We start from the raw sequence: 52,941 nt of genomic DNA on the forward strand, positions 1-52,941 counted from the left end.
TTATTTATTGCAGGAATTACGTATGGAACTGAAATCCACCCCGATGGGACAACGTTTAGCACAGCATCCTTATAATAGAGTCAAATTGTTAAATGCTGGTATTGAAGTCAGTGGTGAAAAACATCAGTATTTAATTCCTTTTAACGAATTGATTAATATTTTCTGTAAAAAAGGAATTGTGTGGGGGGAATTAGAATTTTTATTGCCTGAAGATAAAGTTGTTCGATTGCATGGAACAGACTGGGAAGAAACTCAGCAGTTTTATCGTTATCTTTATCAATCATGGCAAAATTGGAGTAAAGAAATGAGCGAAATAAGTGCTCAGGTGCTTGAAAAGCAACTCCATAATATTAATGAAATCACTCAATCAAATAGATGGATAAAAAAGTCTAAGCTTGTTGAGATCCAACAATCTATCAAAGAAAGCTTTTCTGCTATTCCCCTTCCTCTTGAACGCCTTACTCAATTTGATAATTGCCATAGTCTTTATCAGCAATGTTTAGAATGGTTAAAGCAAGGTGACGCACTTATTAATAAAGAAAACTCTGCATGGGTAACTCAAATATTAAATGAGTATGCGGAATTTTTTAATACGATTGAATCATCGCCATTAAATGAATCGCAGTGTCGTGCTGTGATTAATGGTGAAGAAAATATTCTTGTTCTGGCTGGTGCGGGCAGTGGTAAAACATCAGTATTAGTCGCGAGAGCAGGCTGGTTATTACGTCGTCAATTAGCACAGCCAGATCAAATCTTATTACTTGCTTTCGGTCGTAAAGCCGCACAAGAAATGAATGAAAGACTTTCTAGTCGTTTAAATGCCGATATTATGGCAAAAACGTTCCATGCACTGGCATTATCCGTTATTCAACAAGCGACTAAAAAACAACCCAAAATTAGTGAGCTTGAAATAAATAGTGAAAAAAGAAGAGCGCTATTATTAGGTGAGTGGCGAGAGCAGTGCCAACAGAAAAAAGCACAAGCAAAAGGGTGGCGAGAGTGGTTATCTCAGGAGTTAGAGTGGGATATTCCTGATGGTGAGTTTTGGCATGATAAAAAATTAGAAAACCAAGTTGCCGTAAGATTAGAGCGTTGGATTGGTTTATTAAGGATGCAAGGCGGTAGCCAAAAATCTCTGATTGAAAGTGTACAACCCGAATATACAGAAGCCTTTAAAAAGTATTTAAAATTATTATCTCCATTATTAAAAGCTTGGAAAACTGCATTAAAAGAGGAAGATGCGATCGATTTTTCGGGCTTATTACATCAAGCTATCAATCTTATTGAAAAAGGGCGTTTTATTAGTCCTTGGAAACATATTCTCGTTGATGAATTCCAAGATATTTCTCCATTAAGAGCTTCATTATTAACCGCATTAAAACAGCAAAATAAACAAACATCTCTATTTGCAGTAGGAGACGATTGGCAAGCCATTTATCGTTTTAGTGGCGCAGAATTATTATTAACGACTTCTTTCCATCACTCTTTTGGTGAAGGTGCTGAATGTGCATTAGATACGACTTATCGTTTTAATGACACGATAGGAAATGTTGCCAATACGTTTATTCAACAAAATCCAGCTCAATTATCTAAGCCTTTAAATAGTTTAGTGAAAGGTAATAAAAAGTCAGTTGTGCTGTTATCTGATGATCAACTTGAAAATCTATTAAATAAAATGAGTGGTTATGTAGAAGAAAATGAAACTATCCTTTTACTCGCTCGTTATCACTATTTAAAACCAGAATTATTAAAAAAAGCGAAAACACGTTGGCCTAAATTAGATCTACAGTTTATGACTTTTCATGCTTCAAAAGGGCAACAAGCGGATTACGTTATTATTTTAGGTTTACAAGAAGGCAAAGATGCTTTTCCAGCACCAGCAAGAGAATCGATTATTGAATTGGCATTACTGCCTAGTGTTGAAGATTATCCTAATGCAGAGGAGCGACGCTTAATGTATGTCGCTTTAACAAGAGCAAAAAAACAAGTATGGCTATTATTTAATAAACAACAGCCATCTTGTTTTGTTTCAGAACTAAAATCTCAAGGTGTGCCTATACAGCGAAAACCTTAGGATTATTTTAATCTCTCTTTTAAATAACCCTCATAATCTGGAATTTTAATTGTAGATTCTTGTGAAAAGAGAGGTGATGAAATTAAAAAATTCGCAGTTGCACGATTTGTTGCAACTGGGATGTTCCAAACTGTAGCTAAGCGTAGAAGAGCTTTAACATCGGGATCGTGCGGAACAGCATTTAATGGGTCCCAAAAGAAAATCATAATATCAATTTTCTTTTCAGCGATCATTGCACCTATTTGTTGGTCGCCACCCATAGGACCACTTAGCATTTGAGTAACAGTAAGGCCAGTGTGGTGATTAATTAAATTACCGGTAGTTCCTGTTGCAAATAACTTGTGTAGAGACAGTTGTTCACGATTATTTTCAACCCATTCCAGTAATGAGCTTTTACAGTGATCATGGGCAACAAGCGCGATATTTTTTTCTTTTAAGAGCGTGCGGTCAATTTGTTCCATTTGATACCTTTAAAAATAAATATAGTAATTATTCCAGTTTTCAAAATACCTTTTTTTTATCTTAGAAGCTATGAACAGATCAAGATACTATGATGTATCATAATATTTTCAATCTTCATGATGAACGGAGTAGATAAATGGTGGATTCAGACATTTATGACATTTTAAGAAGCGTTAAAACCATTGCGCTTGTTGGTGCGAGTAATAAAGAAGATCGCCCAAGCTATAAAGTCATGAAATTCCTATTAGAACAAGGCTATGATGTTATTCCTGTCAATCCAGGTATGTCAGGGCAGACCTTATTGGGGCAACCATGCTATGCCTCATTAAAAGATATTCCTGTTGCTGTTGATATGGTTGATGTTTTTCGTCAATCTGACGTAGCATTAGAAATTGCGCAAGAAGCCATTGAAATTAATGCCAAAGTATTATGGTTACAGATTGGTGTTATTAATGAAGATGCTAAAAATTTAGCCGAAGATGCAGGGTTACGTGTGGTAATGGATCGTTGTCCTAAAAAAGAAATTGAAGCACATGGTCTTCCTTGGTAATACGCTAAAATAAAATCGCCGAAAACAAATTCGGCGATTATCATTTCATTCAGATTACTGGTTATGTAGATTAATTGGGTTAATTTCTTAATCGTGGTGCCTGTAATTGGCTACGAATTGACTGTGATAACTCATCTAATGAGTCATTATCTAAGTGTTCATCTGAAACTTCATAGGTTATCTGCGCTTCAGCAAGATAAGTATGAACAGGTTGTCCTTCATCATCTTCCATCACAACATGGTACCAAGGTGCTGCTCGCAAGGTCACATTAGATGCAATATCATCCTCATTAGGTTGATCAAGGGAATATTCAGCATCCACATCGACAACAACGCCTAAGTAGCCGAGTAATTTATGTCTAACCTGCTGTCCTATCCCAAATTTGCTGGCGGTCATCATAGTATCACCTCCATATAGCCTTGCTTATTGGTTACATATATGAGGTCACAAAGTGAAATTTCAAGGGTTTGAAAAAATATAATCCTTTGCTTTCATTATGAATAAAAAACCTCACAAAATCAGATTATCTATTGTATAAAGAAAAGACAATAACCTAGACAGAATTTTTATTTGAAGAGGGTTACTAGAAGGGTATATGAAAATCGGTAGAGAATATATTATTCAAGGGCGTGTTCAAGGTGTTGGTTTTCGTTTTTTTACTTATCAGTGGATGAAAAAACAGCCAATAACAGGGTATGTTTGGAATCGTGATGATGGTAGCGTGGGAGTAAAGGCTTTTGCGGAAGAAAATGTATTAAAAGAATTTGAAGATTGGTTAGAAGCTGGTGGTCCAAGAAGTGCCAAAATTACATTTTGGTCAGCGACATCTTGTGAATATGAACCAATGGCAGACTTTTCAATCCGCCATTATGAGTAATATTATTTTAATGATCTTTTATCGAAAGATAATATTAAATACATTTAACGGGTTTTGGTAAACCAGCAAGTTTTGTCGCTTGTTTTGCAGGGCCTTTAGGAAACAAACGATAAAGATAACGGCTATTTCCTTTTTCATCGCCATATTTTTGTGCAAGCGCTTTTACTAACATCCGAATAGCAGGGGAGGTATTAAATTCTAAATAAAACTGGCGAACAAAACGGATAATCTCCCAATGTTGTTCTGTAAGCTCAATTTCCTCTAGTTCAGCTAATGTTGGAACCATATCTTCATTCCACTCATTGCTATTTTTTAAATAACCGTGACTATCTGTCTCGATTTCTTTTCCGTTAAATACAAACATGTGCGTAGCAACCAATCAAAAATAATACCGCTAATTTAGCAAAAATAAGGAAAATACCCAAGTAGAACCCATAAATCGTTGATAAATTAAGCCATTGACTTGTAATGCGTTTAATTTTACGGCAAACAGTACAATAAGGGCTTTACAACATAAGCCTAGGTGTTTATATTGCTCCCCATTGCGGAGGGGTGGCCGAGCGGCTGAAGGCAGCGGTCTTGAAAACCGCCGATGGGAAACCATCCGAGAGTTCGAATCTCTCCTCCTCCGCCATTTCAATGTCTCCTAACATCTCCTGAAGTCTCCTTATTCCAGTAAAATCAAGCAATCCAATCAAATTATTGTCTCCTGAAGTCTCTTGACGTCTCTTGAAAGCTCCATTTTTTTGGGGTACAAATGGGGGAACATTATACCCCCTTAATATTTAATACCCCCAATATGAAACTAACAGTTAAGCAAGTTGATAGCAGTAAGCCAAAAGAAAAGGACTACAAACTATTTGATGGAGGCGGTTTATATCTATTAGTTACAAAATCAGGAAGTAAATATTGGAGATTAAAATACCGTATAGATGGCAAAGAAAAAGTTCTAGCTATCGGTGTCTACCCAACCATAACTCTCGCGGAAGCAAGAAAGAAAAGGGATGACGCAAAACGGCAGTTATCTGATGGCGTTGATCCTAACAAGATAAAGAAAGATAAGAAAAGGGATTCAAAGTTTGATGGAAGCAATACATTTAAAAGCATTGCTCTAGAGTGGTATGAGGGAAGAAAAGACCGGTGGTCTGAAGGTTATCGTGATGACATGATGGAAGCATTTGAAAATGATGTTTTCCCATATATTGGAGATCGCCCAATAGCAGAGATTAAACCTCTCGAATTGCTTGAAGTGCTTTCGATAATGGAGAAACGTGGTGTTACCGAGAAATTAAAGAAGGTGAGGCAACGTTGTGGTGAGGTCTGGAAATACGCCATTATCACTGGACGAGCTGAATACAATCCTGCTCCTGACTTAGCTAGCGCATTTATTCCGCATCAGCGAGAAAATTACCCGTACTTATTAGCTGATGAGTTGCCAGAGTTTTTATCTTCAGTAGATAAATATCAAGGAAGTCAGATCGTAAGAACTGCCTTAAACATCTTAATGCTCACTGGTTTAAGACCGGGAGAGTTACGAAAATCAGAATGGTCATTTATCGACTTTGAAAGCAAGACATGGAAACTACCAGAAAAAATCATGAAGATGGGTAGAGTACATGTTGTGCCAATGTCAGATCAGGTAATTTCTTTACTACGTCAAATACAGCCAATAAGTGGCGATTATCAGTATATTTTCCCTAGTAGAACTAACCATAAGAAACACCTGTCCGAAATGGCGATAAATACAATGATTGGTAGAATGGGCTATAGAGGCAGAGCTACTGGTCACGGCTTTAGACACACCATGAGCACAATATTGCATGAGAAAGGATTTAATACAGCGTGGATAGAGTTACAACTTGCTCATGTTGATAAAAACTCTATCCGTGGCACTTATAACCATGCGCTGTATTTGGAGGGGAGAAGGGAAATGATGCAGTGGTATGCTGATTATATAGACGAGCTGAGAAGTAAAAAGAAATAAAACTCAATTGATGGTATTATCAGGGCAACGAGCATTATTGATTCGTTGCTCTATCCATTCATCTACTTCACTTTCAATAAAACGAACTGAGCGAGATCCTATTTTTACCTGCTTTGGAAACTCTCCTTTATCTATTAATTTGTAAGTCCATGACTTGCTGTATCCTGTTCTATCTAAAACTTCATCCAAGCGTAATAGTTTATATTCCATCTTTCTATTCCTTTTGTAATTTCGTAATACTATCCATTCTTCCGTTTATATTGCTCATGATCATCACCACAATCTTTACTGCAATATGCACTATTAGGTGCAACCGTTTCTTCGTGACACCAAATACACATTCCGTTATGAGATTTAATTGCTGGTTTACGATTTGATAATGATGTTTGAATATGTAATTCGTTTATTTCATTTGCTGAGTCAATAATATCCATAATTATGCTTGTCCTGTTTCAATTAAATAAGTACACATAATGCTATTAGCTCTGCAAGTTCAGTAAATGTCATAATTCATCTATATTAATTTAATGCTTCCTTCTACTTGGTTGCCATATACATCCCAATCACCATATTTCTCTCGTGCAAATAATTCGAGTCGAGGAACATCTCCGTATAATTCTTCTAACCTATAATGTATTTCTTTTGGCTTTTCGCTATGCTCACCAAGACATGAATAAATAACTTGCCTAACACTTGCAGACTTACGAGGTAATCCATTACCTCTTGTGGCTATTAAACACATTTCAATATTTTGACGAGTGTAATTACCGCAATTAATCTTCGTCTCATTGTTTAATATTTCCATAAAGTCAAAGAAATCCTCTGGCGGTTTTTTATTTATTCTATCTCCTGCATTTTTATTTAATTTAACCCACGCAAACCCGAACATATTTTTAACTTTAAAATCCCACGCTTCTGCTAATTTAATTGCTTCGAGTGCAAAGTTTCCTGTGTACCACATAAACAGTACGGCATTTTTAGAGTAGTGTTTTTCTATTGGTAATCGGGAGAGGGAATATAAATCGGTGGTGTTGTAATGATTATCTGCTGCGCCATTTGAAACTTTGTTATTGTAAGACCAAGGTGGATCACACAATATCAAGTCATATTTTTTCATTCTCCGCATCCTTAATCATCAGAAATACTTCCATAGCGGCGCGTAGTGGGTTTGATTTATAGTTCGATGTGAAGCTGTTTGAAATATCACTTGCACACCACCAAGTTGACTCTCTACCATCTGACATATCTGCCATTAACGATATCAAGTTTTCAATAATAATCGGCATTGCGTCAGGCGGGTTGTTGCATGGGTCGAATGAGCCAACCTTACGAGGTGATCTAATAATTATTGCACTTTCACAACCAGAAACAGCGGAGCGACGATAATCTGTTGAACCGAATGGAAATGGAGTGGCGCCAATTAAGTCAGCTACCTTTTTATTAATCTCGAAATCAGATAGTTCGGTGTATTTATTCATTGATCAACTCCCAATATTCGCAAACTCCTTTCCTGATAATTCCACCTGCTTCTAAATGACCAATTACACAACTAACCTGACTTTTAGAGTATTCAGGACTACATAAGTAATATAATTCAGCATTTGTCAATTTGTTGTATTTTAGAAGATTAATTATTTCCTCTTTTAATTTATTCATCTCTCATCACCTCACCACAAACAACTTCAATATTCCTCACTGACATTAAATATTCAGCACGTTTATTGCATTCCGATTGCGTGTATATATCTTCCGTTACAGGTACAGCAGAACCCTGTATTAGCATGAGTAATACATATCAGATTATTTGCATGGTTATTTAATCTAAAATAAATAGAGGGTAAATATCATCCTTTATTTCTGGGTTTTTAGTGTTAAATCCTATCCAATTATTTAATATTGTGTGAGATACAGTTAAATCTAGTGGTCTTTGCATTCCTGTATGTCTGGCAAATACTACGGGTTCTAAATTATTAATTCGCTCTATTTCATTACAAACTTCAATTATTTCTTGCCAATTATGTTCATCAATACCTTCGCCTGAGTTTATTTTGTTTTTTAAATGTTTTGCCATTTATAATATATTTTTATCCATTTTTAATTTTCACTCCGCTATCTAATAAAGCGATTTCACATGCTGATATTCCACTGTTATATCCGTCAGTAAAATAATCATAATTACCTTTATTCCTTTCTCTTATCGGTAAATTTAGTAATAATGATTCGCGTGATGCTTGCCATACAATAAATAATTGTGCTTTAACGAATGAAATAAGTTTTTCATCGTAGTTATAACCTGAATACTGATTGTTAAACCACGATTCAAATTGCATCCTTGATTTATCCATCACTCCACCTTTTGGGCTGAAAATGTTGGTTCAAACTCACGCTTAACCTCAAATATCCCTAGGTATTCATCGTCAATCCAGAGCATAAATAAGCATGGAAATCTGCTCTCCCATCCGTCACAGTCAGCGTGATAATATTCTGCACATGCTTCAATGCAGGATTCTAGGTCATCATCAGCACTGAAATTATGATCATCTGGTAATTCATATCGGAGGTTATTAGTAATTTGTGATGGAGTTTCGTCTTTACTTCTTGTTGTATAAAATTGAACTATTGCCATTATTCATTCCTCTGCTTGCATCCCTGCGAGTTAAATTAAGCTGTCCGTAGCTTTCATACTGATATCACTTGGTTAAATCACATAAATAGTGTGGCGTGGGTAGGGGTGTCCAATTGGCGCGAATGGAATGTCGTCTTCTTGAAAATCCATCGGTGGTTGACTCTGTGGTGCTTGATGTTGTGCTGGCTTCTGTGGTTGCTGTGGTTGACCCCATCCTTGATTTTGTTGTGGACTCTGCCTACCTGCCTGATTGTTGTTACCTAACATTTGCATTGAACCATTAATATTCACTACAACTTCCGTGCTGTATCTATCTTGTCCATTTTGATCTTGCCATTTACGTGTTTGTAATTGACCTTCGATATAGACTTGTGATCCTTTACGCAGATATTCGCCAGCAATTTCGGCGAGCTTTCCAAATATCACAATTCTATGCCATTCAACACGTTCCTTGGTTTCACCTGATTGTTTATCTTTCCATGAATCGCTGGTGGCTAATGTAATATTAGTGACCGCATCGCCATTTGGGAGGTAACGCATTTCAGGATCTTGACCTAGATGTCCTATCAATAAGACTTTGTTTACACCTTTACTTGCCATTACATCTTCTCCAATTCTGATTTTCTGATGTTATATACTTCCTTTGCTTTTGATTGTTCAGGCGTTTTTCTGAGTAACTTCCATGTTTCACCAAATTCTTTTTTCAAAATATTGAGATCTGTAATAGCCATTGCTGAATTAGTAAAATCTTTCAATATTTGATCTGGTGTTCTCGGTGCTACATTGTGGACTTCTGCATCCGCATCGATTGCCGTTTCTTCAGTTGGTATACAAAATGTTTGGAAAGCTGCGTATTTATATGCAATAGACATGGCTTTATTTGTGGCTTTGTCTCCGCTATCCATTGCTTCACCATAAGTCACAACCGTGTGTTTGCTTCCATCTTCAACAGAAACAAATTCAAACTCTTCACTACGACATAAAATAACAAGCCACCTCTTTGTGTTTGTCTTTCCGTGACGGTACGTTCAATGATCCGTGGAAGAATAAGCAACCCATGCTTAACTAGAGCAGGAGCGAGAGCGTTATATACCGCGTCAATTCCTCTGAACATAAATCCTTGTTGTTGATTTACACTTCCTTTTTTAATGCCCGTTTCAGCCATTTCTCTAGCAACATTACTAATAGCTTTGTATACAGCTGTCATATTAATCCCCTAAATATTGACCTTGACGGCGATCACTTCCGTAGTAATCGACTTCAAATTTATTACTAGGCGTATATGTCCTTTTTGAATCTCGTTGGGCTTGAATATGCTCAGGAAGAGGAGGGTGATTTTTCGATGTGTTCAAGTTCATGTGTAGCAATTCCATTGCTAATCGTTTTTCCCTATCTGGCACACTTGTATTCGGCAATTGACCGTCAATCATTGCAATTGCCTTAGCGAGAGCCTCTTCTCTATTTTTTTCTAACTGTGATGTTAATCGAGGGTATTTTTTTGTTGGGCAGAAATGAGAGATATTGTTCATTGAAAATCTCCCTGAAAGTCCTTCATTGGCAATGACAATCCTTGCCGTCCTAACACTTCCGTTTGATACATAAATTCATCGAGCTCGCGTTCCTGCGATTCTTTGCACCTCCTGCGCAATTCTTCTAACCATTGTTGATGGTCTGTCACGCAACCCTCCTGAAATACAACTCATTGAGTATCTTTGCAACCACTTCCCCTCGTCCTGAGAGATGAATAGCCGTAGCAAGTGACTTTTCATCATATTGACTGATTATGTAATCAACGACTTCTGAGGGGTCAGGTTGGTAATATTGGGTAAGTTCTCCAAATGATTCGGTTTCAATGTGGACATCGTTGAGATTCTGAAAGGTTATTTCCGTGCCATTATTTCGGTTTCTGCTCGTCATATCGGCATAGGTGTAACGTATGGTTAGTGACATACTTTCCTCCCATAAGCTTTCATTTGTAATTGACTTGCTAATCGCCAAATATTTTTGTTATTTGTAGAGACGGCTATCCTTGCAGCTTGACGAGCAAGTTGTAAAAAAGGTGTAGAGATACTCACCGCCATGCCGTCACGCATAGCGCTGTAATAGTTAGTTTTCATGGTGACCTCGCTAGATGAGCGATAAGGTGGTTATCTGGTGTTGGCGAAGTGAAGGTGTATTAATTTATTTTTAATGATTTGAATTTTATTAGTGTGTTATTTTATTGAGCAATGTGTTTATAGCAGCTTTTTTAAATGATGATTTAATTGAATTTTCTCCAACTAAATTATCTGAGAAGTTACTTAGTAATATAGCTAATTCTGGTGCTTCTTCATGAGCGTATACTTGTGTTTTTACTTCAACATGTGGTGATTTAATTTTATGGTCTAAAGTTAATTTCACATTAATAACGACACTGGTTTCTTGTTTCATCATTTTTATTTCCTTTTAATGAATATAATTAACTACTAAATGTTTTGTTTATATATCTAAATATATGGTGGGTTATTGTTGAGCGAGAGCTTTAGAGTTTTGCTACAACTTCGTCATAATTGACTTCAAAGTCTTCGCAGGTTTCTTTCAAGTTGTTAAAGTTAATTGCGTGATTTAAGGCGCTAACTTCATCCTGAGTTAGTTGTTCATCTCGGTAGTCATTAAATCCAACTGATAACAATTTACCGCCTAATATCTCCGTTCCTGAATTAACAGACGGCTCCTTACCATCTTCATACTCAATTACGAATGTCATCTTTCCCACGTATCACCTCCTAGCCTTTAACATTGCATCTGCCATGCGGTAGTAGAAATTAGCTCTATTAACTAAGTCTTCATCTGGAAAATCATTTGGAAAATAACCAAGATCTTCGCTCTGTGAAGCTAAATCACCCTGCATAGCAGCCATTGCGAACTTGTCGCGTAATGATGCCGAGGTATTAGACCCATCACTCGCGTAATGTGGGGCGTAGTTTTTATCTGTCATACTCCCTCCGTTATTAACTAAACACGATGCTAATCATCAAGCTTGAGTTTTTGAATTAAGTTACTCACCGCGGTATCTACTGCTTCCTGATCGATGGTGTCGAATAGCTTGTTGCGTGCTTCTTCCGCTTTATTAAAGCTTTCCTCATCATCGTCGTCGTAATCTATCCACAATCCAAAATCGACCTCGAAAAGTTTCTCTGGTCAACAATATTGCACCCCGATTTTTGACTCATCGGCGTTATGAGCTTTCTTGATTAGAATCTGACGTCCATGTGACTCAAATTCCTTAAACCATATTTCCATCTCTATCTCCTATCTATTAATCAACTCACCACAGCCCACAGGATGGACTGGGATTAGTTAACTATTCCTGCTTTTAACCACGTCAGGTGAGGTGGTTCCTTACATTCCCCAACGCAAGAAATCTGTGTATAATTCAATCACCCCCAATGCAATGATAGGATTGAATTATGAACGATAAAAAATCGTCAAACACTACGACCAAGACGGTATTTGTTAATGATCATATGCCGTCAAGATTAATTAAATCACCACCTCCGCCACCACCTGCAAAAACAGGGGGTAATGGTAAAAAATAAGGATATATATGAGTCGACAAGATGTAATTACTAGAATTTTATATTCACATTATCTAGAAAAGCTGTACGCAACAGCGACTGGGCGTATAGATAAGATTATTTCAGTGTTAATTCTTATTTTCAGCTCATCAATTATTTTTAACGGAAATCCATTTCTGTTCGGTGTTTTTGTTGTGGTACTTACGGGTACACAGACAGTTTGTCAATTCGGGAAAAAGTCAGGTAGCACAATAAAAAGAGCTAATGATTATCAGCGTTTATACACAAATGAGTCTAAATATACTGATGAAGACTTGCTTTCTCATATGCTAGAAATGGAATCGTCGGACGACTCAATTTGGTCATCCTTAGAAGAAATAGCTGCAGTTAAAACAGAAATAAAACTAGGAGCTTCTGATATTTCAGCGCTAACTAAACTCCCCATAAAACTTAAATTATTACGCTTAATCTGCGGTTAATCTTATTAGCCCATCCGTGGGCTTTATCTCGCCGTAACCCCGAATTCACTGCTCGGCTGTTTTGTTTTAACTCCTGAAAATACTGCTACATTAGGTAAGCAACAGTTATCTACTGATGGTTTGAATTTAGGTTCAATACTTCTAGTTACAGGAATGTGGCTTAGCGATAGTGTCTTTTCAACGCGGTTTAGTTTTTTAGTTTCTAGTTGAAATATTGAGTCTAGTTGCATCTCAATATCTTTAATTGCAATGGCTTCGACTTTCCGTCTGGCATGACGTCTATTTGCAGAGTTACCACGTAAAAAGTCTGGTTTGCGTGATTTCTTCACTTTTATAGTTGCCATAAATCCTCCAAACAGTTGGTTTTAGTGATTGGTGATAATAGTAAAACACCAATCCGAAAACCTTCTGAGAAGGTTGACGCTTTATCAGCGTCGCCGTTCTGATAGCTAATACACAGCTTGCTACCATCGTTGTTAAAGAACATCAACGTGCTGTGTTTCGTTGATGTATTTATATTACAAACGGTAATTTTTAATGTCAATACTTGCGGTAATAAAAATGATGTTTGCGGTAATATTATTGATTTTAAAATCAAATTTTTTCTAAAAAATTTTAGATTGTGATGTAAGTCACTTTTGGAAAGGGCAAAGGGCACCCAAAAGCCCTAGTAGAGAGGGCTCTTGACAAATTTGGAGGCTAAAAGTAGTATTTATTCACGCTTCGCTCTGGTAGGGAAGTACCCCACCACCATATGGGGTCAATGATAAAGCTCAGAATTTTCTGGGCTTTATCATTTTTTATTATGAATGATTTGCGATACATCTCCATTAAGTAATAGGTCAAAACATAAAAATAGTTTTCTTAGCTCTGTTTTTATATTGTCATCTGTATTGACATCATTAAATAAAGGTATTGCTTTATTTTTGATATATTGAGTTAATTCATCTCTTCCGATATTTTTTATATTTTTAATTATTACTGTTAGTTCTTTGAATTTATTGAATTTCTCGGAATTTATCTCGGTAATTGATGAGAATTTTTTTTGTGAGTTTACCTTATCTAAATTTATTGCATTTATGACACTATCAAGCTTGCCATGTCTTATAATGCGATTATTTAATTTTCTTATTTCTTTGGATTTTAGTTCAATCTTATTGAAATTGCATGATTTTATTAATCTTGAAAATGGGACTCTAGTGGTAGAATTTACATCAAGAAGATATTTGATTGCCGTTTTATTCGATATTTCGTTTTTCTCTAAAATGTAGTCGTTCACGTAATGATTTTCGTCTATGTATGTAGATACGTATTTTTTATCTCCAAGCGCAACAACTAGGTTTTTCCCTTGTTTTACAGCTTCTTCTAGCTGATCCAGATCTGCTGGTGTAACTAAAATCGTATCTAGATTTCCTTTTTCACCTTCATTTAAAATAAGATTTTTTATTGCTCTTTGGTATCTTAGTACCTCATAAGGTGAAAGTCCTTCATCAACTAACAAAATATCATCATATATTTTTTTATAATTGTCAGTTTCTACTGATGTATAACTGATTTTTAATTGCTGATCTGTGGTGTATTTTTTTATAACTTCCTGTTCATCCTTTTTAAATTCAATCAAAATTATCCTTTCTGCTGATACCCTGCCGTCTTCGCTTGGTAATTGTGATGAGAAATCGGATAATAGTTTCCGTACATTTCTATCTGAAAGGGAGTAACCCATAAACATTATAGGATTTTTAATCATATTGGATAAAATCTTAGCGCTTATCAATATAGATTTACTATCATAAAGGTCGTAGTCTTGTTTTGTTATAATGATTGAATGAGGGTTATTTACATCACCATGTATTTTATATAATTCACTCCATCCTACCGTGTCATCAAAAAAACCTTCATTACCAATGTATATTTTGGGTATAACAGACTGTTCTTCAAGTAAAAATTCAATGAAAGGGTCATAGTTTGTTGTAATAATCATTTTTGCTTTTTTTAGGAATTTTTTAAATGATTCGAATTCTTCTTTATCTATATCATCTCTTAAATTTAAGGATGAAAATCTTTGACATAAAGAATATTTAAAAGGCGATATCTTTTCGCTAAATACTCTTTTTGCTGTCAAACCCTCAAGCGTTATTACTCCATCATTAAATAAATCATTAAACTTTTCTTCAATAAAAGATGCCGCTTCAGTGTATATTTTGTGATTTAAATCAGTCTCGTTGGGGAAATTATCCTGATACTCTTTTTTTAATTTATTTAAATAATTATAAAAATTATCTGAGTTATCAGTTACCTTATTCCAATATTCCTCTAATAACCCATCCCATTTAGGAAAATTATCAAGGTACCGTTTTGATATGCCAGAGCCAATGAAAACAATAGGATAGTTTTTAAAGTTAAATATAGGTTCTGGCATAAAATACTCCTTAATTTATTTATCCGCCCTAAGATGTTTCGTCAGATCATTAAAACAATGCTCTGCCTGTTTTTTCACAGATATCGATAAACTTGATAGGTTTAACTATAGCTGCGACATAATGAATTGTATCCACTTGAGTTGGTGATAGCGTTATTGGTTTATGTGAGTTGTTGATGCTGGTGAATTGATAGTCACCATCTCTAGTTTTATTAAATATTTTGATCATGTTATGTCCATCAATAGTGCGCACAAACACTTCATCACCTGTTTTTACGGTGGTGTTAGGTTCAACAACAACATATTCACCTGACTGAATGCGAGGCCACATACTATCGCCTTTAACTTTAAGCCCGTATGCATCCACATCATCGCTGTATATTTTTAACCATCCACTATGGGCTTCAATCATATCAACAGCACCATCGACACCTAAAAAAGCCTCACCGCGTACTTGTACCAATCCTGAAGGCATTTCACCAATATATTCAATATCATCATCCATTGATTTGGCTAATGACATTATTTGTTTTGATATGGATGGGCTTATTTCATTTACTGATACTTGTAGTATTTTTGCAAATGTAGCCACTGCTTTAGGATTTAGTGGATTTATCCCATTTAGATAATGGCTTACAGCACTTTGATTGACACCTAGCTTTTCAGCTATGTCCTCTTGGTTTATTCCTAGCTCTTTACGCTTAGCGGAATAAATTGATTTTAGCCTGCTAGCGTCAGCTAACTGCTCTTCTGATAATGGTTTTTTTTTGCTCATGTCGATATTTTATTACCAATAGTTATATTTTAAAAATACCGCGGGTATTGACTTTTTTATTACCGAACATAATAATTTATTGATTCATTCAAAGGAGAAGAATATGAACGAATTAGCTCTAAGAGATTATGTAAAAGAGTATGGTCAAGATAAGACGGCCAAAGCGATAGGGGTTACTCAAGGCGCGATAAGTAAAGCGTTAAGAGATGGAAGAAACATTATTTTATCGCACACAGAGAATGGTATTAAAGCAATCGAAATAAAACCATTCCCAAGAACTAAAAAGTAAACACTACCCGCTCTTTAACAATCGCAGTTTTTGACTGCTACGGAGTCGCTGATAAAGCGACAACTCTTCCCCAATATCAACTCATATGGAATGAGCCACGGATCATTATTGTCCCTTAGTTAACTCATAAGGACTCTAAACAATGGAATGCGCAAATACACGCAAACAATTCAATCAATTTATCTCTAATCACCTAATAGCTTCAGCATTGCAAGCATTGAGAAATAAAACTCAATCTGCTGTGGCTAGAACGTTAGGTGTTCATGATTCAACAATCCTACGTCGAACTGAAAAATATCCTGAAATATGCGAAACGCTTGTCGCATCGGGAATTATTGATTTTGTGATGGAAGGAGAACGAAAAATCTCAGAAGAAGAGTACCGATTTTTGTGGAAACAAATGGGTGAACTTTCTCAAATGAAAATAAAAGAAAACGCCTCGATTGCGGCAACAAACGAGGCGTGTTGTTCAATGGAATTCACCATTTAACGTACAAATATACTGTATTAATATCCAGTTTTTATCACAAGGGGAAACTTCGGTTTCCCTTTTTTGATACAGCTTTGGAATGGAGAAATTATACCATGAGACAAAGAATAAATCATGAATTTAATGGCTGTGATGAGCATAAAAACATCATGAGAAATAGGCTATTACAAGAAATAACTCCACTGGGTTGTCAGCGTTTAAAGGAAGCATTGAAAGACGCAAAATTAAGGAAAGCACATTGGGATAAGTTATTAGGAGAGCGAAAATGAGTATGCTTCTAATGGCAAAAGCCATGCAATTACAGGTGGGGAGTACAGCACAAAAAATGGTGCTACTGAAACTTGCCGATAATGCCAATGATAAAGGCGAGTGCTTTCCTTCTTATGAAACTATTGCACGTCATTGCGAAATTAGCCGTCAAAGTGCGATAAACCACATTAAAAGTTTATGTAAAAAAGGGTTTGTTCGTAAAGTTACGCGAAAAACTGATAAGGGGCATACTTCCAATTTATATATTTTGGATTTGGAGGCTAAATCTCTTGATGAGGGTAGTCAAAATACAGTACCACCTAGTCAAAATTCTGTACCAGAGGTAGTCAAAGAATTTGACCACGGTAGTCAAACGGTTGGACTAGGGGGTAGTCAAAAATTTTTACCCAGAACCAGTCAGTCTTTTAACCAGTCAATTAACCTTAAAAAACTATCGTCTGACGACTCGAAACCTGCAAAGCAGATTTCGGTTAATCGACAAACTAACATTCCTTATCAGGAAATTATGCAAGCCTTCAACGAATCGGCAGGGGATAGATTACCCAATGCCGAATCACTGAATGACAAACGCAAACGAGCAATATCCAAATTCCTGAAAGAGCTTAAAGAGCCCACAGTCGAATCAGCTAAAAATTATTTTGATTATTTTATGGAAACGGCGAGTGCTTGGTATTTCGGCGAAAATAATCGGGGTTGGCGAGCGAATTTTGATTATTTACTCAGACCTGAAACGGTACTCAAAACAAGGGAAGGAGCACTGTGATGAACCAAGTTCCGAATAATTTAATGGCGGAACAAAATGTTATTGGAGGACTCCTGCTTGACCCGCAAAGTGATAATGCGCAATCAATTTTTTCACTGCTAAAACCTGAAGATTTTTATGCCCGACACCATCAAATTATTTATCTCACCCTGCGAGAAATGTATACCCAACGTATGCCAATAGACATCATGACGGTGACGGATTGTCTGGAGTCAAAAGGCCGAATTAATCAATCAGGTGGTTTTGCCTATCTTGCTGAGATGGCAAGAGAAACACCGAGTATTGCTAACATTATGGCTTATGCGAAAAAAATCCGAGAGTGTTCCGCACAGCGTTTTGTTATCGAAAAGACGGTTGAAATTCAAAAACTCATGATGGTGCCAAGTGAGTTAAGTTTTACGGATAAAATTGAACAAGCACAACGCTTGCTTGATGAAGCCACGTCGTTTGGAAAAATGGGGAGAAAAACAGGGCTACGCCGAATTGATGATGTGTTGGATGATGTTTTTACCGATATTTGTGACCGCCAAGATAACCCAGAGAAACATCGAGGATTAAAAACGGGATTTAAAGATTTTGACCGCCTATTAAGCCCAAAACAGATTGTCATCGGTTCTCTGTTCGTGATTGGTGCTCGTCCAAAGATGGGGAAAACAACCGTTCTCACTGAAATGGCAAAAAATGTCTCACAACAAGGTAAGCCTGTATTGTTGTTCAGCATGGAAATGACGGATAAACAGCTTGTTGAACGGACACTAGCCCAACAAACCCAGATTAATTCAGATAAATTTTACCAAAAGTTAGAGGAGTATGAATGGGATAGGCTTTGCAGTGCCATCGGTCGCCTTAAAGATGAGCCCAATATTTGGGTGGATGATACACCCGGCATGTCCTTACAACACATTCGTTCTGAAAGTCGGAGAATTAAGCGCAAAGTCGGTGATATTGGGTTTATTGGTGTCGATTACCTCACTCTGATGCAAGCGGGAAAAGCTGACCGTAATGATATTGCCTATGGTGAAATCACTAAGGGGTTAAAGATATTGGCAAAAGAGCTCAATACGGTGGTTGTGTTGCTTGTACAACTGAATCGGGGATTGGAAAACAGGGCAGATAAACGCCCCGTACCAAGTGATTCAAGAGATACAGGACAAATCGAGCAAGATTGTGATTATTGGTTAGGCATTTATCGTGATGCGGTGTACCACGATAATGCGGATGAAACACTGACCGAGATGATTTTAAGACTCAATCGACACGGTAAAACAGGTACTGTGTATGTTGACCAACAAGGATTGAGTATTACATCGGTTGATCAATATATGGCTGCTTATCGCGCTCAACCGAAACGAGAGCCTAAAAGGTATTGTGAAAAATCGTTTTAATTCGATAGAGGGATTTTAGATATGACAATAAAACAACTACAGAAAAAAATTCATCAACAAAACATTGAGGCTGGATGGTGGGATATCCCAAGGGAAAAAGGAACCTTACTTTGCTTGATCCATTCTGAAATTAGTGAAGCAATGGAGGGGGAGCGTAAAGATCTAATGGATTACCATTTACCACATAGAAAAATGGCAGAAGTTGAACTTGCTGATGCTGTTATTCGTATTTTGGATTATGCGGAAGAGTTCGGTTACGACATCGAAAGCGCTATTACAGAGAAACTCGAATACAACAAACATCGAGTAGATCATCAGCGAGAAAATAGAGTTAAAAAAGGAGGTAAACGATTTTAATTTAGCAATTTCCGAGATGAAACTAGGTGTTTGTATATTTAAAAAATAATGATGGAGAGGTTGTTTAGTGACAGATGATATCTGTCTCCATAAATCCAATCTCAACAGTATTTTCAAAGTGCTCTCCGAAATCGTGACAACAGGTAAACGCTATCGCATCAAAATCACCGAGTGGCGTGATTTAAGAACCATACCCATGAATAAAACATGGCGTATGTGGATGGAAACCACAGGCGAGTGGTTACGTGCACGTGGCGTTGTTATCGATATTAAAAATGGTGTCGGTGAAATCGTTTTATCAAAGCCCATCACTAATGAGGAAACTCATGAATATTTCGTTGGACATTGGCTAGGACGCAATGAAAACGGTGAGCGTGAAAAAACCAGCAAGATGGATAAAGCAAGGATGCTTTACATGATGGAGAAACATGAACAATGGTGCATTGAGAAGGGAATTCCGATCATCATTCCTCGTAACTCTGAATATATGAGTTTGAAAAGAAAGCAAGAAGAATAGGAAATAGTGATGATTATTTCAGTTAATAACATGATCGTTTTTATTTTAGAGTGATAAAAAATAGTAATCAGGAGGCTCATGATGAATTTACGCAATGATGCAAAAGGGCGTGAATGTCAGATTAGAATACCTTCAGTTTGTAATGGTAACTCTGAAACGGTTGTTTTAGCCCATTACAGAATGTCAGGTCTTTGTGGCGTCGGAATAAAATCGCATGACTTATTTGGCGCTTGGGCTTGTAGTGCATGTCACGATGAAGTTGATAGACGAACACGATTTACGGATATGGAGTATGCAAAACAATGTCACCTAGAAGGTGTTTTGAGAACGCAAGCCATATTGATCCAAGAAGGGAAGTTGAACGTGTGAAGGTCTTTAATATCGAACCAGTACCTAAACCAAGGATGACTCAGGCTGATAAATGGAAAAAACGTCCCCCAGTTTTAAAGTATTTTGCGTTTAAGGACGAAGTAAAGTTAAACAAAATCACCCTACCTGAATCACATTACCACATTACATTCATTCTACCCATGCCGAAGAGTTGGAGTAAAACTAAACGCTCCGAAATGAACGGTAAACCCCATCAACAAAAACCGGATAAAGATAATCTCGAAAAAGCATTACTTGATGCTATTTTTGACGATGATTCACGTGTATGGGATGGGCGGGTAACAAAAGTGTGGGGAAAAAGGGGGCAGATAATTATCCAAGAGGTGCGATAGTGAATATTGAGTGGATACGCGAGCGAGTAAGTACAGCGTTGATGAATGTTTGTATTATAGAAAATGGGCCGTTAAGTGCCATGGAGGAACAAGCAATACTTGTAACCGATAGGTTTAAAAGAAACCCAATACGCTATGCGGGTGAAATAAAGTCTCGATACAGACTCCCCTCACATCCACTCAAAATTAAGCAAAAACATGCCAAAGGAAAATCAAAACCATTAATTAATGAAGTTACTTATCGCACTTCATCATGGCGCAGAGGTATTCATCAATTGCCTAACGAAATGCGCTTATGGTTACTCTATTGCTATGGTGATTATCAATATTATCGTGAGCAAATACTCATTGTTCCCTATATTTGGCATGAGTTTCAGCGATTAAATAGTAAAAAAAGGATAACGAAAAAAGTTAAGCAACGACTTCAATCTCTTACCTTACTAGCCATTCAGGCGGTAAAAGCAGAAATTAATCAAACAGCAAAAAAATATACGGATGTTAAGCTCGCTGAATTGTTGGGCGTCAGTGCTGATGCTTGGCGAAAGAGCTATAAACTGTATTGGATTTGTTTATTAGATTGTTGCTATCAATTAGATAGAGATTCGCTATTCAAAATTAGCGCTTTAAGCTGATTAAAAAAGTTGCAAAACTCCGTTTTTTTCTATAAATTAAATGCAATATTTATATAATAGTATAAATGTAAGTATTTCAAACCTCGCTTCGGCGGGGTTTTTTGTTATCTACAATCCCATGTAGGTCAAAGATAAAAAATTTAGGATTTAGGGCTTGAAAAATGCTTGCTCGTTCATATTTATATTTTGGGTAAATAAGATACCGCCCATAATTCATTAAATACTGAAGGAGGAGTTATATGCCTAACATTAAACCTTTTTCATTATTCCCAACATTATCTGACAACTTACTTTCAAATCGTTTTGATCAGATAGATCGCCTGTTTAGTCAGTTAACAGGCAGTAAGCCAATAGCATCACCTGTACAGACTTATAACCTGAAACAGATTGATGATAACCATTATGAGCTGACAGTGAGTGTGCCTGGATATCAAGAAAATGATTTATCGGTTTCATTGAAAGGTAGCCGTTTATTGATTGAAGGGAAAAAAGAAGAAAAATCAGAAGAAGACAATGATAAATGGATCCACCGAGGCATATCTCAAGGGCAATTTACGTTGCAATTTGACCTCGGTAAAAATGTTAAAATAGAAAAAGCCGATTTATCAAGTGGACTTCTGACCATTGCTATTGAGTATGAATTACCTGAAGAAGAAAAACGACAAACAATAGCGATAGAAAATAAAGATAAAAGTTAATTGAGTTAGATAACGTGAATAAGATTAAGGCTACGCATGATGTGTAGCCTTAATTGTTTTCAATACACAATAAAAAAATGCCGATACGCTAGGAGTCATATCGGCATATAAAATAAACGCAAGAAGCAATGTAAGTCATGTCGTACTAATTCGTATCAAACCTGTCAATTTGATACGAATGTAATGATAATTATTCTCACTAAGATATTCAACCCTAAATTAAATAAGGTTACTTTGTAGCCTTTCCGTCTATGCCGACCACAGAATCAATACCCACTTATACCGTTCACACAAGAGCTGTGAGTCGGCACCTTTTAATAGGGTTTCATTCTTGATAGCACACACAAGTGCTTTTATTGCAAAAATAAAGTTTGCTATCTGAATTTTTCTATGGCTTAATGACATCACTGGTTTGGAAGTACAGGCCTATTTATGTTAGTCAGTTTAAAGTTGTTCACCGTTTAGCGTTATCCTCGATACCACTTCATTGCGAATTCCTTCTAATTAATTCCCATAAGTAAAAATAAAAAACAAACCCTCATATGCCTTATGGCAAATTAAATAAATTAAAGGAAATTCTATGTCTAATACAATGACTGGTTCAGTAAAATGGTTTAACGATGATAAAGGTTTTGGTTTCATCACTCCTAAAGATGGAAGTAAAGATGTATTTGTACATTACTCTGCAATTCAGAGTGATGACTTCAAATCTCTGATGGAAGGCCAAGAAGTTTCATTTACCATTGAAAATGGTATGAAAGGTCCAGCAGCAGGCAACGTGGTGGCTCTCTAAAGGCGCTATTACTATTCGCCTCTATTTTAAATGCCCTTGTTGTAGCGGTTCGCAATATAGAACATCACAATTTGATGTTACAGTGAACAATCCACACGGCGCAAAATGTATTTTTTGTAAGACTGTGATGGCTGCTCAAATGAGTTAAGCGTTAAATAGTTGAATATATAGAACCTCGCTTTGGCGGGGTTTTTTTGTTGCTTAAATTTAAATATGATCCCTTTATATTTTAAAACGTACATATTCATTAGTGTGTGGTAAACTTAGGAAAGTAAACATACCTCATTGCTATCAACAGCAAACCTTGCATTTGCAAGTTTTTATCGAAAATAGATGCGGTATCTAAAGGAATGATTTCCTAAGGAGATGCCTATGAATTGGTCTGCGCTATTACACCGAATCCCCGCTTTTTTACGGAATGTAATTATCATTGCTTTATTGCTCTTAGTTGCATTTGTGATAGTTCGTTGGTTCAGGTAAATTCATTCCGCCATTAGCTTAACTGGGAGAGTATTTAGTTTTATTTAAACTAAAAGTCGAGGTTCGATACCTTGATGGCGGTCCAATTAAATATAAAGCTTCTCATCTATTTTTTATTTTAATCTATAGAAAACTTGATATTAGGAGCATAAACTCTTAGGAGTTATTATGACAGGACTAAATCAAACAAAAGTAATTAGTCGAGTTTTACAATGGATTAGTAGTGTTGGCCTGATATTGCTTGCAATTATTTTAATAATTTTTTTAGTTAAAGAAACTATTATCCTTGCTAATTTATTATTTACAGTTAGTGATCCAGTTTCAATTTATTTATTAGTTGATGGACTTATCATTTACTTTCTTTATTTTGAATTTATTGCATTAATTATTAAATATTTTCAGTCGAATTATCACTTTCCATTGCAATATTTTATTTATATTGCAATAACTGCGGTAATTAGGTTAATTGTTGTTGAACATAAAAATCCTCAGTTACTTATTGTTTACTCAGGAACGATACTGCTACTTGTTATTGCATTATATATTTCTAGTGCTGAAAGATTGAAACCTAATTAAAATTATAAAAGTAGTAAAAAAAGCATAATCTTACTAATATGAATACAGTTATGATCTACTATAATCAGATTATATGAATGTTTCATATGAGGTAGTAAGAATGTTTAACTCTGTTACAGATATTCACAAAAATAATTTTGTTGGTAAAAAAATTATTGTAGGGATTAGCACTTGTTTATTAGGGAATAATGTTAGGTTTGATGGTGGTCATAAGCGCTTTCATCTTGCCGTAGATGAACTATCTGATTATTTTGAATATCAATCGGCTTGTCCTGAGATGGCTATTGGTTTACCTACACCAAGGCCCGCACTAAGATTAGTTAAATCAAATTCAGGAGAAATTGCATTAAAATTTAGTAACGGGAGTGAAGGTGATTTAACTGAAAAGATGAATCGGTATTCTGTTGAGTATTTAGAGAAATTTAATCAGTTTAGTGGGTATATTGTTTGTGCAAAATCACCAAGTTGTGGATTAGAGCGTGTTCGTGTATATGATCCTATTGGTAATGGTAATAGGAAGGCTGGGACGGGTATTTTTACAGAAAATCTGAAAAAAATGATGCCTTGGTTACCAATAGAGGAAGATGGACGATTGAATGATCCTCATATAAGAGAAAATTTTGTTATACGTGTATTTGCACTGGATGAGTTGAATGAATTGAGAATGAACGCATTTACTCGTCAGTCTTTAATCGATTTCCATACAAGATATAAACTGCTCTTATTGGCTCATTCACAACCTCTTTATAGAGAGTTAGGTCGCTTTGTTGCTAATAATAAAGAATGGCATTCATTGGAAGCTTTTTTTGATGAATATCGAAATAGATTTATGACATTATTACAGCACCAAGCAACACGACGTAATCATACCAATGTTCTTATGCATGTGCAGGGGTATTTTAAGCGCTATTTAACATCAAATCAGCGACAAGCATTAAGTCAATTGATTTTAGAATACCGTCAAGGAATACAGCCTTTATTAGCACCTTTAACATTAATTAATCATTATCTATCAGAGCATCCTGATAATTATTTGAGTAAACAAAGATATTTTCATCCTTATCCTCAATCCTTAAGATTACGTTATGGATTATAATAAACTTATTGATAGGAGGAAAATATGATACGTTCTTTTGTCACTTTTTTAAGTTCATTTATTCTTACTGGATGCAATGTTATTCCTCCGAGTGACATTAAGCCTGTTAATAATTTTGATCTATCACGTTATCTTGGGCAGTGGTATGAGGTCGCTAGAATAGATAATCGTTTTGAAAAAGGCTTAACGAAAGTTACCGCAAATTATTCATTACGAGATGATGGTGGTGTTAAGGTTATTAATCGAGGTTGGAGTCAAAATAAACATCGCTGGAAAGAAAGTATCGGTAAGGCTTATTTTGTTGATTTATCTAATAAAGGTGCATTAAAAGTATCATTTTTGGGTCCATTCTATGGTGGATATAATATCATCAAATTGGATAAGAATTATCAATATTCTTTGGTTGTAGGACCAGATAAAGATTATTTATGGATATTATCACGTACACCGACCATGCCATCAAATTTGTTGAATGAATATATTCATTTTGCAACATCATATGGATTTGATAGTAACAGGATCATAATATTTTAACAAAAGGTATATAGCTGAATTTAAATACTATCTAATTTGATGGTATTTAATTATAATTTGAAAATGCCTATTCATATTATCCATTATAATAACACTGGTAATGATTATTTACACCTAAGAGCATGGGGATTTATGAGTTAGTGTTATCCAGGCTAGTCGTTTTGTTTTTATTGGTGAATAAAATGTGCACTTTTCTGATTTTTTATTTATATCGTTCTCGATTTGAGTTGTTTGTTTAACTGACTGATTTTTATCATTATTAGTTATTATAATGAAAGTAATTATAAAAAATAAAGAAATAAGAAATAAAATAATATATCGCACTTGATTACTCCGTTTCATAAATATTATTTATTATTTCATGAATAAATTTATAAATATGTACAGTAATAAATAAGAATTACTATATTTTTATAAATCATCTCGAAAATCTCTTAATAATTTCTCTTTATATTAATCATTAATGGGCACTCCGTAGGGGTGTATATGTGTATGGATAAATTAACCAATGTAACCTATGGAACAGCAGGCCTAACGGCCTTTTTTGCCAGTCTCTCTTTATATGAATGGGGATTTGTTATCGGGATGGCGTTCAGTATGGTTCTAGGTTTAGCCACTTATTTTATGACTCGAAGAGAACAGCGAAAACGTACTCAATTATTTGAAGAGCTTGTTCGTCATGTTGACCCACAAAACCCGACCGAAACGTTAAAAAGACTTGCTGAATTAATGGTGAAAGCACCAAAGGATATTTAATGTCTCTCAAACAGAAAATAGCGGCGCTAACAACAGCAGGAGCCACAGCAATCGCATTAGTAGTGATAGCCCATTTTGAAGGTGTGCGTTATGAACCTTATCGTGATGTGGCAGGCGTTTTGACGGTTTGTTATGGGCATACAGGCAAAGACATTATTCAAGGTAAGACATATACACAACAAGAATGTGATGCGTTATTACAAAACGATTTTATTAAGACACAACAGAAAGTCGATGCATTAATCAAAGTACCACTCGATGACTACACCAAAGCCGCTTTATATTCCTTTGCTTTTAATGTAGGAATGACAGCATTTGCTCGCTCAACATTACTCAAGAAATTAAATGCGGATGATAGAGCGGGTGCCTGTGAAGAAATAAAACGTTGGGTATATGCGGGTGGAAAGGTTTGGCGAGGGCTTGTCAGTCGTCGAGAGGCGGAGTCAGCACTATGTCATGGAAACCTTTAATCATCATTATCAGCTTTATCCTTGCATTACTCATTACAGTCGCTGGTGGTATTTATCTCTTAATTGATAACTCATGTACTAAAGACCAAGTTAGTTTAGAAAAGCGCTGTCAGATAGCTCTCTCACATCATAGGTACTAATCATGAAATACGGGAAACTCTATGCCGTCATTGCGATGGTAGGCATCATTGTGGGTAGTTATTGGGTGATTAACTGGCAAGCTAACAGGATTAATTCACTGACAGATACCAATAAAAAACTAACTGTGGCTCTCGAAGAACAGAAGTCTATTAATACTGATTATCAAGCACGCATAATGCGATTAAATCAGTTGGATATTCAATATATACAGGAGTTAGCGAATGCCAAGAATGAAATTAGTCGCTCGCGTGATATTAGTGAGCGTCATCCTGAGCGGGTGTATATCAAAGCCGAGTGCCCAAAAAACAAAACCACTCCCGCCACCCGCTTGGCTTATGCAACCACCGCCCGACCTACTGACACCGCTATCAGAAATTATTGGTTACTCAGAGAGCGAATTGCAGAGTCAGAACAGATGATTAAAGGGTTGCAGGATTACATTAGAGTGGAGTGTGTGAACTAAAAAAAGCCCAGCATGGGTGCATGGGCAAACTAACTAAACACCAATCAGTAAGAGTATAGCGAGGTTGATTTTAGTTAGTATAGCTTAAGTAAGTATATATACCAGATTGATAATTCTGATTAACCTATCTCCTACCTAAATAAAAAACGCAAGATAAAAATAACCCTGTGAGTCTGGGCTCCCACAGGGCTTTCACTAGTATGTGTGAAAACAATAGATTACCAATATCCAGTAAGCCAATCTGTTAATAATCAACGTAAGTTTTTAAAAAACAATCGCCTCGCAATAGCGGGGCTTTTTTATGGAGAAATGCAATGGAAAAGAAATCAGATGCAGTGTCAGTAATGCAGGAATACTTCCCTAACGGAGGTCGAGACTGGGATGCTGTCTGCGAGTTATACGATGCAATTGCCGCAGGGAAAATTCCGAACATTGTGGTTGTAGATAAAAAAGAATAACCCCGACAAGGTTAGATAAATCGTTTATCCATTAAGGAGAGTGATCATATCTTGACTGCTAGGAACAGACTAGAAGTGACCAAAGTAACGTAGTGATACGTGATGATGGTTGCGAATAACTAAATGCAATGTATATAGATCCGCTCATCAGAGTCTTGGAAATAGTTTATAATTATTTTTTTAGATAATGGGGGACGGTATGGCTTTACAAAGAGAGCACAGTTTGAATGGCTTTATTTTTACTCATAACCTAAACAGTTTTGGTGGTAGGTGGGTTCGAGAGTGGTATTTCAAGCCTAAAGATGCTAAGGAGTGGTGCCCATATTATTTGCCTTCCGTGACGGTTAAAAAAAATGATGTTGTAGAGTTTTTAAAAAATACGGAAGAAGCCAAGAATTATTATGATAAATGGTTGCTTTCTGCAAGCGATGTTGAAGCAGCGGAGAAGCGACTACAGCTCGCACAGCAACAAGTTGAAAAGGTCACAGATCCCAATTGGGATTGTAGGGGAAATAACCCGAACAAAGAAAGTAGAATAATTAAAAATGCGATGAGTGAATTATGTAGTGCTAAGGCATCTTTGGAAAACGCTAAAGCGTTGAAGAAAAGGCTAAGTAATCAGTAATGGAATGCCACTTCGCGGCCTTTGTTATGTGAAAGTATAACTACTGACTAGAGTCGCTCTCGAAAAGTGGTATCGTCACCACCTGCCAGTATTTCAACGACGAATAACTAGACGTGGTTACTATGGATGTTCAACTGACCAATGGTTCATGCGAAGGTGCGTGGGCTCAAGTAAAACTAAATGATGAAGGAATGCCTCCATCAACGTACATGGCTGAGTTGCCAGCGGTATGTAATGATGTTCATGTCGACGGAATTATTGAGTCCTTTAATATAGCGCCAGATAAATTTATTTATGAACTGCACGTAACAGTGAGAAGCGGAGAGCCTCCGCACTCCGAGTATCGCTTTCCTGAGAATTAATCATCAAAACAAGAATTCACAATGACTCGCCTAGTGCGGGTTTTTTATTGGGCGAAATATGAAGAAATACACAGTAATCGCAACAAAAAAAGACGGCGCAACCTACGAAGGCATGATGGCAACTAAAGAGCCTTGAATGACTAACGGCTAATCGGTATCGCATCACTCGATGGTTCATGGGTATACATATCACCTGATGAGATTAGTGATATTAAATACGTGCAAGTGGCTGAAGTAGCAGAATAACCAATCACAAAGCCAGTTCGAGTGAGCTGGCTTTTTAATGGGGATGCATGCAACATAGAGTGGGCAGATAGCTACCTGTTGCTTGGATGAATTCGTTCTAAAAGTATATCGATTAACTCTTGCTTGCGGATTCCTTCATTAAATACAAACTTATGACGTATAGGTAAAAATATATCTAACATTCTTCTATATGTTTCTACTGAGGGGGCGTGGGAATTTTTGGTTAGTTCTGTACCTGAAAAGCGACCCATAGTTTTTAACAATCTACCTATTTGCATGTATTCAGACTCATTATTCCCATCAAACCCAGGGAAAGTTAGAGAGTATTCAGGAGAGAAATGAGGCACTGCCTCGCTGACATCTTTCTTATCCTCATCACTAAGTCTTTCATATGTATATGAGAGCATGTCATACATATCAACAGTATCAACGAACAATTTAACTTTAGATGGGGTTTCATCTTCAGTTTCTAGAGACGGGTATTCCCACGACAACGCCCAGTAGTTATCAGTGGAAATAGCCTCTTCAACAAGGTCGGGGTTAAAACTATTTTCTATTCCCATGGCCCTGTAAATTTCACAAAGCATCATTAATTGAAGCTTTTCAGCTTGAGAATATTTCATTTATTGCTCCTATTCATGAACGAAAATCCACTATAGCATTAATTTAATTTATGAAAGGTGATGTATGGCTAAAAGACCAGATTGGGAGGCCATCGAGTCGGCTTACCGAGCTGGCGTGATGTCACTCCGAGAAATAGCTTCACAACATGGCATATCTGAAGGGGCTATACGTAAGAGAGCTAAGAAAGATGATTGGTCGCGAGATCTTAACGCAAAGATAAAATCTCGTGCTGATGATTTGGTTCGCAAAGAAGAAGTACGCAAGCAGGTACGCACAGAAACAACATTATCTGAGCGCGTACTTATTGAGGCTACGGCTGAGGTTATTGCTAATGTTCGTATGGAGCATAGAGGTGATATACGCCGGGCGCGTGAACTGGCTAACGTCTTGTTTGACGAACTGAGTGCAGAGTGCGCAGATGTACCAGCCTTAAGTAAATTGGGCGACCTGATGTTTAATCCTGATGATAACGGACGCGATAAGCTCAATGAAATTTATCACTCAATTATCTCCCTGCCTGAGCGTGTTAAATCAGCAAAAGCACTCAGTGAAACACTTAAGAACTTAATTGGACTTGAGCGTCAGGCATATGGCCTTGATGACGTTCAGCCGAATAAGACGGCTAGCCAACTATCAGATTTAATGGACGACCTATCTAAGGAATAATCATGAAGCCAGAACATCTTGCATTATTAAGAGATAAGCTCTGGCGATTGAACCATCTCTACTGGATAACCAATAAAGAAGGTAAACCAGTTCGATTTAAAATGACGCCTGAGCAACTTGAATACTTCGAAGGAATGCACACGCGAAACATTATCCTTAAAGCACGTCAGCTTGGCTTCACTACTGAGGTCTGCATCATCCAATTAGACGCAGCGCTATTTGAGGCGGCGAAATGTGCATTGATAGCTCACACGCTTAACGATGCTAAGCGACTATTCAGAGAAAAGATAAAGTATGCTTACGAAAAACTACCTGATGAAATTAAAGCGGCAAATCCAGCGAGTAATGATGCGTCTGGTGAGTTGGTGTTTAGCAAAGGCGGGTCACTTTATATCAGTACATCATTTCGTGGTGGTACACTCCGTTATTTGCACGTTTCTGAGTTCGGTAAGATATGTGCTAAGTATCCAGAGAAGGCTCGTGAAATTGTCACTGGTGCATTTGAGGCGGTATCAAGCGATTGTTTCACGACAATTGAAAGTACAGCGGAAGGTAGAGCAGGTTATTTTTATGATTACTGCCAGTCTGCTGAGAAAGCACAAATTCAGGGCAAGACTCTTTCTAACCTAGACTGGAAATTCTTTTTCTTCTCATGGTGGAAGAATTCAGAGTATGCGATTGACCCTGTTGATCAATTACCACAGCGGTTAGTTGATTACTTCGATGAGATATCAAGTAAGCACGGCGTTCAATTAAACGAGCGCCAGAAAGCATGGTATTACGCCAAAGAGAAAACACTTGGCGACGATATGAAGCGGGAATATCCGTCAATACCGTCTGAAGCATTTCAGCAATCTGTTGAAGGTGCTTACTACGCCAAGCAATTCCGCTTCCTGTACGAAAATAAACGCATTGGTACACTTCCTGATAACTCGCATCTACCGGTTCATACGTACTGGGATATCGGCGTGGGTGACTCAACGTCAATTTGGTTTATTCGTGAGGTTGGTGCGGAATTCCATGTCATAGATCATTACTCAAATAGTGGTGAAGGCCTGCGACACTACATGAAAGTGCTGAAAGACAAAGGCTACACATATGCAAGTCACAATGGCCCTCATGATATCGATAACCGTGAGTTTGGTTCTGATGCGAAATCTCGGCGTGAATTAGCGCGTGAAGGGTACGAAATCGACGGACAAATTTACTCAATTCGATTTGACGTAGTGCCGAAACTTTCCATTGATGAAGGCATTGAGGCTGTGCGTGAAATTCTCCCCCACTGTGTTTTTGATGAACATAAATGCAGTGTAGGCATCGCTCATCTTGAGGGGTATCGCAAAGAGTGGGATGACAAACGTGGATGTTGGAAAGATAAACCGCTTCATGATTACACATCTCATGATGCTGATGGATTTAGATATTTTGCAGTGAGTCGAAGAAATACTAAACGGTTGACTAAGAAAATAGAATTTAACTGGAACTAACATGAATACAAACGTTGATTATAAGCATCCAGCTTACAATGAGTTTTTGCCTGAATGGGACATGATTGGCGATTGTGTTGATGGCGAACGAGTTGTTAAAAGCAAGAAAGAGAAATACCTCCCTCATCCGGCAGATAACAAAGATGAAGATGATAAGGGTAATGAGCGTTATAAGCGCTATTTAGCTAGAGCATCCTTTCTGAATGCCACGGGTAGGACACTTAGTGGTTTACTTGGTATTGCTTTCAGTAAGCCAGTAAAGATTAGTGTTAGCGGTAGTGTCGAGTATTTAGAAACTGACATAGACGGTCAAGGCCAGCCACTAACCCAAATGATAAGGGATGCGTTATCGCAAAACTTACAGCGTGGTCGAGCTGGTCTATTAAGTGATTTTAGCGGAGCAGGGATTCAGTCAGAAGCTAATAAGGGACGCCCTTATGTTCGATTGTTCACAGCAAAAGAAATCATCAACTGGCGTGTAACGAATGGGAAAACATCCCTCGTTGTCCTCAAATATCAAGAGCCAGTAGATACAGATGATTTTGAACTGCAAATGCAGAATAACTGGATTGAATTAAGGCTTATTAATGATGTCGCTCATTCTCGTCGTTGGTATGAAGATGGAGACATAAAGGTTACAGATTGGGTTGTATTGAGTGATGCGATTGGCAGTCCATTAAATGAGTTGCCATGGTCATGGATTGGCTCAATGAATAACGATCACACCCCTGATGCCCCTCCTCTTGCAGATATTGCTTACTTAAATATCAAACATTATCAAGCTGAGGCTGATATCGCAGAGTCTGCACACACTGTCGGTCAGCCGATGGTCGCCCTAACCGGCCTTACTGATGATTGGGTTGAAAAGCATATGTCAGATGGGTTTACTGTTGGTTCACGTAAAGGGGTGTTACTGCCACAGGGGGGTGACATGAAGTTTGCACAGCCCGAAGATAGAAATATTCAAATCACTCTAGCTGAACGTAGAGAAAAGCAAATGGCAATGCTAGGCGCTAAGTTAGTTGAACGAGGAACGTCAGCAAGAACAGCTACACAGGCACAGGATGAGGCACAAACAGATAATTCAGTACTGTCATTGTGTGCGGGTAATGTTGAGCAAGCATTTAACCGAGCACTTGATTTTTGTATTCAGTTTGCAGGGGGCGGCGAAGCGTCAATACAGCTGAATAAAGTTTATGATATCGCTAAGTTAGATTCACCAACGATTACAGCGTTATTGGCTGCGTTGCAATCAGGAACTATGCGATTGATTGATTTTGTTAAGTACTTGCAAAGTATCAATATCATTTCTCAAGATGAGAGGGCTGAGGATGTTGTTGATGAATTGGAGTTAACGAGAGGGGCTAATATGTTGGGAGTGTGACTATGCAACCGAGCATCATTCTTGACAACGCATTAATGATACAAGTTATGCTGGAAAGGTTGAAATCATCAACGGCAGATACTCGTGATTTAGTGTTGGATATTCGTGCCACTGTGGCATCTGCGCTGTCTACCTTCTCAGGTAATATTTCCTCTATAAGTAAAGCAAAATCAATCGCGCTTGCATTAAAAAAATCACTAAAGCCAGTTCTCTCTAGTCATTCTGGAAAATTGCTTGATGAAGCCATCAGTGTTGCCATTGTTATGGCAGATGCTGAATATCGAGGTTTTAACTCACTTCTAGAAGGTATTAAACCTGCCAACTATGAGAAAGTGCGTAAAGATGTACAAAACATCCCCATGAACCTGACGGGATGGAGTGGTTCTTTATTCCTAGAAAAGTTTATTGAATCTTGGGCTGATACATCCATTCAACAAGTAGAAAATCAGGCACTGATATCACTATCATCTGGTGGTGATGTGTCTGATCTGCAATCAACGATTAACGGGACGTCAGTTGAACCTCTAATCATCGCATCGTCGGTAGTCGGTAGGATTGCTAGGGGCTTTCAGATGATATCCAGAACCTCTTTACAGCATGCGCACAGTATAGGGGCAATGGATTTCTACAAAGAGAATCCTGATCTGATTAAGTATGAAGAGTTCAGCGCAATACTGGACAATAAAACATCATCAGTATGTAGATCATTATCCGGTAATCGCTATCCACTAGGAGAAGGCCCCAAACCTCCTCTTCATCCTAATTGCCGTAGTCGATTACTTCCAGTTTTAGATGAGAAATACATAAACTTAATTACAACAGATTATGTTGGTAATTCTGAATGGGGTGAAGAGTCTTATTACGAGTGGCTTTATCGCCAGCCAGCGAACAGGCAGGACATTGTATTAGGTAAGACTAGGGCTCAGTTGTTTCGTGATGGTGGATTACCGCCTGATAAATTCGCAAAGTTACAGCTCGATAAATACTTTAAGCCAATAACGCTTAAGGAACTTCAACGGATCATACCTGAAGCTTTTAATAAAGCAGGTATCGACCTCAAATGACCCACTTCGGTGGGTTTTTTATTATTCGCAGTTTGAGACTGCACCATCTAAACCAGAGGTTTTACGATGTTTAAATACCTATTAACAAAAGAAGAATTTGATGCATTAACTGATGATAAAAAGGTTTTGTATAAAGAAGTCGGTGGAAATTACCAACTTCAAATCGAAGGTATGCCAGAAATTCCAGATGTGTCAGGGCTTCAAAAGAAGGTTGATGAATTACTTTCTGAGAAAAAAGCAGAGCAAGAAAAGCGCCGACAAGCCGAAGATGCAGCGAAGAAAGCGGCTGAAGAGCAGGCTCGTAAAAATGGTGATATTGAATCACTAGAAAAAAGTTGGGCTGAAAAGTTAAAGGCGCGTGAAAGTGAGCTATTAGCACAGCTACAGGAAAAAGACGCGAGCCTACACACACTATTGGTTGATAACGTCGCACAAACGTTGGCTACAAAGCTTGCGGGTGATGCTGCGCCGTTAATTATCCCGCACATTAAATCTCGATTATCAGTAGAGGACGGTAAAACGCGAGTAGTTGACGCTAATGGGCATCCTTCAGCATTCACTATTGATGATTTAGAAAAAGAATTTCGTAATAACCAGTTATTTGCTCCGGTAATTATCGGTAGCAAAGCCACCGGAACCGGAGGGGAAGGCGGCAAAGGGAAATCACCAGCCGGAGGCAGTGATAAACCCAAAAGCGCAAATCCATTAGTTGATAGCGCACGTGAAATCATTGCTAATATCCCAGAGGATTAATTTATATGTCTTTACATATTTTTCAAAAACAAGTATCGCTAGCAGCAACAGAATTAGTTGCTCAAGCTGTCCGTCAGTTTAACGAAGCATCTGGCGGCGCTTTAGTTATCGGTGATGGTGATCATATCGGTGACTACATTGAGCAAACATCATGGCAGTTACTTGGCGGGCTGGCTCAGCGACGTAACGCTTATGGCTCAGGCAATCTAACGCCGCAAGAATTGGGGCAAATCCTTGACCGTATGATTAAGGTTGATGGTCGTATTGGTCCTGTATCTGTTACCCCAACGATGATGAAGCGACTAGGTAAAGATGTGTCAGAAGCGGCCGCGGTAGTTGCTGCTCAATCAGCAGAAGCTATGTTGCAAGATTACCTTAATACTGCTGGTGCAGCATTGAAAGCAGCTATTTCTGGTAATACAACGGCAGTTACTGTTGGCGGAGAAACGCCATCATTAAGAGGTTTGAATAAGGCCACACGTCCATTCGGTGATGCTTATTCACGCATTGTCGCTTGGTTAATGGATGGAGCAACGTTCAACGACTTTATGGATGAGACACTAACCAACGCGAATAACCTGTTCCAAATTGGTAACGTCGCCATTAAACAAGATAACCTTGGTCGTCGTTTTGTTATCTCTGATATTCCCGCTTTGTCAGATGCAGACAAACAGCATTCGTTAGGTTTGGTTACTGGCGCCGCAGCGATTCAAACATCGCCATTGATCATGAAGGCTCAGGATGTGTTAGGTCAAGAAAATATTAAGGCACTAATGCAAGGTGAATATGACTTTACTATTGGTCTGCGTGGTTATCAGTGGAGTAAAGATAGTATCAAATCACCCACTAACGCACATATTGAAACGGTAGCTAATTGGAAGCAGATTGCTACTGATATTAAAGATACCGCTGGCGTTATGGTTTCATTTGGCAAGAATACTAGTATTGGTGGGTAATGCGAGGGGCAGTAGCCCCTTATTTATCCATGAGGAGTGATCATGTCTATTGTGATTACGGTTGAGCAAGTTAATGAACAATTAGAGGTGATGGGGTTTGAGGCAACAAGCCTTGTTATAAGCTCTGCCATATCTATTGTGGATACTATTGATACTTGCCTTGATAACGCAGGATATTCAGATGCAGTTGTTACTTTAATTAAGCTGTATTCGGTTATCCTCATATTATCAACTGCTGATGTTAGAAAAATATCCTCTGAACACGCACCTTCTGGCGCTTCTGTTTCATATCAGTATTTTGCTGATGGTAGAAAAACATTGTTAAAAACGCTGTCTTCTCTGGACCCCTTTGGATGTACCGATAGCTTACCTATTGAACGACCTGTTGGTCTTGTTCAGTTTGATGTGGCTCGGGGGTGATATGGGGAAAATCCTGCGACGATTTTGCAAGGGGTGGGCAACCATTTGGAAAATTACAGGTAAAGATGGTTACGGTAAACCCATATTTTCAGAGCCAATTCATATCCGATGTGATTACGGAAGTAGTTTTAAAGATGGTAGAAAAACCATTGGCACTGAAATAATCATTAAGAATGTTATTTGGACTGAGTATAGCGAAGCAACTCAAGAAGACTATATCGCCATTGGCAAACATGAAGATAGAGATCCATTTTTGCATGGTGCTAGTAGGATTAAGTCTATCGATAGAGACCGAGATATTAATGGTGGTCTAGACGATTACACATTAACGACGGCGGTATAACTATGGGGGCAAAAGTAAAAGGAATAGGTAATGCGATATCTAACTTAAACTCTCTGGTTGGAAGTATAGCATCAAAAAAGATAGCTCGAGCCATGCATAGAGCGCTAGATATTGGTGGTAGGCAAGCTGCTATATACACACCCATTGACACTAAAACGCTCATTAACTCACAATTTAGAGATGTAAAAGTAAAAGGCACACTATTTACTGGTCGCGTTGGTTATTCTGCTTCGTATGCTGTTTTCGTTCATGATCCTAATGTTAATCAAAGTTTCCGTAGACCTACCGCTAAGAAAGAATTCCTCCTGAAAGGATTTGAGGAAACGAAACAAATGATTGATAAGGCTGTCGCTGAGGAGTTTAAAATATGACGACCTTTGAGCGACTGAAAAACTATTTTTCTGAATCAGGGTTATCAGATGGTTTCATTCAGCAGGATTATATTTGGAATGAAAAAGAAGGTAATGATTCAGATTCATACATCGTATTTCAGCAACCCAATGGAACTGGGCGTATTGATGATCTAAGTGGTGATGATTTCTTTACCGTTTCACTCATATCTGGCAAGGCGTGGATTGAGTTTATTGTTCAGCGAGCTAACGAAATACTAGAGTATGTAAGGTGTCACTCTAGAAGCCATAACATTGGTTTCATTATCAATACATCTGGTTTTGTTAATCCAATTCAAACGACAGAAGGTAGGTTTATCATTCCGCTTTCTTTCCGTTGTACATCTTAAATTAAACACATCTCAGCAGGTCGCTCATGCGGCCTTTTTTATTTGCAAATAAAGAGGTTATAACATGGCACAATGCCCTGATGATAAAGGCCTAGTGATGGGTAACGCAGGTATTCTGCGCATTGCAAAAGGCTGTCCTGACCAAGTACCAGCACAAGATCAATTCTTACGTTTAGGTGCGCTAACAAGCAAGTCATTCGATTTCGGTATGGAGACAGTAACGTCTAATGCTGATGACACTAAAGGCTTAACTGAATCAATTGTTACTGGCGCTGACTTTACGATTAGTTTTGATGGTGAATTAAAGAAAGCTGGTGTAACCGGCTCTACTTCCGCGTTTGATATTGCTAAAGAAATCCTTGATGAAATCAAAGCAAGTCGCCAACCAACATATTGGGTTCAACTTGATATGAAAGGCGATGGCTCTGATGTTGTTCAGGGCTATATGGCTTTCACATCTTGGTCAATGGAGTTTCCAACAAAAGAAATCTCCACTTATTTAGGTGAACTTAAAGTTGCTAATGCAGAAACGGTTGAATGGCTACAAGAAGAAATCGTTGTTGAAAGTGTCGCAGTAGAACCAGCTACTCTGTCTGTAAAAGTGGGTGAAACTAAGACATTTACTGTCAAATTTACACCAACCGATGCGACTAACAAAAACTATACCGCTGTAAGCGATAAGCCTAACTTTGCAACAGTTACTCAGCTTGTGAATGTAGTCACTGTGCGCGGTGTTGCTGAAGGTACTGCGAATGTTACTGTCACATCCGAAGATGGTAGTAAAACAGCAAAATGCGTGGTCACTGTTACCACTGCTTAATATTACAAAGGGTGCTTTCGAGTGCCCTTGATAATATTCAGGAGGGATTATGACGCCTATTTTAGAAATCGGTGAGATGGTTATCTCTACTGATAAAAAGGATTACTTGTTTAGACCATCGTTCATCAATATGACAAGAATTGGTGAGCCTAAACAGATTGTGATCGCATACGGTCAATTAAATGGCACAGAGGTACAAGAGTTAATTACACGCGCCGTAATGAGTTACAGGGTTATTCCTGAATGGTTAATAAAGGCCATTAGCAAGCCAACATACGGACGCAATATCCTGCAAACTGCAATGATAGTGATGCAGGCGTGCTGTGATGATGATTGTTCGGAAATCATTGGCGAATGGAAATCAGGTAAACGAGGTATCGTCTATAAAAACGGCAAGATGCCAATCGCTGACATTATCGTTATTGCCAGAGAACTATTTACTCACGGAATTATCGGTAAAGCGAAGATCCGCAAACTTCAACGCAATGAAGGAAAAAACGAATTCTCAGATGAGTTCATGGCAATTGACTACATCAGTTCATCTCGTGCGCACTTTGGCATGAATAGAGATGAAGCCGAACAATTAACCATGACTGAATTTCAGATGATGCTCAAAGTTAAATATCCCGATGAGAAAGGCTTCACGAGAGAGGAATACGACAACATCATGAAGCAGGATGATAAACGTAATGATGAGTTAATCAGTGGTAATCGTCGATTAGTGAGTAGGCGATAGGTTTCAATGTGTTGACTGATGATGGGGTTCCTAACTTAGTGTACACGATATATTTCGATGAATTACCTGTGGTTGTTAAGTTATCTTAAAAACTCTAATATACTTAAGATATATTTAGCAATTTAAAAGTATGGAAACTAATTTTTACTAATAAATTGTTTAGCGGTGGCTTTATCGGATGAAATGTTCCGTGTAGAGGCGTCGCATGTCATGAAGAACAATGTGATTGATAATGTTACGGAGCAATTCGTCATAACTCCAAGTATGAACCGTGGTTACAAGTCTGTTTTGAACGAACTGAAGCCTCTAATCTTCAATTTTTAACGCTTCTAGATGAAAAAGAAGTTTTAGGTATAGCCAAGTATTGCTAAGTTAGTGGATTCTAAATGTAACTAGTAACCCTTTGATGATTATGTAGCGAGGACTCATTTGTAAAAAATTCAACCCATTAGAGGGAAGATATCAGAAAAAGTAAGAAAAAAGGTAGTTTAGAAGAAAGAAAACTATGAATAGATATGGGGATTAGCCGAAGAAGGTATTTTTACTTATTTTCAAAAAGGGATAAGTAATCCTTCCTGCTTTTTTCATTATCATCATTTTCATCTATTAAAACGGTATTTACATTACAAATATCTTTGTCCTTATTTATTGTTTTAGCTATTGACCTTAAGTTCTCTATCAATTCCTCATCATTTTTAGACGTAATAAATGTATTATTCATCCCGCTATAAATAGCATGAATAATATCTATTTTTTTTTGTAAACTATTTTTTGTTTTATTATGTTCAATCCTCTCTTTATTGTAACTGGATTCCATGTTTAGAGCTTCTGAAGCTATCTTTCTAAACAATAAAAGTAAGCTTATAACTAGAATTATTAATGTTATTTGTATTTTATAACCAATATATTTGTTTTCATACAAATATTGTATGGCTATTGTTGAATAATAAACCATTATTCCATAAATAGCCGTAATTAATACTTCTATAATAGAACCAACATTCTTCCAATGTAGAATGTTTTTTCTTTTCTTATTGTTATCGCCCATAAAATGCTCTTATTCAGTTATTCTTTTATGTTTGTAATTATCATTGTTAAGGTACGCAGAAAACAATATTGGAGATGTAATTAGGGCGTTGGTATTTAGGTCTATATAATCTTGAAATGGAATGTTTAAAGATGATGGCATTAAAGCCTGAGCTCTAAAACTAACAATTAAATTACGGCCTTTATTTTTTTCAAGAACGGCCTTGAAGCCCGGCACTTGTCCATTGAATTTATTAACCACATCAAATATCTTTTCTTGTTTTACTTTATTGTTCATTTCATACTGAAATATCAGTTTTATTTCAATATGTATAAGTATGCCTTTTAGATGAACTGATAATATGTAAGTTATGTTTTTTTTCTTAAATGTTACTCGATAAATGGTTGCACTTTTATTTGCATCAGTAGAGTCGTTATTATCTACAACAGGTATTTCACTTAATTCACTAATGTCTCTATTTTTATCTAAACTGTTTAGTGCTGATTTTATTTTTTCTAGTATCTGTTCCATATATACCGTAATTTTTTAAAGTAAAAATAATAGCCTATACTACCTTTTTTTTTATATTTTTGCACTAAATAACCTATATCAGATAACAGTCCTCTTTTGGGGGGTATTACCTGGATTCCCCAACTTATTGATATTGCTTGGCTATTCTAAATTAGAATAACGGAGCCACAAAAATTTTGTATTCAAATATTGAGCGGTGAAAATATTTTACCGCTATTTAGCCCATTCTTGGGCTGGGTAGTGGTTAGGTATTAGTCATCAAATGAGTCAATATCAAACACTTTTGAGGTCCTACTGAACGCGGAGCCTCTCGCCACGCTAAAATACTGGAAACAGATCAGGCGTGGGATTTCTTTGAATTGCTCGAAGATACCTATTTTGGATCACGAAAAGATAATAATCTTCCTAATAACTATATTGAAGCATTGGAAAATTTACTAAAAGCAAAAAAAGAAAAGGTAGTTCTTAGACTTGAACGTGATGTTGCAATCGAAACTAAAGCGTGGATTGGGCGCAAGCGTGAAGCAACCTCAATGGCTACCGCATCTAAAGCTGTTCGTGAAAAGAATCGTCTTGCTGAAAAGCTAGGTGAAAGTAAGAAGCATGCAACAGTATTAGCAGTAGAGAAGAAGCTAAACAAAAAATTCAAATGGCAACCATTGAAGAAATAGTGCAAAGCGAATGATGTAGAAATATCTACTGTTCATGATGATAGATATGGAACAGCTAACTCATATCCATCAGGTGCATGGAAGTCCGCTTATGATGTGGATTTAGCTAAATTGTTCTAAACACCCAAGCCAAGGACGGCTTGCTCGTTTTCTGAGAGTACCAATCCTAATCTTGTCCGAAGATAGCCGAACGATGGGATTTGAGTTGTTTTACAGTAAGTGATACTGTGTTTATATACAGTTAAATTCTCCTCTAAATAGAGATTTATCTCTTATAAAAGATAGTGAGATTCGTCTCAGAGGCACAAACTTTCATTGAAGTTAACCAAATGTTGTTTTAGTATGGCGTCAAGTTGATATTATCAAATTGCTAAATCAGGCAAAAAAAAAGACATGCAACCAATACATAAATCAGATGAACTTTTAGAGTCAATGGAATCGTGGCTATCAAATCAGAATTTTATTACCGAGTTCAGGTTGATGGGTTTACTGAAAGATATTGATAATTATTTTTCTGGTTTAAGAAAGAACTATGCCAAAGCTTTAGCATATAGTTTGGTCAAAGATCTTAAAAAAGCTGAATATTACTTTGAGCTATCTTTGCAAATACCCGATGCCCATTATGCAACAAACTATATGGCAATAGTAAATAATTATGGCTCAATAATAAAAACTAAAGAATTGTCAGAAAGATTTGCTGAAGAGTATGAAAGCATATCTTTTTCAACGCTGGCATTTGAGTCATCTTTATACTGGGCAGACATGGAGCGGGCAGAATATTACATCCAAAAAGCAATTAAACTATCTAATGATGAGGACAGGATGAAGCTAAAAGATGATTTTGAATCTGCCAATCTTGCTTTATCTAGGTTTAAGGAAAAAGCAGGATTTGAAAAAGACGAGGCAAAATTATTATCCAGTATAATAATGAATATACTGGAATATAATAATATTAGAATTAAAGGTATTAGTTACATTTATGAGCAAAATCATGAAGAGAAATTAAATACTTACATCGTTACAGCTCAATGTGAAGACCCATCTAAGATTGCTGACATGAATATGGACTTAGCGTTTAAATTGGCTGAATATGATGAGCTTCTGGATAAAAATTTCAGTGCCATTATACGTGGTTGCTCAACTAATACAGACGGAGGTATTGCTCCGTGTCTATAAATTGTGATGAATTGTTAGCATTCGCTAGAGATTGTGTCGAAAGAGATGATGAAGTTGGATACCGGAATGCAATATCAAGAGCATATTATTCAGCTTATCATTCAGTTTACCCTGTATTAGATAATGGGCCCAAAGATAGCCACCAAGGATTGATAGATTATTTAAAATCTGATGCATGGCGCGGTAATGAGAAGTATGAAAAACAGACTTTAATTGCTATTGCCTATATGCTGAAATCACTTAAAGATAGTCGTATTATTGCAGATTACAGGCTAGAAGCATCAGAGGGTGTATCAAAACACAATGCAGAAGAGTCCGTAGAGTTGGCTTCAAGGGTTCACTCTAAAGTATCTGAAATGGCATCTCTTAAATTATCATCCTTATCTAAATAAACTACAATATTTCCAATAAAGCCTCCTCTGAGGCTTTTTTATTGCCCAAATTTCACCACGCCTCTTAACTGAGGTTTTTTGCTTTAACTATACTCATTAATTGTTTAATGTTTAGGTGAGACAATAAGGAGAGGTGCTTATGTTTAACCTGACTATGCTTAGTAATATTTATAATTTAGCAATTAATGGAAATAGCAAAACCATAGCATTCACGACTAATATAGGTGTTGGTGTTTTTACCTGCATGTTATTTCTATCCACAGAAGACGCAGAAAGAAATGACAAAATATTTATATACTTAGGTAGGATAGGGCGTTTTTTTGAGCTTAAAATGTATGGTGCCCATGGTAAAGGCGATTTCATCCTATATATAAAGGATTGGCAGGAGCAACTCATTAGGGATGAATTGGGAATAAAAAATGGTCAGAGATATCCTTTTAGGCTGAATGATTTTTTAGATACTTTGAATAATCAGATTCCACAACAAATTGATAATGTTCGGACGGCAAATACATTAAGAGATAATAAAGATACTATAAAGACTTATTTACCTAATATTGTTGATGAAGCATTAAAGGTAAATCTAGTTGGTATTCGCAGATTAAAAGAAAACGCGAAGGCGCGAGATAAAACATTACGCAAATTGTATCTACATAGTGATGGTAATGGTGATGATATATCCGCATTTATAGATGCTATAAAATCTGATGGTAGATTCACGATAGGTTGGAGAGAGGATGGCGATAGAATTCCGTTCCGAGAATTATTGAGCCAATTTAATGACAGAGTGCAAGAAGCAAGAATTAATTAATGTACGGTTCAGGATTGTTATTTAAATTAATTTTATTTGCAACCCGCTCCGGTGGGTTTTTTATTGCCTGAATTTCACTAAGCCTTTTAACTTGAGGTTTTCCTCGTTCGAGAATAGGGCGGTACTCCCGCCCTTTAATTAATGATTGGCTATCTCTTTTCTAGCTAAGTCAGCCAAAAAAGCAGAGCGATTTTTATAATGCCCACTTTGAGCAATATATTTGTCGATAGCCGTTAATAGATTGTTTGGCATCGTTAAATTGAACTTTATGGCTTTAGATTCATATTTTGCCGGATCTATTTCGACAAGCCCAAGAATACCTTCATCCTCTTTCAATCTATCATCATTTAGATAGGTAGCGGGATCTTTGGGGGCTGGTACGTGCCCACCTTTGTCGGTTAAAACTTCCATGTGTTGAGCAAATGCAGATTCTGCATTTCTGATTGTATCTTCTATGTTGTCGCCAGCAAAAAAGCAACCTTCAACATCTGGGAAATAGCCATCAAAGCCGTCTTCTGTTTTGAATATAAAGAGTGGGTATATCATCTCTTACCTCTTAATTTATATTGATGAGTATGCAGATGAAGGGGCGGTATAACCGCACCCTTTTATAACAACTTAAGCCCTGATATTTTCTGAGCTTGCCGGATGATGCCCTTTGACGAATCTTTTCTAGGGTGAGGGATGGTGATAATTTTATCGAATCCCTCTTTAGTTAAAGTAATGTGACTGCCGTCTTGTCTAGCTTTAACCCATCCATCAGCGATTAGTTTCTTGATTAATTCTGCACTACTCATCAATCCTCCGTTTCGTTGATATGGGTATAGTACCTACCATTCTGTGTGTTGTCAATATATTTGTGGGTTTTATACCCACTAACTTTAATATAAATTGCGTATGTAATTTTTATTGTCTTTAACTCACAGCATATCTTAACCGAGGCTTCTTGATTTTTTTTGCATCACCATTTATATAACATAAGAATAAATTAACTAACGGGGATGGTGTTGTGAGGAAGGTTATTTTATCCACTCTAATGGTGTTGCTTTCTGGCTGCAGTGAGCAGGGGAAATATGATGGTAGTTATACTTGCTATGTATCTCAGGTAGCAAATGATTATCCATCAATAACTAATTCAAAATATGCGTTCCCTAAGACATTAACCAAATCTGATGTAATCATCAAAAACAACATTATGACAATAAAAGGATTTATTTCAGAAGATTATGTTAGTGGAGAGTTAACAGAAGATAAAAAAGATAATCTAATAAACGTAAAGGATAAAGTTACAGTATCAATGTCAAGTGATAGAAATAGTGTATTTTTGCTATACGAAGAAGGTGATATACCAGTAATACAGACACTTACAAACTGTGAATTAAAAAAGTAGATTAATATTAATTACACCAACCCTGCCATTCGGCGGGGTTTTTCATTTTAAGGAGCCGATAAATGGCAAATGTAGGCGAAATTGTTTATCAAGTTCAAATGGATGTTCAGCAATTACTCACATCTCAGCGTCAGTTAGAGCAACGCCTTAATCGTATGGATAGTAGCTTTAACCGAACGTCTCAATCAGTAAATAATACTGAACGTTCAATGCAATCTCTATCTAAAGTTGCAGCGGCTCTGACTGGTTATTTATCGGCTTCAATGGTTGCTAGTTATTCTGAGGCATGGACTGAATTAAACAATAAGCTATCTAACTCAGTTCGTGCTAGCGAGTCGCTTATTGATGTAACTCAACGAGTATTTGATATCTCTCAAGCAACACGATCTAGTCTTGATGCCACAGCAACACTCTATGCACGATTAGAGCGAGGAACGAGAGAATACAATACATCAGCGGCGGATTTGGCAAAATTAACAACGATTATTAATCAGGGATTTATTGTCTCTGGTGCTACTGCGCAGGAAGCAGAAAACGCCATCATTCAGTTATCACAGGGTATCGCTTCTGGTGTTCTCCGTGGTGAAGAATTTAATTCAGTAGCAGAACAGGGTAGTCGCTTAATGGTTGCATTAGCTGATTCACTAGGAGTAAGTATAGGTCAGCTTCGTAAAATGGCAGCAGAAGGCAAGTTGACCACTGATGTTGTTGTAAAAGGGTTATTGTCTCAGGGGGATGCTATTGGTAAAGAGTTCGCTAAAACCACTCGAACAATGTCGCAGGCATTTCAAGAAGCAGGGAATAACTTAACTAAGTTCCTTGGTGAGAATACAACAATAAAGGCATCTATTAACGTATTCAGCGATGCTGTAATTACTGCAAGTAAGAGTCTCGATGAAATGGTTTTAGCGGTTAGTCTAGTTGCCTCCGTTGTTGGCGGTAGATACATTGCCGCAATGGGGTTGGCTATCAAAGCTAAAATGCAATCAGCAGTTGCAGCAAGGCAAGAAGCGATAGCAAACCTTCAAGCTGCTAGAGTAGCTGAACACAATGCAATAATGACGGCAAGAAAGACCGCTTTAGATTTAGCAGCAGCCAGAGCGTTAGTTGAGAAAGCGAAAACCGAATTTGCGGCCGCAAGAGGAACAAACGCAGAAGCAACCGCGCTGGCAAATTTAATTGCCGTTAGATCTGCCGCAACAACCGCGGCGATAAATCATAAGCAAGCAACGCAGGCGCAGACAGCAGCAATGGCTAACTCAGCCGCAGCAGCAAGAGCCGCTTCTGTATCTATCGGTTTAGCTAATAAAGCTCTAGGTTTTGTTGGTGGCCCAGCAGGTATAGCAATGGCCGCGGGTGCTGCGATCATGTATTTCTACCAGCAGGCAAAAGAAGCAAGAGAAGAAGCAGTAAAACTTGCAGAGGGAGTAAATCAATTAACTGCTGAAATGAAAAACATGACAAGGGAACAAAAGAGGGCTGAATCTGCCAAGTTAAAAGAAGCGCTCCCTGAGTTAAAAAATGAAGTTCTAAACACCACTGTCACTATGAAGCAAGCTGCGGAAAAAGTAAGAGAATTAGAGGCTGATTTGGCTTTAGCTAAAGTTGGAACAAGTAAATATGAATCCATAACAAAACAGCTAGCCGATGCTCAAGATAAGTTAGCAATTGCAACTGACAACGCAACAAAGGCGTCAAATAACTACAGTCGCACAAAAAATACCATATCTTTTATTCAAGCTGATCTTAATGGTGAGTTAAAAGAGGGAATTGATTTACTAAAAAGGGAAATATCTGTTCTGCCAAGTGGCGCAAAGGGATGGGATTCTTATGGTTTTTCTATTGATAGGGCGCTGCAAAAAAAGAAAGAGTTTAATGGTGAAAAAATATCTTTCGAATGGTCTAAGGAGGGGATGGATTTAAGAAAATCACTAGAGCGTGAAATGAAGCTAGCTAACGCCAAAAGTGAAGTTGATAAGAGATTATTGCAAGTTGATTTTTACATTGAAGATAAAGGGATAACAGACGAAAGGGAAATATATCAACTAAAGCAAATAGCAATAGCAACTCAAGAGGCTCAAGATGCAGCTGCTGAGCGTAACAAAACAACCAAGGAATCAACCAAAGCCACAGACGCAGCATACGAAGCATTAAAACGCCAGAGAGAAGAAATTGAGCTTTTAAACAAAGGTTACAAAGACGGCTCTCTTGAAATGGCTAAGTATGATGCGGTTAAGGCGTTGGGTGACAAGGCATCTCCTGAACAGATTAAACTAGCTGAGAAACTTGCAGAAGATAAATACAACATTGAGCGCAATCTAGCTGATAAGAAAGCTGCACTTGATCTTGATTTAGTCACTAAAGCTAAAGAATCTCACGATAAACAGCTGGCAGACTTAGAGCGGATAACAAAAGATGATGTATCTCTCACTGAACAGGCTGCAAGGCGTAAAGCTGAAATTGAAGCAGAATATCAGCAAAAAATAGCCGAAATACGGGCTAATAACGCTGTATCTCCCCAAGATAATTTAAAAGCACAAGTAGACCCTGTTCAGCAACTCAAAAACGAACACGAGCGTAAACTTGCGCTTATCCGTGAATTTGAGACTGAAAAAGGTGCTATCACTCAGCAAAGTTTGGCGTTAATGAATGCCGCTAATACTCAATATGAGCAAGACCGGATGAATGCTCAATGGGAGATATGGCGTAATCAGAGTCAAGCTAATCAATTCTTAGCTGATGGGTTGGACGCATTAGGGCAACGTTCCGCTAACGTAATTACAGGGCTATTAACAGGCACTCAATCCCTTAACGATGCTTTCCGCAATGTCGCATTAACCATTGTAGACCAAGCCGTTGGCGCTCTGGTTCAAATGGGTATGCAGCAAGTTAAGAATATGATTACTGAAAATGCTATGCGTAAAGCGTCAAATGCTCAAGCGGTTGCAGACGCAACGGCGACTGGAGGTGCAATCGCAACTGCAATGGCTCCAGCCGCAGCAACGACCAGTATAGCCACAATGGGTTCTGCTGCAACTTGGGGAATGGCTGCAATGGCGGCAGCAATGCCCGCCATGATTGCGCTTGCTGGCGCTCGTAAAAATGGAGGACAGGTCGGTGCAGGTAAAATGTATCGGGTTGGAGAAGGTGGCAAGCCAGAGATATTCAAGGCATCGAATGGTAATCAATACATGATACCAGGCGATAGTGGGCGGGTTATCAGCAATCGACAAATGGGTAAAGGTGGTAACGGTATCAGCATGGGGGATATGCACTTTACATTCCAAGTTCAGGCACCGAATGGTATCACTCAAAAGGAAGCGCAGCAGATACAGCAAATGGTGAGAGGTACGGTTTATGATGTACTTGGCACCGAAATGCGTAGCGGTGGTGCGTTGGAAAAATCAAGAAGTTGGTAACGGCCACCTAAATAGGTGGCTTTTTTATTGGAGTAACCAATGGAAGAGTTTAAATGGCGACCAGAAACAGCTTATCAAGTGAGTTATGAGCCTAAGGTGAAGGTGGCTAAGTTTGGTAACGGTTACGAACAACGAGTTAAAGACGGGATCAACAACCAATTAAAGATCTATCAACTTTCATTTATTAAACATGCTGACATAGGTAAGCAGATTGATGAGTTTCTTAAGGCGCGCGGTGCGGTTGAATCATTCTTATGGCTAACCAGTGATGATAACTCTAAGCGTAAATTTGTTTGCCGAGGCTGGCAGGTGACGCCGAGAACATCAGTATGGCAGATAGATTGCACATTTGAGGAGGTTGTTGCATGAGAGATATACCTCAAGCGATGCGCATAGACGTTGCAGACTTACAGCAAAATGCAATGTTAGATCTATATGAGGTCGATTTAAGCCGTTTTGGGGGGGATATTTACCGGTTTCATGACGGCATGAATGGATTATTAAAACCTATCATCTGGCAAGGTTTACGCTATGAGCCTTATCCTGTTCAAGTTACAGGATTTAGTGTAACTGCGCAGGGGGCGTCAGATAGACCTAAAATGACATTCGCTAACTTTGACGGGATGTTAACTGCTATTAACAACGACTACGATGATGCGCTAGGTGCTATCGTTACTCGCAGGCAGGTTTTAGAGCAATATCTTGATGCTGTTAATTTTCCCAACGGAAACCCACAAGCAGATCCAACAAGAGAAGTTGTTCAGAAGTATGTTATCGAGCAACGGGAAAGCTCAGATTCTGATTTTGTGACTTACATATTAGCGCTTCCAATGGAAACCGATAACGCGCTGATACCTAGACGGATGATTCAGGCTGATATTTGCTCATGGCGATACCGAAGCAGTGACTGTGGGTATGACGGCTCGCCCGTTGCAGATGAAAAAGACCAGCCAACAACTGATCCCCTTAAAGATAAATGCTCTCATAAATACAGTGGGTGCAAACTCAGATTTAAATCTGTCATGCCATTCGGCGGGTTTTTGGGTTCAAATAAATTAGGTTAATCCATGATTGAGAAAGACATTATCGCTCACGCGAAAGCGGAAGGAGTGAGGGAGTCGTGTGGTTTAATTTCTGGCGACAAGTATTTTCCTTGCGGGAATATACACCCCGATCCACTAAACTATTTTGAAATAAACCCAAACGATTGGATGACGGCAGAGTGTTATTCAGACGTCAAAGTTATTGTTCATAGTCATCCTGACGGAAAACCTTTCTTGAGTTCTGGCGATAGAGCAATGCAAAGGAAAACAAATCTACCGTGGTGGTTGGTATGTGATGGTGTGATCCACAAGTTCAGACCAATAGCACCACTATTAGGTAGAGAGTTTAAGCATGGTGAGCAGGATTGTTACTCCATTATACGCGACGCCTATCACCTTTCAGGCATTCAGTTAGATGATTTTATTCGCCCTGATGAATGGTGGTACACAGAGCAAAATCTCTATTTAGATAACACAGTTAAACAGGGTTTCTATCAAGTTGATGAAGCTCAAGAAGGCGACATGATATTGATTTGCTTAGGCACTTCAAAACCTTGCCATGCCGCTTTGTACTTAGGAAATCAAGAGATATTGCATCACAGACCAGACAGATTGAGTAAGCGAGATACTTACGGTGGCTACTGGTTCAAATACACTCACAGCATTTGGAGGCATAAGCAATGGTCAAATTACAGTTTGCAGGCTATTTACGCCGATTTGGACGCAGGTTCGAGCTTGAGGTAAGCAATGCTGGTGAGGCCTTACGCTGTCTTTGCTATCAAATTGATGGGTTGAAAAAAGAGATTAATCAAGGTCAGTTTCGCGTTCGAATAGCAGGCAATGATATGACGGTGGATGGTATTTCTGCGGGATTAAGTACGCCATTAAATGAAGGTGATGTTATTACGATCGTTCCTGTTATTGGTGGTGCTAAATCCGGTGGGTGGCTAGGCATTATTGGTGGAGCAGCTTTAATTGGTGCATCGTTTTTAATACCGGGCGGATTTCTGGCAACAATGACATCGACAGCATTATTTGCTGCGGGCGTAGGTGTGGCTGCGGCAGGGCTAGCAACCATGTTAACCAAAACACCTCCGGCACCGAGCATAGAGGGGCGAAACTCTGAAAGTAACCAGTATTTTAGTTCACTCTCAAATAGAGTCGGACAAGGTTATCCCGTTCCTATCTGTTATGGCGAGATGGTCGTGGGTTCAAATGTAATATCACAAGGTTTGGAGACTGTTTAATGGGGAAAGGTGGTGGCGGAGGAAGTACTCCGAGATTGCTTGATGACAACTTAAAAAATAAACAATTTCTTAATGTCATTGATTTGGTTTCCGAAGGGCCAATAGAAGGCCCTGTTGGTGGTATGTCAGGTTTTTTATTGAATGGTACGCCTGTTGTAGATGAAGATGGCAATCCGAACATTCATGGTGTTGAGGTTCAGTGGCGAGCAGGAACACCGACACAAGCGCCTTTAGATGGTTTTCCTTTTGTAGAGAAAGAAATACCCGTTAATGTTGAGGTGAAAAAAAATACACCAATCTTGCGCACTATTTCCGATCAGGAAACTGACCGCGTTAGATTTACTTTGGGTGTCTCTGCCCTTGTTAGTCAAGATGATAAGGGAAATCAGTACGATGCTACGGTGGAAATGCTTATTGAAGTTAATGAGGGTTCTGGTTGGGTACATGCAGAAACAGCAAGAATCACCGGTAAAATTAGCGGTCAATATTTAGAATCATATATCATCGATGCGCCTAAGAAAAAACCATTTCAAATCAGGGTTTCTCGTACAACTGAAGACAGTAAGAGTGATTTGCTGAAGAATGGCACAGTATGGGCGAGTTACACAGAAATAACTGACGCTAAATTTTCTTATCCTAATTCTGCTGTTGTCGGGATGAAAATTGATAAATCCCAATACGGTGATACACCCAATCGCACCTATCATATAAAAGGAATGATTATCCAAGTTCCTGATAACTATGATCCAGAAACGCGCACTTACACAGGGATTTGGACGGGTCGCTTCAAGCCTGCATGGACTAATAATCCCGCATGGGTTTTTTACGATTTGGTTACTAATGAACGATACGGCATAGGAGAGATGATCGGTTCGTTTGGCGTTGATAAATTCGCGCTATATGCCATTGCTCGTTACTGTGATGAATTGGTTGATGATGGGTTTGGCAACAAAGAGCCTCGTTTTACTTTCAATGCCTACATAACCTCTCAACGAAAAGCTAAAGAAGTGCTTGATGATTTGGCGTCTGTATTTCGCGGTATGCCTTTATGGGATGGACAACAATTAACGTGCTTTCAAGATAGACCATCCGATCCAGTATGGACGTATACAAATTCAAACGTTATTGATGGCAAATTTAAATATACATCAACAGCGAAATCAGCACGACACAATGCTATTGAGGTGTCATGGGTAAATCCGAGTAATGGATGGAGTGAAGAAAGAGAATTTATCCAAGATGATGACCTTATTCAGCGATTTGGCGGTGTAAATGTCAAGAAAGTCACTGCTTTTGGCTGTACTAGTCGCGGGCAGGCTCACAGAGTGGGTAAATGGATATTACAAACAGAAAAGCTGGAGAAAGATAGCGTTACCTTTACAACCGGACGTGAGGGGATCAACTGTATCTCTGGCGATATTATTGAAGTTGCAGATGACAGTTTTGCAGGGGTGAAGGTAGGAGGACGAGTTCTATCAGTCAATGCTCGTACTATTATTATCGATGCGCCTATTGAGTGGAAATATGATGATAAAGGCACTTTCTCATTTTTAGGAGTAGCAGGTAAATTCGTAAAAATAGAAATTCAATCTATTGATGGTGATATTGTTACTTTACGTGAAAAACCACATGGATTGAAGCAGTATGGTGTATTTTCCATTTCAAAGAGCACGTTAACGACCAGATTATTTAGGGTAATTTCTATTTCGGAAGATAATGATGGAAATTACTTATACAACTGTGTTCAGCATGCGCCACAAAAGGAACGCATTGTTGATAGCGGCGTTGATTTTACTGGAAATCCTCCAACACAGAATGTTGTTCGTATTCCTAACATAGAGCGCCTTTCTATCGCTTATGTTAATGATAGCCCTCAAGTTCAGGCTAGGGCTATGTGGGTAACAACAACCATTAATAGAAATATTTCATTTAATGTCACTCTTTATAAAAACAGCAAGGTTGTATCTACTGGAAATACCACTGATCTAGAATACTACTTCAACGGTCTTGACGCGGGGGATTATCTTGTTGGGGTGAGAGGTAAAGACGCTAATGGAATGCTTGGTAACGAAACAAAAGTTCAAATGCTCATTGGCGCACCAAGTGCACCGAGTTCAATCACGGTTGAGTCTGGCTTTTTTGAAATAAAGCTGATCCCACATATCTCTGTACCACACACTCTAAATACTGAGTTTGAGTTCTGGTTTTCTGGTGAAAACAGAATAGATAATATCAATGAAATAGAGTCAAAGGCTGATTTTTTAGGTAGAGCTAAATTCTGGACTAAAGGACAGCTAAAGGCAGGTCATGATTAC

Annotated in this window: 76 protein-coding genes, 2 tRNA genes and 1 pseudogene (1 of these 79 only partly in view); 51 read left to right on the forward strand and 28 right to left on the reverse strand. The window is 37.9% G+C overall.

What is annotated here, in order from left to right; all coding sequences use genetic code 11:
• The first annotated feature begins 22 nt into the window (after positions 1 to 22).
• Entirely contained in the window at positions 23 to 2,074 is a 2,052-nt protein-coding gene (helD, locus tag ACNART_RS07585; protein WP_368927088.1) for a DNA helicase IV, read from the forward strand.
• 2 nt (positions 2,075 to 2,076) lie between these two features.
• Here the strand turns inward: helD and ACNART_RS07590 are convergent, their stop codons facing one another.
• Positions 2,077 to 2,535: a methylglyoxal synthase gene (locus ACNART_RS07590; RefSeq protein ID WP_075673145.1), complete on the reverse strand. Its 459-nt coding sequence runs from the start codon at positions 2,533 to 2,535 to the stop codon at positions 2,077 to 2,079.
• A 137-nt stretch (positions 2,536 to 2,672) separates the two neighbouring features.
• Here ACNART_RS07590 and ACNART_RS07595 point away from each other — a divergent pair, with 137 nt between their 5' ends.
• Positions 2,673 to 3,086, forward strand: a complete 414-nt coding sequence (locus ACNART_RS07595; protein ID WP_109373556.1) for a CoA-binding protein — start codon at positions 2,673 to 2,675, stop codon at positions 3,084 to 3,086.
• Between the two features lie 79 nt (positions 3,087 to 3,165).
• Here ACNART_RS07595 and hspQ read toward each other — a convergent pair whose 3' ends face one another.
• Positions 3,166 to 3,486 carry a heat shock protein HspQ gene (gene hspQ, locus ACNART_RS07600; protein WP_006537351.1) on the reverse strand — a complete coding sequence of 107 codons (321 nt, stop codon included), beginning with the start codon at positions 3,484 to 3,486 and terminating at the stop codon, positions 3,166 to 3,168.
• A 196-nt stretch (positions 3,487 to 3,682) separates the two neighbouring features.
• Between hspQ and ACNART_RS07605 the strand changes: the two genes are divergently transcribed.
• Complete coding sequence (locus tag ACNART_RS07605; RefSeq protein WP_198620525.1) at positions 3,683 to 3,964, forward strand: acylphosphatase; 282 nt, start codon at positions 3,683 to 3,685, stop codon at positions 3,962 to 3,964.
• Positions 3,965 to 3,998: 34 nt separating this feature from the next.
• Here ACNART_RS07605 and tusE read toward each other — a convergent pair whose 3' ends face one another.
• Positions 3,999 to 4,328: a sulfurtransferase TusE gene (gene tusE, locus ACNART_RS07610; protein WP_023581360.1), complete on the reverse strand. Its 330-nt coding sequence runs from the start codon at positions 4,326 to 4,328 to the stop codon at positions 3,999 to 4,001.
• A 182-nt stretch (positions 4,329 to 4,510) separates the two neighbouring features.
• Between tusE and ACNART_RS07615 the strand changes: the two genes are divergently transcribed.
• Positions 4,511 to 4,598: transfer RNA gene (locus tag ACNART_RS07615), tRNA-Ser, on the forward strand.
• 165 nt (positions 4,599 to 4,763) lie between these two features.
• Complete coding sequence (locus tag ACNART_RS07620) at positions 4,764 to 5,948, forward strand: tyrosine-type recombinase/integrase (protein ID WP_416303577.1); 1,185 nt, start codon at positions 4,764 to 4,766, stop codon at positions 5,946 to 5,948.
• Positions 5,949 to 5,951: 3 nt separating this feature from the next.
• On the opposite strand, the gene ACNART_RS07625 is transcribed toward ACNART_RS07620, so the two are convergent.
• The 17 genes and pseudogenes from ACNART_RS07625 to ACNART_RS07705 all read right to left on the reverse strand — a co-directional run bounded on the left by ACNART_RS07625 (position 5,952) and on the right by ACNART_RS07705 (position 11,551).
• Positions 5,952 to 6,158, reverse strand: a complete 207-nt coding sequence (locus tag ACNART_RS07625) for a helix-turn-helix transcriptional regulator (RefSeq protein WP_004244695.1) — start codon at positions 6,156 to 6,158, stop codon at positions 5,952 to 5,954.
• A 29-nt stretch (positions 6,159 to 6,187) separates the two neighbouring features.
• Positions 6,188 to 6,382, reverse strand: a complete 195-nt coding sequence (locus ACNART_RS07630) for a hypothetical protein (protein WP_161747976.1) — start codon at positions 6,380 to 6,382, stop codon at positions 6,188 to 6,190.
• A gap of 80 nt (positions 6,383 to 6,462) precedes the next feature.
• Positions 6,463 to 7,065: an MT-A70 family methyltransferase gene (locus ACNART_RS07635; protein ID WP_416303489.1), complete on the reverse strand. Its 603-nt coding sequence runs from the start codon at positions 7,063 to 7,065 to the stop codon at positions 6,463 to 6,465.
• Positions 7,052 to 7,426, reverse strand: a complete 375-nt coding sequence (locus ACNART_RS07640; RefSeq protein WP_416303490.1) for a phage protein NinX family protein — start codon at positions 7,424 to 7,426, stop codon at positions 7,052 to 7,054. Before ACNART_RS07640 ends, ACNART_RS07635 begins: the two co-directional genes overlap by 14 nt.
• Complete coding sequence (locus ACNART_RS07645) at positions 7,419 to 7,604, reverse strand: hypothetical protein (RefSeq protein ID WP_416303491.1); 186 nt, start codon at positions 7,602 to 7,604, stop codon at positions 7,419 to 7,421. The genes ACNART_RS07640 and ACNART_RS07645 overlap by 8 nt, the downstream gene beginning before the upstream one ends.
• 160 nt (positions 7,605 to 7,764) lie before the next feature.
• The gene (locus ACNART_RS07650) at positions 7,765 to 8,019 is read right to left on the reverse strand and encodes a hypothetical protein (protein ID WP_196564365.1); all 255 of its coding nucleotides are present in this window, start codon (positions 8,017 to 8,019) and stop codon (positions 7,765 to 7,767) included.
• 13 nt (positions 8,020 to 8,032) lie between these two features.
• Entirely contained in the window at positions 8,033 to 8,293 is a 261-nt protein-coding gene (locus ACNART_RS07655) for a hypothetical protein (protein WP_109849929.1), read from the reverse strand.
• A complete protein-coding gene (locus ACNART_RS07660) occupies positions 8,293 to 8,574 on the reverse strand; it encodes a hypothetical protein (protein ID WP_109849930.1) in 282 nt (93 codons plus the stop codon). The genes ACNART_RS07655 and ACNART_RS07660 overlap by 1 nt, the downstream gene beginning before the upstream one ends.
• A gap of 72 nt (positions 8,575 to 8,646) precedes the next feature.
• Complete coding sequence (ssb, locus tag ACNART_RS07665; RefSeq protein WP_160230129.1) at positions 8,647 to 9,174, reverse strand: single-stranded DNA-binding protein; 528 nt, start codon at positions 9,172 to 9,174, stop codon at positions 8,647 to 8,649.
• Positions 9,174 to 9,781 (reverse strand): annotated as a pseudogene (locus ACNART_RS07670) (ERF family protein). The gene ssb and the pseudogene ACNART_RS07670 overlap by 1 nt, the downstream one beginning before the upstream one ends.
• Position 9,782: 1 nt before the next feature.
• On the reverse strand, positions 9,783 to 10,103 hold the full coding sequence (locus ACNART_RS07675) for a hypothetical protein (protein ID WP_109373564.1): 321 nt from the start codon (positions 10,101 to 10,103) through the stop codon (positions 9,783 to 9,785).
• Entirely contained in the window at positions 10,100 to 10,252 is a 153-nt protein-coding gene (locus tag ACNART_RS07680) for a hypothetical protein (RefSeq protein WP_164530398.1), read from the reverse strand. The genes ACNART_RS07675 and ACNART_RS07680 overlap by 4 nt, the downstream gene beginning before the upstream one ends.
• A complete protein-coding gene (locus ACNART_RS07685; RefSeq protein WP_368888130.1) occupies positions 10,249 to 10,524 on the reverse strand; it encodes a hypothetical protein in 276 nt (91 codons plus the stop codon). The genes ACNART_RS07680 and ACNART_RS07685 overlap by 4 nt, the downstream gene beginning before the upstream one ends.
• The gene (locus ACNART_RS07690; protein ID WP_160230130.1) at positions 10,515 to 10,691 is read right to left on the reverse strand and encodes a hypothetical protein; all 177 of its coding nucleotides are present in this window, start codon (positions 10,689 to 10,691) and stop codon (positions 10,515 to 10,517) included. Before ACNART_RS07690 ends, ACNART_RS07685 begins: the two co-directional genes overlap by 10 nt.
• An 88-nt stretch (positions 10,692 to 10,779) precedes the next feature.
• Positions 10,780 to 11,007: a hypothetical protein gene (locus ACNART_RS07695; protein ID WP_098943681.1), complete on the reverse strand. Its 228-nt coding sequence runs from the start codon at positions 11,005 to 11,007 to the stop codon at positions 10,780 to 10,782.
• An 88-nt stretch (positions 11,008 to 11,095) separates the two neighbouring features.
• The gene (locus ACNART_RS07700) at positions 11,096 to 11,320 is read right to left on the reverse strand and encodes a hypothetical protein (RefSeq protein WP_416303492.1); all 225 of its coding nucleotides are present in this window, start codon (positions 11,318 to 11,320) and stop codon (positions 11,096 to 11,098) included.
• A gap of 12 nt (positions 11,321 to 11,332) precedes the next feature.
• Positions 11,333 to 11,551, reverse strand: a complete 219-nt coding sequence (locus ACNART_RS07705) for a hypothetical protein (RefSeq protein WP_416303493.1) — start codon at positions 11,549 to 11,551, stop codon at positions 11,333 to 11,335.
• A 609-nt stretch (positions 11,552 to 12,160) separates the two neighbouring features.
• On the opposite strand from ACNART_RS07705, the gene ACNART_RS07710 reads away from it, so the two are divergent.
• Entirely contained in the window at positions 12,161 to 12,610 is a 450-nt protein-coding gene (locus tag ACNART_RS07710) for a hypothetical protein (RefSeq protein WP_109849939.1), read from the forward strand.
• Between the two features lie 23 nt (positions 12,611 to 12,633).
• Here the strand turns inward: ACNART_RS07710 and ACNART_RS07715 are convergent, their stop codons facing one another.
• From ACNART_RS07715 to ACNART_RS07725, 3 genes are all read right to left on the reverse strand, one after another.
• On the reverse strand, positions 12,634 to 12,954 hold the full coding sequence (locus ACNART_RS07715; RefSeq protein ID WP_109849940.1) for a hypothetical protein: 321 nt from the start codon (positions 12,952 to 12,954) through the stop codon (positions 12,634 to 12,636).
• Positions 12,955 to 13,403: 449 nt separating this feature from the next.
• A complete protein-coding gene (locus tag ACNART_RS07720) occupies positions 13,404 to 15,029 on the reverse strand; it encodes an SIR2 family protein (RefSeq protein WP_416303494.1) in 1,626 nt (541 codons plus the stop codon).
• Between the two features lie 49 nt (positions 15,030 to 15,078).
• Entirely contained in the window at positions 15,079 to 15,804 is a 726-nt protein-coding gene (locus ACNART_RS07725) for a LexA family transcriptional regulator (protein ID WP_164530407.1), read from the reverse strand.
• 103 nt (positions 15,805 to 15,907) lie between these two features.
• On the opposite strand from ACNART_RS07725, the gene ACNART_RS07730 reads away from it, so the two are divergent.
• The 22 genes from ACNART_RS07730 to ACNART_RS07835 all read left to right on the forward strand — a co-directional run bounded on the left by ACNART_RS07730 (position 15,908) and on the right by ACNART_RS07835 (position 28,681).
• Positions 15,908 to 16,093, forward strand: a complete 186-nt coding sequence (locus tag ACNART_RS07730) for a Cro/CI family transcriptional regulator (protein WP_161769463.1) — start codon at positions 15,908 to 15,910, stop codon at positions 16,091 to 16,093.
• A 142-nt stretch (positions 16,094 to 16,235) separates the two neighbouring features.
• On the forward strand, positions 16,236 to 16,583 hold the full coding sequence (locus ACNART_RS07735) for a hypothetical protein (RefSeq protein WP_004247478.1): 348 nt from the start codon (positions 16,236 to 16,238) through the stop codon (positions 16,581 to 16,583).
• Positions 16,584 to 16,678: 95 nt separating this feature from the next.
• Positions 16,679 to 16,852 carry a hypothetical protein gene (locus tag ACNART_RS07740; RefSeq protein ID WP_196556832.1) on the forward strand — a complete coding sequence of 58 codons (174 nt, stop codon included), beginning with the start codon at positions 16,679 to 16,681 and terminating at the stop codon, positions 16,850 to 16,852.
• Entirely contained in the window at positions 16,849 to 17,616 is a 768-nt protein-coding gene (locus tag ACNART_RS07745) for a helix-turn-helix domain-containing protein (protein ID WP_109849945.1), read from the forward strand. Before ACNART_RS07740 ends, ACNART_RS07745 begins: the two co-directional genes overlap by 4 nt.
• Positions 17,616 to 19,001 (forward strand): replicative DNA helicase, encoded by a 1,386-nt coding sequence (locus tag ACNART_RS07750; RefSeq protein ID WP_109372764.1) that lies wholly within the window; start codon positions 17,616 to 17,618, stop codon positions 18,999 to 19,001. The genes ACNART_RS07745 and ACNART_RS07750 overlap by 1 nt, the downstream gene beginning before the upstream one ends.
• Positions 19,002 to 19,022: 21 nt before the next feature.
• On the forward strand, positions 19,023 to 19,358 hold the full coding sequence (locus ACNART_RS07755; RefSeq protein ID WP_017628812.1) for a hypothetical protein: 336 nt from the start codon (positions 19,023 to 19,025) through the stop codon (positions 19,356 to 19,358).
• A 67-nt stretch (positions 19,359 to 19,425) separates the two neighbouring features.
• Positions 19,426 to 19,875, forward strand: a complete 450-nt coding sequence (locus tag ACNART_RS07760) for a YbcN family protein (RefSeq protein ID WP_049195179.1) — start codon at positions 19,426 to 19,428, stop codon at positions 19,873 to 19,875.
• 78 nt (positions 19,876 to 19,953) lie between these two features.
• Positions 19,954 to 20,244, forward strand: a complete 291-nt coding sequence (locus ACNART_RS07765) for a DUF1364 domain-containing protein (protein ID WP_109849948.1) — start codon at positions 19,954 to 19,956, stop codon at positions 20,242 to 20,244.
• Entirely contained in the window at positions 20,241 to 20,597 is a 357-nt protein-coding gene (locus tag ACNART_RS07770) for a RusA family crossover junction endodeoxyribonuclease (RefSeq protein ID WP_004245983.1), read from the forward strand. Before ACNART_RS07765 ends, ACNART_RS07770 begins: the two co-directional genes overlap by 4 nt.
• Positions 20,597 to 21,229, forward strand: a complete 633-nt coding sequence (locus ACNART_RS07775; protein ID WP_109372765.1) for a bacteriophage antitermination protein Q — start codon at positions 20,597 to 20,599, stop codon at positions 21,227 to 21,229. Before ACNART_RS07770 ends, ACNART_RS07775 begins: the two co-directional genes overlap by 1 nt.
• Positions 21,230 to 21,468: 239 nt before the next feature.
• The gene (locus ACNART_RS07780) at positions 21,469 to 21,927 is read left to right on the forward strand and encodes an Hsp20 family protein (RefSeq protein WP_072070436.1); all 459 of its coding nucleotides are present in this window, start codon (positions 21,469 to 21,471) and stop codon (positions 21,925 to 21,927) included.
• Positions 21,928 to 22,507: 580 nt separating this feature from the next.
• The gene (gene cspA / locus ACNART_RS07785) at positions 22,508 to 22,720 is read left to right on the forward strand and encodes an RNA chaperone/antiterminator CspA (protein WP_041701226.1); all 213 of its coding nucleotides are present in this window, start codon (positions 22,508 to 22,510) and stop codon (positions 22,718 to 22,720) included.
• 487 nt (positions 22,721 to 23,207) lie between these two features.
• A tRNA-OTHER gene (locus tag ACNART_RS07790) sits at positions 23,208 to 23,285 on the forward strand.
• A gap of 83 nt (positions 23,286 to 23,368) precedes the next feature.
• Complete coding sequence (psiE, locus tag ACNART_RS07795; RefSeq protein WP_098943670.1) at positions 23,369 to 23,776, forward strand: phosphate-starvation-inducible protein PsiE; 408 nt, start codon at positions 23,369 to 23,371, stop codon at positions 23,774 to 23,776.
• A gap of 100 nt (positions 23,777 to 23,876) precedes the next feature.
• Positions 23,877 to 24,872 (forward strand): YbgA family protein, encoded by a 996-nt coding sequence (locus ACNART_RS07800; protein ID WP_109372766.1) that lies wholly within the window; start codon positions 23,877 to 23,879, stop codon positions 24,870 to 24,872.
• 24 nt (positions 24,873 to 24,896) lie between these two features.
• On the forward strand, positions 24,897 to 25,406 hold the full coding sequence (locus ACNART_RS07805) for a lipocalin family protein (RefSeq protein ID WP_416303495.1): 510 nt from the start codon (positions 24,897 to 24,899) through the stop codon (positions 25,404 to 25,406).
• A 486-nt stretch (positions 25,407 to 25,892) separates the two neighbouring features.
• A complete protein-coding gene (locus tag ACNART_RS07810; RefSeq protein WP_098943665.1) occupies positions 25,893 to 26,162 on the forward strand; it encodes a hypothetical protein in 270 nt (89 codons plus the stop codon).
• Positions 26,162 to 26,632: a lysozyme gene (locus ACNART_RS07815; protein ID WP_109850508.1), complete on the forward strand. Its 471-nt coding sequence runs from the start codon at positions 26,162 to 26,164 to the stop codon at positions 26,630 to 26,632. The genes ACNART_RS07810 and ACNART_RS07815 overlap by 1 nt, the downstream gene beginning before the upstream one ends.
• A gap of 142 nt (positions 26,633 to 26,774) precedes the next feature.
• Positions 26,775 to 27,236 carry a lysis protein gene (locus ACNART_RS07820; RefSeq protein ID WP_416303496.1) on the forward strand — a complete coding sequence of 154 codons (462 nt, stop codon included), beginning with the start codon at positions 26,775 to 26,777 and terminating at the stop codon, positions 27,234 to 27,236.
• Between the two features lie 314 nt (positions 27,237 to 27,550).
• The gene (locus ACNART_RS07825; RefSeq protein ID WP_192940887.1) at positions 27,551 to 27,694 is read left to right on the forward strand and encodes a hypothetical protein; all 144 of its coding nucleotides are present in this window, start codon (positions 27,551 to 27,553) and stop codon (positions 27,692 to 27,694) included.
• Between the two features lie 199 nt (positions 27,695 to 27,893).
• Positions 27,894 to 28,319 (forward strand): hypothetical protein, encoded by a 426-nt coding sequence (locus ACNART_RS07830; RefSeq protein WP_017628807.1) that lies wholly within the window; start codon positions 27,894 to 27,896, stop codon positions 28,317 to 28,319.
• A gap of 122 nt (positions 28,320 to 28,441) precedes the next feature.
• Positions 28,442 to 28,681, forward strand: coding sequence for a hypothetical protein (locus ACNART_RS07835; protein ID WP_098943662.1), 240 nt, complete (start codon positions 28,442 to 28,444; stop codon positions 28,679 to 28,681).
• 317 nt (positions 28,682 to 28,998) lie between these two features.
• Here the strand turns inward: ACNART_RS07835 and ACNART_RS07840 are convergent, their stop codons facing one another.
• Positions 28,999 to 29,550 (reverse strand): YfbU family protein, encoded by a 552-nt coding sequence (locus tag ACNART_RS07840; protein ID WP_098943661.1) that lies wholly within the window; start codon positions 29,548 to 29,550, stop codon positions 28,999 to 29,001.
• Between the two features lie 64 nt (positions 29,551 to 29,614).
• On the opposite strand from ACNART_RS07840, the gene ACNART_RS07845 reads away from it, so the two are divergent.
• From ACNART_RS07845 to ACNART_RS07900, 12 genes are all read left to right on the forward strand, one after another.
• Entirely contained in the window at positions 29,615 to 30,217 is a 603-nt protein-coding gene (locus ACNART_RS07845) for a hypothetical protein (protein ID WP_098943660.1), read from the forward strand.
• A gap of 2 nt (positions 30,218 to 30,219) precedes the next feature.
• The gene (locus ACNART_RS07850) at positions 30,220 to 31,704 is read left to right on the forward strand and encodes a terminase (protein WP_416303497.1); all 1,485 of its coding nucleotides are present in this window, start codon (positions 30,220 to 30,222) and stop codon (positions 31,702 to 31,704) included.
• Position 31,705: 1 nt separating this feature from the next.
• On the forward strand, positions 31,706 to 33,088 hold the full coding sequence (locus tag ACNART_RS07855; RefSeq protein WP_416303498.1) for a DUF4055 domain-containing protein: 1,383 nt from the start codon (positions 31,706 to 31,708) through the stop codon (positions 33,086 to 33,088).
• A 2-nt stretch (positions 33,089 to 33,090) separates the two neighbouring features.
• Positions 33,091 to 34,152 carry a phage minor head protein gene (locus ACNART_RS07860; protein WP_416303499.1) on the forward strand — a complete coding sequence of 354 codons (1,062 nt, stop codon included), beginning with the start codon at positions 33,091 to 33,093 and terminating at the stop codon, positions 34,150 to 34,152.
• Positions 34,153 to 34,218: 66 nt separating this feature from the next.
• Positions 34,219 to 34,905, forward strand: coding sequence for a hypothetical protein (locus ACNART_RS07865; protein WP_089503223.1), 687 nt, complete (start codon positions 34,219 to 34,221; stop codon positions 34,903 to 34,905).
• Positions 34,906 to 34,910: 5 nt separating this feature from the next.
• Positions 34,911 to 35,861 carry a major capsid protein gene (locus tag ACNART_RS07870; protein WP_416303500.1) on the forward strand — a complete coding sequence of 317 codons (951 nt, stop codon included), beginning with the start codon at positions 34,911 to 34,913 and terminating at the stop codon, positions 35,859 to 35,861.
• Between the two features lie 42 nt (positions 35,862 to 35,903).
• On the forward strand, positions 35,904 to 36,281 hold the full coding sequence (locus ACNART_RS07875) for a hypothetical protein (RefSeq protein WP_416303501.1): 378 nt from the start codon (positions 35,904 to 35,906) through the stop codon (positions 36,279 to 36,281).
• On the forward strand, positions 36,265 to 36,624 hold the full coding sequence (locus ACNART_RS07880; RefSeq protein WP_416303578.1) for a hypothetical protein: 360 nt from the start codon (positions 36,265 to 36,267) through the stop codon (positions 36,622 to 36,624). The genes ACNART_RS07875 and ACNART_RS07880 overlap by 17 nt, the downstream gene beginning before the upstream one ends.
• Before the next feature lie 2 nt (positions 36,625 to 36,626).
• Positions 36,627 to 36,995, forward strand: a complete 369-nt coding sequence (locus ACNART_RS07885; RefSeq protein ID WP_098943653.1) for a hypothetical protein — start codon at positions 36,627 to 36,629, stop codon at positions 36,993 to 36,995.
• On the forward strand, positions 36,992 to 37,363 hold the full coding sequence (locus tag ACNART_RS07890; RefSeq protein ID WP_103004645.1) for a hypothetical protein: 372 nt from the start codon (positions 36,992 to 36,994) through the stop codon (positions 37,361 to 37,363). Before ACNART_RS07885 ends, ACNART_RS07890 begins: the two co-directional genes overlap by 4 nt.
• Positions 37,364 to 37,427: 64 nt before the next feature.
• The gene (locus ACNART_RS07895; protein ID WP_416303502.1) at positions 37,428 to 38,183 is read left to right on the forward strand and encodes an Ig-like domain-containing protein; all 756 of its coding nucleotides are present in this window, start codon (positions 37,428 to 37,430) and stop codon (positions 38,181 to 38,183) included.
• Between the two features lie 49 nt (positions 38,184 to 38,232).
• Entirely contained in the window at positions 38,233 to 38,919 is a 687-nt protein-coding gene (locus tag ACNART_RS07900; protein WP_416303503.1) for a DUF6246 family protein, read from the forward strand.
• A gap of 541 nt (positions 38,920 to 39,460) precedes the next feature.
• On the opposite strand, the gene ACNART_RS07905 is transcribed toward ACNART_RS07900, so the two are convergent.
• Together ACNART_RS07905 and ACNART_RS07910 are read right to left on the reverse strand one after the other, a co-directional pair.
• Positions 39,461 to 39,967, reverse strand: coding sequence for a hypothetical protein (locus tag ACNART_RS07905; RefSeq protein ID WP_416303504.1), 507 nt, complete (start codon positions 39,965 to 39,967; stop codon positions 39,461 to 39,463).
• A 9-nt stretch (positions 39,968 to 39,976) separates the two neighbouring features.
• Positions 39,977 to 40,477, reverse strand: a complete 501-nt coding sequence (locus ACNART_RS07910) for a hypothetical protein (protein WP_416303505.1) — start codon at positions 40,475 to 40,477, stop codon at positions 39,977 to 39,979.
• A gap of 359 nt (positions 40,478 to 40,836) precedes the next feature.
• Here ACNART_RS07910 and ACNART_RS07915 point away from each other — a divergent pair, with 359 nt between their 5' ends.
• The 4 genes from ACNART_RS07915 to ACNART_RS07930 all read left to right on the forward strand — a co-directional run bounded on the left by ACNART_RS07915 (position 40,837) and on the right by ACNART_RS07930 (position 43,527).
• Complete coding sequence (locus tag ACNART_RS07915) at positions 40,837 to 41,148, forward strand: hypothetical protein (RefSeq protein WP_416303506.1); 312 nt, start codon at positions 40,837 to 40,839, stop codon at positions 41,146 to 41,148.
• A gap of 480 nt (positions 41,149 to 41,628) precedes the next feature.
• Positions 41,629 to 42,324: a hypothetical protein gene (locus ACNART_RS07920; RefSeq protein ID WP_416303507.1), complete on the forward strand. Its 696-nt coding sequence runs from the start codon at positions 41,629 to 41,631 to the stop codon at positions 42,322 to 42,324.
• Positions 42,315 to 42,716: a HEPN domain-containing protein gene (locus ACNART_RS07925; protein WP_416303508.1), complete on the forward strand. Its 402-nt coding sequence runs from the start codon at positions 42,315 to 42,317 to the stop codon at positions 42,714 to 42,716. Before ACNART_RS07920 ends, ACNART_RS07925 begins: the two co-directional genes overlap by 10 nt.
• A 139-nt stretch (positions 42,717 to 42,855) precedes the next feature.
• Positions 42,856 to 43,527 carry a hypothetical protein gene (locus tag ACNART_RS07930; RefSeq protein WP_349429674.1) on the forward strand — a complete coding sequence of 224 codons (672 nt, stop codon included), beginning with the start codon at positions 42,856 to 42,858 and terminating at the stop codon, positions 43,525 to 43,527.
• A 138-nt stretch (positions 43,528 to 43,665) separates the two neighbouring features.
• Here ACNART_RS07930 and ACNART_RS07935 read toward each other — a convergent pair whose 3' ends face one another.
• Positions 43,666 to 44,073 carry a type II toxin-antitoxin system HicB family antitoxin gene (locus ACNART_RS07935; RefSeq protein ID WP_416303509.1) on the reverse strand — a complete coding sequence of 136 codons (408 nt, stop codon included), beginning with the start codon at positions 44,071 to 44,073 and terminating at the stop codon, positions 43,666 to 43,668.
• Between the two features lie 62 nt (positions 44,074 to 44,135).
• Entirely contained in the window at positions 44,136 to 44,324 is a 189-nt protein-coding gene (locus ACNART_RS07940) for a type II toxin-antitoxin system HicA family toxin (protein WP_416303510.1), read from the reverse strand.
• Positions 44,325 to 44,536: 212 nt separating this feature from the next.
• On the opposite strand from ACNART_RS07940, the gene ACNART_RS07945 reads away from it, so the two are divergent.
• From ACNART_RS07945 to ACNART_RS07975, 7 genes are all read left to right on the forward strand, one after another.
• Positions 44,537 to 44,917, forward strand: coding sequence for a hypothetical protein (locus ACNART_RS07945; RefSeq protein WP_416303511.1), 381 nt, complete (start codon positions 44,537 to 44,539; stop codon positions 44,915 to 44,917).
• A 62-nt stretch (positions 44,918 to 44,979) separates the two neighbouring features.
• Complete coding sequence (locus ACNART_RS07950) at positions 44,980 to 48,336, forward strand: tape measure protein (RefSeq protein ID WP_416303512.1); 3,357 nt, start codon at positions 44,980 to 44,982, stop codon at positions 48,334 to 48,336.
• Between the two features lie 39 nt (positions 48,337 to 48,375).
• Positions 48,376 to 48,705 (forward strand): phage tail protein, encoded by a 330-nt coding sequence (locus ACNART_RS07955; RefSeq protein WP_416303513.1) that lies wholly within the window; start codon positions 48,376 to 48,378, stop codon positions 48,703 to 48,705.
• On the forward strand, positions 48,702 to 49,400 hold the full coding sequence (locus ACNART_RS07960) for a phage minor tail protein L (protein ID WP_416303514.1): 699 nt from the start codon (positions 48,702 to 48,704) through the stop codon (positions 49,398 to 49,400). The genes ACNART_RS07955 and ACNART_RS07960 overlap by 4 nt, the downstream gene beginning before the upstream one ends.
• A gap of 3 nt (positions 49,401 to 49,403) precedes the next feature.
• Positions 49,404 to 50,123, forward strand: a complete 720-nt coding sequence (locus ACNART_RS07965; protein ID WP_164530431.1) for a C40 family peptidase — start codon at positions 49,404 to 49,406, stop codon at positions 50,121 to 50,123.
• A complete protein-coding gene (locus ACNART_RS07970) occupies positions 50,060 to 50,626 on the forward strand; it encodes a MoaD/ThiS family protein (RefSeq protein ID WP_416303515.1) in 567 nt (188 codons plus the stop codon). Before ACNART_RS07965 ends, ACNART_RS07970 begins: the two co-directional genes overlap by 64 nt.
• Positions 50,626 to 52,941, forward strand: the 5' portion of a protein-coding gene (locus tag ACNART_RS07975) for a phage tail protein (protein ID WP_416303516.1). Its footprint extends 1,863 nt past the window's final position; the window shows 2,316 of its 4,179 coding nt (coding positions 1-2,316); its start codon is at positions 50,626 to 50,628; the stop codon falls past the right edge of the window. The genes ACNART_RS07970 and ACNART_RS07975 overlap by 1 nt, the downstream gene beginning before the upstream one ends.

The organism is Proteus sp. LHD240705, assembly GCF_047921555.1.
Classification (GTDB): domain Bacteria; phylum Pseudomonadota; class Gammaproteobacteria; order Enterobacterales; family Enterobacteriaceae; genus Proteus.

What these genes read in the sequence shown, in the direction of transcription:
- ACNART_RS07605 (WP_198620525.1), top strand. Translation starts at nt 3,683, where the DNA reads ATGAAAATCGGTAGAGAATATATTATTCAAGGGCGTGTTCAAGGTGTT.
- ACNART_RS07880 (WP_416303578.1), top strand. Translation starts at nt 36,265, where the DNA reads ATGTGGCTCGGGGGTGATATGGGGAAAATCCTGCGACGATTTTGCAAG.
- ACNART_RS07800 (WP_109372766.1), top strand. Translation starts at nt 23,877, where the DNA reads ATGTTTAACTCTGTTACAGATATTCACAAAAATAATTTTGTTGGTAAA.
- ACNART_RS07835 (WP_098943662.1), top strand. Translation starts at nt 28,442, where the DNA reads ATGGATGTTCAACTGACCAATGGTTCATGCGAAGGTGCGTGGGCTCAA.
- ACNART_RS07640 (WP_416303490.1), bottom strand. Translation starts at nt 7,426, where the DNA reads ATGAATAAATACACCGAACTATCTGATTTCGAGATTAATAAAAAGGTA.
- ACNART_RS07725 (WP_164530407.1), bottom strand. Translation starts at nt 15,804, where the DNA reads ATGAGCAAAAAAAAACCATTATCAGAAGAGCAGTTAGCTGACGCTAGC.
- ACNART_RS07825 (WP_192940887.1), top strand. Translation starts at nt 27,551, where the DNA reads ATGGAAAAGAAATCAGATGCAGTGTCAGTAATGCAGGAATACTTCCCT.
- ACNART_RS07885 (WP_098943653.1), top strand. Translation starts at nt 36,627, where the DNA reads ATGGGGGCAAAAGTAAAAGGAATAGGTAATGCGATATCTAACTTAAAC.
- ACNART_RS07740 (WP_196556832.1), top strand. Translation starts at nt 16,679, where the DNA reads ATGAGACAAAGAATAAATCATGAATTTAATGGCTGTGATGAGCATAAA.
- ACNART_RS07830 (WP_017628807.1), top strand. Translation starts at nt 27,894, where the DNA reads ATGGCTTTACAAAGAGAGCACAGTTTGAATGGCTTTATTTTTACTCAT.
- ACNART_RS07940 (WP_416303510.1), bottom strand. Translation starts at nt 44,324, where the DNA reads ATGAGTAGTGCAGAATTAATCAAGAAACTAATCGCTGATGGATGGGTT.
- ACNART_RS07745 (WP_109849945.1), top strand. Translation starts at nt 16,849, where the DNA reads ATGAGTATGCTTCTAATGGCAAAAGCCATGCAATTACAGGTGGGGAGT.
- ACNART_RS07875 (WP_416303501.1), top strand. Translation starts at nt 35,904, where the DNA reads ATGTCTATTGTGATTACGGTTGAGCAAGTTAATGAACAATTAGAGGTG.
- ACNART_RS07715 (WP_109849940.1), bottom strand. Translation starts at nt 12,954, where the DNA reads ATGGCAACTATAAAAGTGAAGAAATCACGCAAACCAGACTTTTTACGT.
- ACNART_RS07905 (WP_416303504.1), bottom strand. Translation starts at nt 39,967, where the DNA reads ATGGGCGATAACAATAAGAAAAGAAAAAACATTCTACATTGGAAGAAT.
- ACNART_RS07850 (WP_416303497.1), top strand. Translation starts at nt 30,220, where the DNA reads ATGAAGCCAGAACATCTTGCATTATTAAGAGATAAGCTCTGGCGATTG.
- ACNART_RS07705 (WP_416303493.1), bottom strand. Translation starts at nt 11,551, where the DNA reads ATGACAGATAAAAACTACGCCCCACATTACGCGAGTGATGGGTCTAAT.
- cspA (WP_041701226.1), top strand. Translation starts at nt 22,508, where the DNA reads ATGTCTAATACAATGACTGGTTCAGTAAAATGGTTTAACGATGATAAA.
- ACNART_RS07735 (WP_004247478.1), top strand. Translation starts at nt 16,236, where the DNA reads ATGGAATGCGCAAATACACGCAAACAATTCAATCAATTTATCTCTAAT.
- ACNART_RS07820 (WP_416303496.1), top strand. Translation starts at nt 26,775, where the DNA reads ATGAAATACGGGAAACTCTATGCCGTCATTGCGATGGTAGGCATCATT.
- ACNART_RS07890 (WP_103004645.1), top strand. Translation starts at nt 36,992, where the DNA reads ATGACGACCTTTGAGCGACTGAAAAACTATTTTTCTGAATCAGGGTTA.
- ssb (WP_160230129.1), bottom strand. Translation starts at nt 9,174, where the DNA reads ATGGCAAGTAAAGGTGTAAACAAAGTCTTATTGATAGGACATCTAGGT.
- ACNART_RS07685 (WP_368888130.1), bottom strand. Translation starts at nt 10,524, where the DNA reads ATGTCACTAACCATACGTTACACCTATGCCGATATGACGAGCAGAAAC.
- ACNART_RS07840 (WP_098943661.1), bottom strand. Translation starts at nt 29,550, where the DNA reads ATGAAATATTCTCAAGCTGAAAAGCTTCAATTAATGATGCTTTGTGAA.
- ACNART_RS07780 (WP_072070436.1), top strand. Translation starts at nt 21,469, where the DNA reads ATGCCTAACATTAAACCTTTTTCATTATTCCCAACATTATCTGACAAC.
- ACNART_RS07935 (WP_416303509.1), bottom strand. Translation starts at nt 44,073, where the DNA reads ATGATATACCCACTCTTTATATTCAAAACAGAAGACGGCTTTGATGGC.
- ACNART_RS07695 (WP_098943681.1), bottom strand. Translation starts at nt 11,007, where the DNA reads ATGATGAAACAAGAAACCAGTGTCGTTATTAATGTGAAATTAACTTTA.
- ACNART_RS07920 (WP_416303507.1), top strand. Translation starts at nt 41,629, where the DNA reads ATGGGTTTACTGAAAGATATTGATAATTATTTTTCTGGTTTAAGAAAG.
- ACNART_RS07910 (WP_416303505.1), bottom strand. Translation starts at nt 40,477, where the DNA reads ATGGAACAGATACTAGAAAAAATAAAATCAGCACTAAACAGTTTAGAT.
- ACNART_RS07595 (WP_109373556.1), top strand. Translation starts at nt 2,673, where the DNA reads ATGGTGGATTCAGACATTTATGACATTTTAAGAAGCGTTAAAACCATT.
- ACNART_RS07765 (WP_109849948.1), top strand. Translation starts at nt 19,954, where the DNA reads ATGATGAATTTACGCAATGATGCAAAAGGGCGTGAATGTCAGATTAGA.
- ACNART_RS07710 (WP_109849939.1), top strand. Translation starts at nt 12,161, where the DNA reads ATGAGTCGACAAGATGTAATTACTAGAATTTTATATTCACATTATCTA.
- ACNART_RS07950 (WP_416303512.1), top strand. Translation starts at nt 44,980, where the DNA reads ATGGCAAATGTAGGCGAAATTGTTTATCAAGTTCAAATGGATGTTCAG.
- ACNART_RS07930 (WP_349429674.1), top strand. Translation starts at nt 42,856, where the DNA reads ATGTTTAACCTGACTATGCTTAGTAATATTTATAATTTAGCAATTAAT.
- ACNART_RS07660 (WP_109849930.1), bottom strand. Translation starts at nt 8,574, where the DNA reads ATGGCAATAGTTCAATTTTATACAACAAGAAGTAAAGACGAAACTCCA.
- ACNART_RS07900 (WP_416303503.1), top strand. Translation starts at nt 38,233, where the DNA reads ATGACGCCTATTTTAGAAATCGGTGAGATGGTTATCTCTACTGATAAA.
- ACNART_RS07720 (WP_416303494.1), bottom strand. Translation starts at nt 15,029, where the DNA reads ATGCCAGAACCTATATTTAACTTTAAAAACTATCCTATTGTTTTCATT.
- hspQ (WP_006537351.1), bottom strand. Translation starts at nt 3,486, where the DNA reads ATGATGACCGCCAGCAAATTTGGGATAGGACAGCAGGTTAGACATAAA.
- ACNART_RS07645 (WP_416303491.1), bottom strand. Translation starts at nt 7,604, where the DNA reads ATGAATAAATTAAAAGAGGAAATAATTAATCTTCTAAAATACAACAAA.
- ACNART_RS07955 (WP_416303513.1), top strand. Translation starts at nt 48,376, where the DNA reads ATGGAAGAGTTTAAATGGCGACCAGAAACAGCTTATCAAGTGAGTTAT.
- ACNART_RS07865 (WP_089503223.1), top strand. Translation starts at nt 34,219, where the DNA reads ATGTTTAAATACCTATTAACAAAAGAAGAATTTGATGCATTAACTGAT.
- psiE (WP_098943670.1), top strand. Translation starts at nt 23,369, where the DNA reads ATGACAGGACTAAATCAAACAAAAGTAATTAGTCGAGTTTTACAATGG.
- ACNART_RS07590 (WP_075673145.1), bottom strand. Translation starts at nt 2,535, where the DNA reads ATGGAACAAATTGACCGCACGCTCTTAAAAGAAAAAAATATCGCGCTT.
- ACNART_RS07700 (WP_416303492.1), bottom strand. Translation starts at nt 11,320, where the DNA reads ATGACATTCGTAATTGAGTATGAAGATGGTAAGGAGCCGTCTGTTAAT.
- ACNART_RS07970 (WP_416303515.1), top strand. Translation starts at nt 50,060, where the DNA reads ATGGTCAAATTACAGTTTGCAGGCTATTTACGCCGATTTGGACGCAGG.
- ACNART_RS07655 (WP_109849929.1), bottom strand. Translation starts at nt 8,293, where the DNA reads ATGGATAAATCAAGGATGCAATTTGAATCGTGGTTTAACAATCAGTAT.
- ACNART_RS07815 (WP_109850508.1), top strand. Translation starts at nt 26,162, where the DNA reads ATGTCTCTCAAACAGAAAATAGCGGCGCTAACAACAGCAGGAGCCACA.
- ACNART_RS07895 (WP_416303502.1), top strand. Translation starts at nt 37,428, where the DNA reads ATGGCACAATGCCCTGATGATAAAGGCCTAGTGATGGGTAACGCAGGT.
- ACNART_RS07750 (WP_109372764.1), top strand. Translation starts at nt 17,616, where the DNA reads ATGAACCAAGTTCCGAATAATTTAATGGCGGAACAAAATGTTATTGGA.
- ACNART_RS07690 (WP_160230130.1), bottom strand. Translation starts at nt 10,691, where the DNA reads ATGAAAACTAACTATTACAGCGCTATGCGTGACGGCATGGCGGTGAGT.
- ACNART_RS07730 (WP_161769463.1), top strand. Translation starts at nt 15,908, where the DNA reads ATGAACGAATTAGCTCTAAGAGATTATGTAAAAGAGTATGGTCAAGAT.
- ACNART_RS07630 (WP_161747976.1), bottom strand. Translation starts at nt 6,382, where the DNA reads ATGGATATTATTGACTCAGCAAATGAAATAAACGAATTACATATTCAA.
- ACNART_RS07805 (WP_416303495.1), top strand. Translation starts at nt 24,897, where the DNA reads ATGATACGTTCTTTTGTCACTTTTTTAAGTTCATTTATTCTTACTGGA.
- helD (WP_368927088.1), top strand. Translation starts at nt 23, where the DNA reads ATGGAACTGAAATCCACCCCGATGGGACAACGTTTAGCACAGCATCCT.
- ACNART_RS07860 (WP_416303499.1), top strand. Translation starts at nt 33,091, where the DNA reads ATGCAACCGAGCATCATTCTTGACAACGCATTAATGATACAAGTTATG.
- ACNART_RS07650 (WP_196564365.1), bottom strand. Translation starts at nt 8,019, where the DNA reads ATGGCAAAACATTTAAAAAACAAAATAAACTCAGGCGAAGGTATTGAT.
- ACNART_RS07870 (WP_416303500.1), top strand. Translation starts at nt 34,911, where the DNA reads ATGTCTTTACATATTTTTCAAAAACAAGTATCGCTAGCAGCAACAGAA.
- ACNART_RS07960 (WP_416303514.1), top strand. Translation starts at nt 48,702, where the DNA reads ATGAGAGATATACCTCAAGCGATGCGCATAGACGTTGCAGACTTACAG.
- tusE (WP_023581360.1), bottom strand. Translation starts at nt 4,328, where the DNA reads ATGTTTGTATTTAACGGAAAAGAAATCGAGACAGATAGTCACGGTTAT.
- ACNART_RS07855 (WP_416303498.1), top strand. Translation starts at nt 31,706, where the DNA reads ATGAATACAAACGTTGATTATAAGCATCCAGCTTACAATGAGTTTTTG.
- ACNART_RS07810 (WP_098943665.1), top strand. Translation starts at nt 25,893, where the DNA reads ATGTGTATGGATAAATTAACCAATGTAACCTATGGAACAGCAGGCCTA.
- ACNART_RS07620 (WP_416303577.1), top strand. Translation starts at nt 4,764, where the DNA reads ATGAAACTAACAGTTAAGCAAGTTGATAGCAGTAAGCCAAAAGAAAAG.
- ACNART_RS07965 (WP_164530431.1), top strand. Translation starts at nt 49,404, where the DNA reads ATGATTGAGAAAGACATTATCGCTCACGCGAAAGCGGAAGGAGTGAGG.
- ACNART_RS07845 (WP_098943660.1), top strand. Translation starts at nt 29,615, where the DNA reads ATGGCTAAAAGACCAGATTGGGAGGCCATCGAGTCGGCTTACCGAGCT.
- ACNART_RS07625 (WP_004244695.1), bottom strand. Translation starts at nt 6,158, where the DNA reads ATGGAATATAAACTATTACGCTTGGATGAAGTTTTAGATAGAACAGGA.
- ACNART_RS07675 (WP_109373564.1), bottom strand. Translation starts at nt 10,103, where the DNA reads ATGAACAATATCTCTCATTTCTGCCCAACAAAAAAATACCCTCGATTA.
- ACNART_RS07755 (WP_017628812.1), top strand. Translation starts at nt 19,023, where the DNA reads ATGACAATAAAACAACTACAGAAAAAAATTCATCAACAAAACATTGAG.
- ACNART_RS07635 (WP_416303489.1), bottom strand. Translation starts at nt 7,065, where the DNA reads ATGAAAAAATATGACTTGATATTGTGTGATCCACCTTGGTCTTACAAT.